Here is a 55,257-nt window from a genome sequence, read left to right on the forward strand (position 1 = left end):
GCGCGACGCGGGCGCGCACCCTGGCCTCGGGCTCCGTCGGCATCAGCCGGCGCACATGTTCGACTGGTGTCTCGTTCGGAACGAGATCGTCGAGCTGATGCTGCGCGAAGAAGCCGATCTTCAGCCCCGGCGCGAGGCGCATCTCACCGCTCTCAGGCGCCAGCCGCCCTGAGATGAATTTGGCAAAGGTCGATTTACCGTTGCCGTTCGAGCCGAGCAGCGCGATGCGATCGTCATTGTCGATCCGCAGGTTGAGCCCCTTGAGGATCGGCTTGCCGGGCTCGTAGCCGACAGCGCCGCCGCTGATCGCGACGATCGGAGAGGCCGGCTGCTTCTCGGGTTCGGGAAAGGTGATCGGCTGAACGTGATCCTCGATCACGGCGGCCACCGTGCCCATGCGCTCCAGCGCCTTGACGCGCGACTGGGCCTGCTTCGCCTTGGAGGCCTTGGCCTTGAAGCGGTCGATGAAGCTCTGCAGGTGCTTGCGCGCCGCATCGTTCTTCGCCTTGGCCTTCATCTGCAGTTCGTCGGCTTCCGCCTTCTGCCGCTCGAACTGGTCGTAATTGCCGCGATAGAAGGTGAGCTTCTTCTGGTCGAGATGGACGATGGAATTGACCGCGTTGTTCAGGAGATCGCGGTCGTGGCTGATGATGATGACTGTGTGCGGATAGCGGCGGATATAATCCTCCAGCCACATCGTACCTTCGAGGTCAAGATAGTTGGTCGGCTCGTCGAGCAGCAGCAGGTCCGGCTCGGTAAAGAGCACGGAGGCGAGCGCCACGCGCATCCTCCAGCCGCCCGAGAAGGAGGATGCGGGCCTTGCCTGCGCTTCCTGGTCGAAGCCGAGGCCTGAGAGGATGCTGGCGGCCCGGGCTTCGGCCGAATGGGCGTCGATATCGACGAGGCGCATCTGGATTTCGGCGATCCGGTGCGGATCAGTTGCGGTCTCCGCCTCGGCAAGCAGCGCTGCGCGCTCTTTGTCGGCGGAAAGCACGATCGTGATCAGCGAATCCTCGGTGCCCGGCGCTTCCTGCTTCACCTGGCCCATGCGCGCATTCTTAGGAATTGATATTGTCCCGCTTTCGGCTCCCAGATCACCGGTTATAACGCGGAAGAGGGTAGATTTGCCGGCGCCGTTGCGTCCCACGAGCCCGGCCTTCGTGCCTGACGGCAACGATACGCTGGCATGGTCGAGAAGCAGGCGGCCGGCAATGCGGGCGGAAAGGTCTGAAATCGTGATCATGCGCGCGGTTTTGGCCGAAAGCCGCCGCCAAGGCAAGATGGATCAGCACCGGCTTCCACGATCGGCGCGTCGTCGACAGCGAATGGCAGATGACGGTTGTCCGCCGTCAATAGTTCATCCGCGTCAGCGTCCGAAGGCCTGCACCGGTTGCCGTGGGTTGGACCGGGCGGCGAGCAGCGCCACACGGGCATTTGCCTGGAGCTGGATGGGTGTTGCCGCATGGCCGCTGAGTGCCACCCCAACCGAAATCGTCAGACCGCTCGCTGCCGACGTGTCGGATGCGGCGAAGACGAGATTGTCTTCGACGGCGCTGCGCAGGCGCTCGGCAATTACCAGTACATCCGACATGCCGACATTGGCGAAGAGGAAGGCGAATTCATCGGCTTCCGTGCGCGCGATGAAATCGTTCTTCTTCACCATCTTGCGGAAGAGGCCGGCGAGCTTCTTCAGAAGCTTGCTGCCGGTCTGCGTGCCGTAACGAGCATTCAACTCCCTGAAATCATCGATGTCGATCATGATCAGCGCGCTGCCGGCCGCACCCTCTTCCTTGCCGTAGAGATCGTCCAGCGCCCGATTGAGGCCGACGCGGTTCGGCAGGCCGGTGATCTTGTCGGTGACAGCAGCAGCCTGCGCGGCTGAAATGGTCTGCTCCAGCGCCGTCAGCCGCCCAATATCCTCCTCCAGTCTCGTGTCGATCGTCCGCTCTGCGGCAAGGACGGCGGAAAGCGAAGCGGAGAGATATTCGACCTTGGCCATGAAATCGGCAAGGCTCTGGTGATCGTGCTGGCCGGAGGCTGATTTGAGTATGGCCTCGCAGGCGCGCGCGAAGGCCTGGTGATGAAGGCGCCCCTCGGCGAGCCGCTCGGCCGTTTCCTTGAGCACGCTGCTCGCTTCGTTGCGCGAGCGGTCGCCCGCCAGCCCGTAATGGCCGACGAGCCGGTAGCGCAGGCCGAGATCGTCCAGAGCGTCTTGCCGCGGATGCGGGCCGAGGGCTGCGATATCCTGTGCCAGCCCGGCATTCAGGCCGATCAGCGCCTCATGGAATAGTTCATAGTTGCGCGGCAGGGCCGCCACGTTCAGCCGCATCATGTGCTGAGCGATTTTCTGCACATCGGCCGGCGCCGGCCGGGTCGCCTCTCGCGCGTTCGACGCATTCGCAACGGCAGTCTGCATGACGTCCCCTCATTGTCGCCGGTTCCTTGCTTCCGCTATGCAGGCAAGCTTTTAAAAGACATTGAATTCCAGGCCTTGGCGGCCCTGAAGCCGCAAAACCGGTTAACGCACTCTTGCGGCTCCTGTCCGGGAATGACCTGGGCCGCCGTCCCAGCAGCGAGCGTGATAGCGCCATGAAAATTCCTGATTTGATCGCACCGGCTTTCTGACGTGGAATGAACCCATTACGATTGCGGAAGGACAATTATGACCAGAGCTCTCTATTCCCTGTGCGGCGCTGACGAGCGCCATCTCTTCTCGCCGCATTGCTGGAAGGCGGTGATGGCGCTTGCCCACAAGGGTCTCGATTTCGAGGAGGTGCCGACGACCTACAGCCGCATCGCCGCGATCGGCGGTGGCTTTTCCAAGACCGTGCCGGTTTTGGATGACAATGGCCGGCTGGTATCGGACAGTTTCGATATAGCCCTCTATCTGGAAGAGGCCTATCCAGACCGTCCATCGCTCTTCAAGGGCGAGGGCGGCAAGGCCCTCTCGCGCATGATCGAAGGCTATTCGCAGATGATCATTCATCCGGCAGTCATGCGGATTGCCCTTCTCGATATTCATTCGATCCTCGATGAGGGCGACAAGGCCTATTTCAGGACCAGCCGTGAGGAGCGCCTGGGCAAGCCGCTGGAAGAATTCGCCGCCGGACGTGACGCGGAGAGAGAAGCCTTCGCCGCCAAGCTTGAGCCGATGCGCCATATGCTGAAGTTTCAGCCTTTCATCGGCGGCGACGGCCCGCTCTTTGCCGATTACATTGTCTTCGGGGCGCTGCAATGGCTGCGCATCGCCGCCGGCCTTGCCATGCTGGCTCCTGACGACCCCGTCATGGTCTGGTTCGAGCGCTGCCTCGATCTCCATGAAAGCCGGGGCCGGACTGTGACAGCGGCGTGAAATTGCCATAGACCCCTTGTTTTCAGGCGGTGAGGCGGGTAAAGACCGCCCACTTTTCCCCGATGAGTATGAGGATCTGAATTATGGCGATTGAACGCACCTTCTCGATGATCAAGCCGGATGCAACGAAGCGCAACCTGACGGGCGCTATCACCAAGATGCTCGAAGATGCCGGCCTGCGCGTCGTCGCCTCCAAGCGCGTCTGGATGAGCAAGCGCGAAGCTGAAGGCTTCTACGCTGTTCACAAGGACCGTCCGTTCTTCGGCGAACTCGTCGAAGGCATGACCTCGGGCCCGACCGTCGTTCAGGTTCTGGAAGGCGAAGGCGCCATCCTCAAGAACCGCGAAATCATGGGCGCAACCAACCCGGCAAACGCTGCCGAAGGCACGATCCGCAAGGTTCATGCTCTCTCCATCGGCGAAAACTCGGTACACGGTTCCGACGCCCCGGAAACGGCTGCCCAGGAAATCAAGTACTGGTTCTCCGACACCGAAATCGTCGGCTGATTCAGCCTGAGAGTGTTGAATTGATTGGGAAAAGCCGGGCTTGTCCCGGCTTTTCTGTTGTGCGGATTTCAGGCCGGACACTTGTCCGTATTGGAAAAATCCGTCGTGCCATCCGGTTTGAAAACCTCCGGATTTTTCTCATAGCCGGCACCCAATACTAGCGGTTTGCTGGGGAGCACCGTCTGGTCGAGATCGGATTTGAATTGCGCTTTCAGCTCCTGTAGGACCTTGCCATCCTTATCGACCAGCTTGACGGTCACTGAATAGAGCCGGTCCTTAGCCACGCAGTGCAGGTTTTCGCTCTGGAGCGAAATCTTGTCATCCATCGGAAAAACCTTCTGGTTCAGAACCAGCGGCGCACCGCCCTGCGGGTTTTCGAATTCGGCGACGATGGTTGACCCGTCGGGAATAGACGCCGTCTTCTTCAACGTCAGCAGGTAGGTGGCGCTTGCGACGCGATAGTTGAAGACGAAGAGGTGCCCCGTCACTTCCAGCATGGTTTCCGCCTGACGCTGGCAAGCGGAAAGCAAAAGTCCCGCTGCCGCAAGAGCCGTGATGATCGAGCGCTGCTTCATGGCGTCTCCTCCTTCTTTTTCCTCCGGTAATGCCTGATCGCCTTGGCGCGGTTGCCGCAGACGGCCATGTCGCACCAGGCCCGGCTTTTGTTCTTGCTGCGGTCGATGAACAGCCAGCCGCAATTGCCGCAGATCTTCATTCGCTGCGGATCCGGCATGGCGAGCAGCCGCAAGACCGAATGAGCCGTCGCCGTATCGAGACCCTTTTCCACTGCCCCGCGCAGCGTCCGCGCCAGCGTCTCCAGCAGTTCGGCGAGCAGCCGGTCGTCATTTCCCTCGCGCACGCGCTGCCGGAAGTATCTGTCCGTCGCTTCGCGCAGCTCGATGAAGTTCGCTCTATTCTGCGCTCCTACCGGCGCTATGTCGCCGAAAAGCGCCCGTTCGGCGCAAAATTCCTGCGCCGCCTCGGAGAAACGCTCCATCTGTCCTTCGGCCTCGAAGCGATCGATACGGCGCGCCGTATCGTGGCGGAGGATGACGCTGTTGGCGACATCAAGCGCCAGCGCGCCGCCGGAAAAGCGGTGAGGGGTCCAGGAAAAGCTCATGCAAAAAATAATAACTGGTAAAACGTATTTTGCCAGTTATTATTTTAGGGTGATCCGGAGTGTCGGGAATGGCCTATCTTCTGCAGCAACTGGCGAATGCGGTGCCGCTCGCAGCGCTCTACGCCACGCTTGCCTTCGGCTATTCGATTGCCTTTGGTGTGACGAAGAGGGCCGACATTACCTACGGGGCGATCATCGCCTTTGCTGGCCAGGTTCTGCTGCTCTTCACGGACATGGCCTATAACCGGCTGTGGCTGGTGCTGCCGGCGGCGATCGCGATCGGTGTTTTCGCCTCGCTGGTCTATTCGGTGGGGGCAGGGATCTGGATCGGCCGATCCATCATGCAGCCGCTTGCCAGCAAGTCACCGAACACGGTCATGGTCGCCGCACTCGGCATGATGATCGTGCTGATGGAGACGGCACGCCTGGCCGCCAATACCCGCGCCATCTGGCTGCCGCCACTCCTGAACGACACCGTCACCTTCTGGAGCGACGGCGTCTTTCAGGTGACGCTTACCTATGTACAGCTTCTGGACACTCTCCTGATGTGCGCGATCATCGCGATCGGCGCGTTGATCGTGAAGCGCACAGCGTGGGGGCGTCTGTGGCGGGCCGTCATCGACGATCCGCTTGCCGCCGAACTCTGCGGCACCAACGCCAGCCGGGTCTTCCTGGTGTCCTATGCGGCAGCGGCACTCGTCGCCACCTGCTGCGGCATCCTTGCGACCTTCTACTACGGATCGATGGATTTCGGTGCCGGCTTGATGTTCGGCCTGAAGGTGCTGATGATTGCGGCCGTCGGCGGCTATTCCGATCCGCTGCGCTCGGCGGGCGGCGCGGCCGGCCTCGCGCTGGTCGAAACGCTCTGGGGCGCCTACGGCTCCTTCATCTGGCGCGATCTCGCCATTTTCTCGCTGCTGGTACTTTTGCTGGTGATGAGTCGCCGCGAACGCGTCGTGCTTTGATTATTTCCAGCGGTCGCGCGCCTTGTCGTCGGTGTCCTTTGCCGAGACCCATTCACCCGAACGTCCATCCTTGCCGTGCTCCTTCTTCCAGAAGGGTGCGGATGTTTTCAGAAAATCCATGACGAAGTTGGCGCCGTCGAAAGCCGCCTGCCGGTGCGGGGCCGCTGCGACGACCAGCACGATGTTCTCACCCGCCGCAATCTCGCCGAAGCGGTGGATGGCGGTGAGGCCGTTGAGCCCGAAGCGCTCGATGGCAAGTTCGCCGATGCGGGTCATTTCCGCTTCTGCCATGCCGGGATAGTGTTCGAGTTCGAGTGCCGAGAGTATGCCGCCTTCATCGCGGCAGAGGCCGGAGAAGGTGACGACCGCTCCGATGCCGGACTTGCCTTTGGAAAGCCGGTCGACTTCCGTCTGCAGGTCGAAATCTTCGCGCTGGACGCGGATGGTGGGAGTGACGGTCACCGCATAGACCTCCATGGAAGTCGAGCACTACCCTGAACTCCCTCATTCCTGTGCTTGTCACAGGAATCCAGTGCGCCCAAGTCCTTGGGCGCGGGAGAAGCAGTTCCCCAAAGGAAAGAGTCATTCACCGCGCAGACGCGCGGCAGCTGGATTCCTGTGACAAGCACAGGAGTGAGGGAGAGAAAAGCAGACGCTGCTCTATCCATTGCTCAGCCCTCCAAAGCCCATTGAGCGGCCGTTCTCACCCACCCGTCATCGGCGGGAAAATGCCGATTTCCTTTGCGCCTGTTATCGGCTCGTCATGCTCCACATGTTCATGATCGATCGCGACCCGGATCACATCGGGATATTGCAGAACCATCTCATATTCTTCGCCCAGGCCCTTCAAATGATTCAGAAGATCGGCAACGCTGACGACGGAGGAGGGGAGTTCGATTTCCTCCTCCCCCTTGCCGATGCGTTCGCGCACCCAGGCGAAATAGACAAGCCGTGTCATTCTTCGTCATCCACGATATGTTTGAGCCCGGCTCGGAAATAATCATAGCCGGTGTAGATTGTCAGCAGAGCGGCGATCCATAGAAGCCCGATACCCGTCTGCGTCGTATAAGGGAAAATTTCGTCGCCCGCGGGCCCTGCAAGCAGGAAGGCAATGGCGATAAGCTGCAGTGTCGTCTTCCATTTGGCGATGCGCGTCACCGGCACGCTGACCTTTAGAGCTGCCAGATATTCCCGCAGGCCGGAAACCAGGATCTCGCGGCAGAGAATCGTGATCGCCGCCCAGATCGACCAGCCGGCGATGGTCTGATCGGCCGCGACCAGGAGAAGGATCGATGCCACCAGCAGCTTATCGGCGATGGGATCGAGCATGCGGCCGATATTCGAGGTCTGGTTCCAGATGCGCGCGAGGTAGCCGTCGAGGAAGTCGGTGATCGAAGCGACGATGAAGATCCACAGTGCCACCCAGCGCGCGGTGTTGCTGATCGACAGCTTGCCCTCGATGAAGAAGCAGAGAACGATCAGCGGCACAGCCAGGATGCGGCCATAGGTCAAGAGATTAGGGATGTTATACGCGCGCGATGCCATGAAGCGGTTCTCTTTGATAGTGCCGCGGTAGATGACGGCTTTGCCCTTCGACCGTCAACATTCTTTCTGTTTTTTTGCCGCCTTTGCGCGGAATTTTGCGACCAGCGCCGCTTATTTCGCGGCGTCGTCGTGAAAATGATTGTAGACCTGCTTTGCGACGGTCTCGGAAATCCCTTCCACCGCCATCAGATCGGAAAGCGCGGCGCGCGACACAGCTTTCGCCGTACCGAAATGCTGCAGCAGCGCCCGCTTGCGCGACGGGCCAATGCCGCCGATTTCGTCGAGCGGGTTCTTGACCATCTCCTTCTTGCGCCGCGCGCGGTGGGAGCCGATCGCGAAACGGTGCGCCTCGTCGCGCATGCGCTGGATGAAGTAGAGTACCGGATCGCGCGGCGGCAGCGTGAAGCTTCCTTTGCCCGGCGCAAAGAAGCGCTCGCGCCCGGCTTCACGATCCACACCCTTGGCGACGCCGATGGCAATCACGCTGTCGGTAATGCCAAGCTCGTCAAGGATCGCGCGTACCGCCGTCATCTGCCCCTGGCCACCGTCGATGAGGATCACATCGGGCCAGGCGGGGAAAGGCATGTCGGCCGCATCTGCGGCAGAGACCTGTGCGCTGCGATCGGGAATCCCCTCTTCCTTGAGCAGGCGGGAGAAGCGCCGCGTCATAACCTCCCGCATCATGCCAAAGTCGTCGCCGGGTGTGATCTCGGTCGATTTGATGTTGAACTTGCGATACTGGTTCTTCACGAAGCCTTCCGGCCCGGCGACCACCATGCCGCCGACCGCATTCGTACCCATGATATGCGAGTTGTCATAGATCTCGACGCGCTGCGGCACGTAGGGCAGCCCGAAGGTTTCCTTGAAGCCTTCCAGCAGCCGCGATTGCGAGGCCGTTTCAGCAAGCTTTCGCCCGTGCGCCTCGCGGGCATTGGCAATCACATGTTCGACGAGATCGCGCTTTTCGCCGCGCTGCGGAACGAGGATCGAGACCTTGTGCCCGGCCTTTTCGCTAAGTGCGGCGGCCAGCAGTTCCAGTTCCTCCACTGTTTCCGATAACATGATCTGCCGCGGCACCGGCTTGTCATCGTAGAACTGCGCGAGGAACGCGTTCAGCACCTCGGCGCCTGACAGTTGCGGGTCGGCCTTCGGGAAATAGGCGCGGTTACCCCAGTTCTGGCCGGTGCGGAAGAAGAACACCTGAATACAGGAAATCCCGCCTTCGTGATGGATGGCGAATACGTCAGCCTCCTCGACGCCGGCAGGATTGATGCCCTGGTGGCTCTGCACATGCGAGAGCGCGGCAAGACGGTCGCGATAGATAGCGGCCCGCTCGAAATCGAGATCCTCGGCCGCGGCATTCATCGCCTCCGCTATATGCTCTTTCACCTTCTGGCTCTTGCCGGACAGGAAGTCCTTGGCTTCCTGCACCAGCTCCGCATAGCCCTCGTCGCTGACCTCACGGGTGCAGGGACCGGAACAGCGTTTGATCTGGTAGAGCAGACAGGGCCGGGTGCGCGTCTCGAAGACGCTGTCCGTACAGGTGCGGATCAGGAAGGCGCGCTGCAGCGAATTGATCGTGCGGCCGACGGCGCCTGCCGAGGCGAAGGGGCCGAAATAGTCGCCCTTGCGGGCGCGGGCGCCCCGATGCTTGAAGATGGCAGGTGCGCGGTGGTCGGCAGTGATCAGAATATAGGGAAACGACTTGTCATCACGCAGCAGCACATTAAAGCGCGGCCGCAAGCGCTTGATCAGATTCGCTTCCAGGAGCAGCGCCTCAGTCTCCGTCCGTGTCGTGACGAATTCCATATTGGCGGTCTGGCGCACCATCTGGGCGATGCGGTTGGAATGCACGCGCCCCATCGCGTAATTGCCGACGCGCTTCTTCAGGCTGCGGGCCTTGCCGACATAGAGCACGTCACCCGCCTCGTTGAACATGCGGTAGACGCCGGGGCTGTTCGGCAGGCGCTTGACGAATTCGGCGATCAACTCTGCACCGATAAGGCCGGTTTCGTTGATGCTGCCGGCATTCCAGTCGACCGATGCGGAAATCGGCGAGGCAGAGGCATCGCCTTCCACCTCGATGATGTCGTCGTCGGTTTCATCGGTTTCGTCGTAAAGAACACCGCCATCGGGCAGCTTCTTGGCATTCATTCCTTGATCTCCAGCACATCAGGCGTCTGCCATGCGAGATGCTGGCCGCCGTCGAGTGCAATCATCTGCCCCGTGATCGAGGGGGTGTCGAACAGAAAACGAATCGTTCGGCCGAATTCCTCGAGCTCAGGTCCACGCTTCAAGATAAGGGCTGAAACCTGCGCTTGGAAGTCTTCCTGCAATTGCCGTTCGCTTGGTATCGAAGGGCCGGGACCGATCGCATTGACGCGAATGCGCGGCGCGAGCGCCTGCGCCATGGTCTGCGTCGCCGTCCACAGCGCCGATTTCGACAGCGTATAGGAATAGAAGCTCGGCCGCAGTGCCCAGACACGCTGGTCGATAACGTTGACGATCAACCCCTCATGCGCCTCCGGCAACTGCTCGGCGAATTTGGCGGCAAGGATCGATGGTGCGCGAACATGGACGGCGAAGTGCTCGTCCCACACCTGCGCATCGAATTTGCTGAGGGAGTCCTCAAGAAAAATCGATGCATTGTTGACGAGAAGATCGATCGGCCCAAGCGCCTCGCATGCCTTCCCGACAAGACCTGCGGTCTCTCCGATTTGGGCAAGATCGGCCTGGATCGCAACCGCCCGGCGTCCTCTTTGCCGCAATTCCGCCGCAAACTCCTCGGCCTCATCGAGCGAGCCATTCGCATGGATTGCAATCGAAAATCCATCAGCAACAAGGTCTTCGGCGATTGCCCGGCCTATTCTCTTGGCGGCCCCCGTCACCAGCGCCGCGCGAAGTCTTTTCTTGGTCAAGATGCTGCCTTCTGGTCCTGCGAGTCCGTTTGCTGACTATATAAGAGCAGGCTTTGATTATATAAATAGGTTGAAACGATTGCCTGCGTGGACCGGATATTCTATGTATTATTTGCGATCGCGATTTGTTAAAATAAGTATTGTAAGTTTAACTGTTTATTATCCTTAATAAACGGTATGTTGCAACCAAGCAACATCGAATTTCTGCCGTCGCGGAGCCACAATGATATCACAATTTGGCTCTTTCAAATCCGCATTTGCATTCCAATTTCACTCTCGATCCGGAAGGGACATTTATGTAATCCCCCGTGAATGCTTCGCCGAGTTTGAGTTGACGAGCGCGCGGGACTGAAAGGAGATAAGTATGCGTATACTCTTTGCTGGCCTCATGGCTTCCGCTCTTGCCGTTGGCGGTTTCTCGGTTGCACAGGCGGCTGACGCCGTGGACCAGGTCCCGCAGGCGCCGGTCGCTGAGGAAACCCCGGCTCCGGTCAACAACTGGCAGGGCTTCTACCTCGGTGGTGCTGCGACCTACAACATGGGCAGCTTCGGTTCCGATCGTGACACCTATGATTGGGGCGGCCAGCTCTTCACCGGCTACAATTTCCAGCAGGGCCAGATCGTCTACGGCGCTGAAGCCGATCTTGGTTATGGCAATGCGGACGTTACCGAAGGCGGCATCAAGAACAAGACCGGCTGGAACGGCTCTGTCCGCGGCCGCGTCGGCTACGATCTGAACCCCTTCCTGCTCTACGGTACCGCAGGTCTGGCGCTCGCCGATACCAAGGTCTCCGACGGCACGTCTTCCGACAGCAAGACCGCCTATGGCTACACGGTCGGCGCCGGTGTCGAAGCCTTCGTCACCAACAACATCACGACGCGTCTCGAATACCGCTACACCGACTACCAGAGCAAGGATTACAACCTCGACTCCGGCAGCGTCTCGCGCGGCTTCGATGAAAACAGCGTCAAGGTCGGTATCGGCGTCAAGTTCTGATCCTGATTGCATATGACATGAAAAAGCCGGACCTTGTGCCCGGCTTTTTTATTCTCTTCTTGCGTCTCAGGCTTGCGGCTTCAGTTGCTCGTAGCCGTCGAACTTCTTCTCGAACTCCCTAAGCCAGCCGATGAGCTCGGCATGATCTTCTTCCCACTGGCCCTTGAAGCGCAGGTCGAGGTAGCCGATCGTAGCGGCCAACGCGAAATGCCCGCCATGCAGCCTCTTGCCGAGCTTCGGCGTATTGGCGGCCAGGAAGTTCAGCGCGGTCTCGACCTTCTTCCACTGCCGGTCGATCCAGGGCTGATGTACCTTTTCTTCGTCCCGGAAGCGGCGCTCGTAGACGATCGCCAGCAGGCAGTCGCAGACCCCGTCGCACAGCGCTTCCAGCACTTCGGCATCGGTACGCTTGCCCTTCTTGGAAGGATAGAGCTTGCCCTTCTTGAGTCGGTCGAAATAGTGCATGATGGCGATGCTGTCGAAGATGGAAACACCGTCATCCGTCAGCAGCGTCGGGATCTTGCCGAGTGGGTTGTTGTCCACGAGGATCGCCGGCCCCGCATTCGTATCGACCCGGATTTCCGTGATCTCGAGGCCGAGATGGCGGGCAGCCATGCGCACCTTGCTGGAGAAGGGGGAGGTCGGGGAGCAGAGAAGCTTCATGGGGCACCTTTTGGATATGCTGATGGCGCCGGACTATCCCCGAGCGCGAGGGTCGGTCAATCGGCCTTGGCTGGCTTCGTTTCTGCGCGCAGCCAGAAGGCCCGTTGCGACGCGAAACGGTCTTGCGCCAAATGGTCCTTCAAGGCTGGCAGCAGTTGGTGCAGCTCGTCCTTCAGCGTAAAGGGCGGATTGACGATGATGAGACCTGAACCGGTCAGCCCCGTCGTCTCGCGGTCGCTGCGCACGGCAAGTTCGGCGCAGAGCATCTTTGGAATATCGGTTGCCTGCAGCGCTTCGTGGAATTCCTTGATCGGTGCGCCTTTCTTCAACGGATACCAGAGGCAGTAGGTACCACCAGGAAAACGCCGGTAGGCCTTGGCGAGGCCATCCACCAGCCGCTCATATTCGCCGTCCTCTTCGAAAGGAGGATCGACGAGCACGATGCCACGCTTTTCCTTGGGCGGCAGGTGCGCGCCGAGCGCCAGCCAGCCGTCAAGCTCGGTGATACGCGCATGGTGATCGCCTTCGAAGACGCGATGCAGGCGGACAAAATCTTCCGGGTGCAGTTCCATCGCCGAAAGCCTGTCCTGCGGGCGGAAGAGCATGCGTGCTAATTTCGGCGAGCCCGGATAGAAGCGCAGACCGCCCTGCGGGTTCAGCTCACGGATGGCGGAAAGGTAGGGTTCCAGAAGCTCGGAAACCTGTGGGCCGAGCTCGGTCTCGAGCAGTTTGCCGATACCACCTTGCCATTCCCCGGTCTTCTGCGCTTCCTCGGAGGAAAGATCGTAGAGGCCGATGCCGGCATGCGTGTCGAGTACGCGGAAACCCGTATCCTTCTTCTGCATGTAACGGATCAGCCGCGCCAGCACCGCATGCTTCAGCACATCGGCAAAATTGCCTGCATGATAGATGTGGCGATAGTTCATTTTCGCTGATGCCTGTTACGAATTCGGATCATTGGGAGTTTTTGTGCCTTTTGGGCGGTCGAGCCTTGGCATATAGAAATCGCATGAACATTGCGACCCCCATCCACGCCAAATCCCGGATCGGCCATACGGCCTGCCCGCACGACTGTCCATCCACCTGCGCGCTGGAGGTGGATATTACGGAAGACGGCCGCATCGGCCGTATCAGAGGCGCGAACGACCATTCCTACACGTCGGGCGTCATCTGCGCCAAGGTCGCCCGTTATGCCGAGCGCCTCTATCATCCCGATCGCCTCATGCATCCGCTGCGCCGCACCGGCGCTAAGGGGGCAGGGCAGTGGCAGCAGATTTCCTGGGAGGACGCGCTGGACGAGATTGCCGAAGCCTTCGTGAAGGCCGAAGCCAAGGATGGCAGTGAGGCCATCTGGCCCTATTTCTACGCCGGCACCATGGGCTGGGTGCAGCGCGATTCGATCGAGCGCCTGCGTCATGCCAAGCGCTATTCCGGCTTCTTCTCCTCGATCTGCACCAATCCCGCCTGGACCGGCTTCACCATGGCGACCGGGATGCTGCGCGGTCCCGATCCGCGTGAGATGGCGCGCACGGATTGCGTCGTCATCTGGGGCACCAACGCGGTTGCCACGCAGGTCAACGTGATGACCCACGCGATCAAGTCACGCAAGGAGCGCGGTGCCAAGATCGTCGTCATCGACATCTATGACAATCCGACGATGAAACAGGCCGATATGGCACTCATCGTCAGGCCCGGCACCGATGCAGCACTTGCCTGCGCCACAATGCACATCGCCTTCCGCGACGGTTATGCCGACCGCGACTACATGGCGAAATATGCCGACGATCCCGCCGGCCTTGAAGCGCATCTGAAGGCAAAGACGCCGGAATGGGCCGCCGCCATCACTGGCCTTTCGGTCGAGGAGATTGAAGCCTTGGCCAAGCTCGTCGGCACGACCAAGAAGACCTTCTTCCGCCTCGGCTACGGCTTCACCCGTCAGCGCAACGGCGCGGTCGCGATGCACGCGGCCGCCTCGGTCGCCACCGTACTCGGCTCCTGGCAATATGAGGGCGGCGGCGCCTTCCATTCCAACAGCGATATCTTCCGCATGGACAATGCGGAGCTGACCGGAAAGTCGATGAAGGATGCCGATATCCGCATGATCGACCAGTCGCAGATCGGCCGTGCGCTGACTGGCGATGCCGTCGCACTCCGCCATCGCGGACCGGTGACGGCGATGCTGCTCCAGAATACCAATCCGGTGAACATCGCCCCGGAACAGCGGCTGGTGAAGCGCGGCTTTGCCCGCGACGATCTTTTCGTCGCCGTCCACGAGCAGTTCATGACCGAGACGGCGGAAATGGCCGATATCGTCATTCCCGCCACCATGTTCGTCGAGCACGACGATATCTATCGCGCCGGTGGCCAGAACCATATCCTGCTTGGGCCTAAACTGGTCGAGCCGCCACCGACCGTGCGGACCAACCTCTTCGTCATCGAGGAATTGGCAAAACGCCTCGGCGTCGCCGATCGCCCCGGCTTCGGCTTCACGGCCCGCGAAATGGTCGATCGCGTTCTGGCTGCAAGTGGCCTGCCCGATTATGACCATTTCCTCGAACACAAATGGTTCGATCGGCAGCCCGCCTTCGAGGAAGCGCATTATCTCAATGGCTTCGCCCATCCTGATGGCAAATTCCATTTCCGCCCCGACTGGGTGAATGGTGCTGCCCCGAACAAACCGCCAGCTTCCCTCGGGGCGCTCGGTCCCTATGCCGAGCTGCCGCCGTTTCCGGATCAGGTCGACGTCATCGAAGTTGCCGATCGGGATCACCCCTTCCGCCTGGCGACCTCGCCGGCGCGCAGTTTTCTGAATTCGAGTTTCTCGGAGACAAAGACCTCCCGCCAGAAAGAAGGGCGTCCGGAAGTGATGATCAACCCTGTTGATGCCGAGGCCAATGGCGTCAGCAATGGCGATCTCGTCCGCATCGGCAATGTGCGCGGTGACCTGCGCATCCATGCCCGCATCACGACGGAGGTCAAACCCGGCGTGCTGATTGCCGAAGGTCTCTGGCCCAACAAGGCGCATATCGATGGCGAGGGCATCAACGTACTCACCGGCGCCGATCCCGTGGCGCCCTATGGCGGCGCTGCCGTCCATGACAACAAGGTCTGGCTTCGCAAGGACGTCACCAAGGAAATTGCATGACGCAATCGAAAGCAAAAGTGGAAATCGCCGGCAAGGAAAGCCTGTCCGACGGATGGACGAAGCTGGTCGGCTATCAGCTCGATTACACCGATAGCAAGGGCGAGACCCATCGCCTGCCGCGCGAGGTCTATCATCGCACACCGGCCGCCTGTATTCTGCTTTATGATCCAAAACGCGATATCGTCGTGCTAGTGAAGCAGTTCAGGCTGCCCGCTTATCTGAACGGCGATCCCGCCTGGATGATCGAAGTCCCGGCCGGTCTGCTCGACGGTGATGAACCTGAGGCCGCCATCCGTCGCGAGGCGATGGAGGAGACGGGATATATGGTTCGCGAGGTCCGCTTCCTGTTCAAATCCTATACAGCTCCCGGCTCGATCACTGAGGTCGTGCATTTCTTCGCCGCAATGATCGACAATGCCGACCGTGCATCCGATGGGGGCGGTCTGGAGGAAGAGCACGAGGATATTGAGGTGCTGGAAATCCCGCTGTCCCAGGCTCTCGCGATGATCGAAAAGGGTGAGCTCATCGATCTCAAGACGATCACTCTGCTGCAATGGTTGGTCGTAAACAAAGGGCTCCTTGGAGCCTGAAACTTCCGTTTTGCAACTTGACGGCCGGGGTCCATTCGCCTCGGCTGAATTTCTCGGAACTCTTCATGCAATTGTCATGAAGCGGGACTAAGCACTGCGACGCCACCTTGCATCCGCTTCAGGTCCTCGCGGCCTGAAGTCAGAACACTTCTGGAATTGCCTCAGTCACCGATCAGCGAGATAAGCTGGGATTTGGGGTTGGCATCAGAAGCTGTCGCTCCGACCGCTTTACCACCTTCCATCTTCACCTTGCCTTCGGCAAAGAGCCTGAGAGCTTGCGGATAAAGCTGGTGCTCGATGATCAGCACACGTCCTGCCAGCGTATCGGCGGTGTCGCCTGAAAGTACAGGCACGGCGGCCTGGCCGATAACAGGGCCTTCATCCATGCCTTCGGTAACGAAATGCACCGTGCAGCCGGCGATCCGCATGCCGGCGTCGATCGCCCGCTGATGCGTGTGCAGCCCTGGAAAGAGCGGCAACAGGGAAGGGTGGATGTTGATGATCCGGCCTTCATGGCGCTGGATGAAAGTGCCCGAAAGCAGACGCATATAGCCGGCGAGACAGATGACATCGGGGGAAAGCTTATCAAGCGCGGCAAGGATCGCCGCCTCGTGAGCGTCCTTGCTGGCATAGTCTTTGCGCACGAAAGCAAAAGTCGGAATGCCCTCCGCCGCCGCCTTGGCAAGCCCGCCTGCGTCGGCCTTGTCGGAAATCACGCCGACGATCTCGGCCGGGTAGTCCGCAGCCTTTGCCGCCTGCACCAGCGCCATCATGTTGGAGCCGCCGCCGGAAATGAAGACGACAGCGCGTTTGCGCGGCGAACTCATAGAGCAAGCGTACCCTTGTAGATAACACCGGCATCGCCTTCGGTGCGAGCGACCATGCGGCCGAGTGTAACCACCTTCTCGCCTTCCGCTTCAAGGACGTTGGAGACGGAGGTAACATTCTCTTCGGCGACGACGACGATCATGCCGATGCCGCAGTTGAAGGTGCGCAGCATCTCGTTGGCTTCGACGCCGCCTGTCTTGGCAAGCCACGAGAAAACGGCTGGCGCCTCGACGGCGGCAAGATCGATCTCGGCGGCAAGGTGCTTCGGCAGCACGCGCGGAATATTTTCAGGAAAACCGCCGCCGGTGATATGGGCGAGCGCCTTCAGCGCACTCGTCTCACGGATCGCCTTCAGAAGCGGCTTCACATAGATACGGGTTGGCGTCAGCAACGCTTCGCCGAGCTTCTTGCCCTCGACAAAAGGCGCCGGTGCATCCCAGCCGAGGCCGGAAAGCGAAACGATCTTGCGTACCAGCGAGAAGCCGTTGGAGTGGACGCCGGAGGAGGAGAGGCCGAGAATGACATCGCCTTCGGCAATATCGCCCGATGGCAGCAGCTTGCCACGTTCGGCGGCACCCACCGCAAAACCGGCAAGATCGTAATCACCGGAGGAATACATGCCCGGCATTTCCGCCGTTTCACCGCCGATCAGTGCACAGCCTGCCTCGCGGCAGCCGGCGGCGATACCACCGACGATCGCTGCACCCTGGTCCGGATCGAGCTTGCCGGTCGCGAAATAGTCGAGGAAGAACAGGGGCTCGGCACCCTGGACGACCAGGTCATTGACGCACATGGCGACGAGGTCGATACCAACGGTGTCGTGATAGTCTGCGTCGATCGCGATCTTCAGCTTGGTGCCGACGCCATCATTGGCGGCGACAAGCACGGGATCCGTAAAGCCGGCGGCCTTGAGATCGAACAGGCCGCCGAAGCCACCGATCTCGCCATCAGCGCCCGGACGGCGCGTGGAGCGCACGGCTGGCTTGATCTTTTCCACCATCAGGTTTCCGGCATCGATGTCGACGCCTGCATCGCTATAGGTCAGGCCGTTTCTTCCAGACTGGCTCATGCTGATCTCCGGAGGATTTAAAGCTGCGGATAAGGGACCGCGTCACATGCCGGTCGCAATTGCATGAGAGTGCGCTTTATGCAAGCGTTGCAAGGGAAAAGCCCCCATTTTCCAGCTAATCCCTGTGCGCTTTCCGGATTCGGTGCAACTGGGTTGACCATCTTTGCGCCTCCATCCTATGTGCTGGAGCGGCCAGCGTCGTTCTAAAGCGGCGTGGGCAGAGGCGAGCGATCAGCGGGGAAGCGATGCTACAACAGGTCAGCGGAACGATTTTGAAGCGCCAGGTCATCTTCTGGGCGACGGTTCTGCTCGTCTTCGTCGCTTTCCTTTACATCTTCAGTTCGATCCTGCTGCCCTTCATCGCCGGCATGACGATCGCCTATTTTCTCGATCCGGTGGCCGACAGGCTGGAGCGGCTGGGCTTGAGCCGTCTGATGGCGACCATCGTCATCCTGGTGGCCTTCGTCATCGTCTTCACGCTGGCGCTGGTGATCCTGATCCCTGTCCTCATCAACCAGTTCAACGATTTTGCCCAGCGCGTGCCGGGCTATATCAGCCAGCTGCAGCAATTCATCGCCAACTATCAGGATTCTGTGCTGCCTGGCTGGATCAGAGGCCAGCTGGGGACCATCAAGGACAATTTATCCGGCATCTTGTCGGAAGGCATGGGCTTTCTGACAGGTCTGTTCGCGCAGATCTGGAATTCCGGCAAGGCAATCGTCGATGTCATCTCGCTTCTCGTCGTCACGCCGGTCGTTGCCTTCTACATCCTGCTCGATTGGGATCGCATGATCGCCAAGGTCGATCAGTGGGTACCGCGCGACTACGTGAGCGACGTGCGCCAGATCGCCACCGAAATGAATCAGGCGATCGCGGGCTTCATCCGCGGTCAGGGCTCGCTCTGCCTTATCCTCGGTATATATTACGCCTTGGGCCTGTCGATCGTCGGCTTGAACTTCGGCCTGCTCATCGGGCTTTTCGCCGGCATGATCAGCTTCATTCCCTATGTCGGCTCGCTGGTTGGTCTCGTCCTTGCCATTGGCGTGGCGCTCGTCCAGTTCTGGCCTGATTATGTCTGGATTGTCGCCGTTCTGGCGGTCTTCTTCTCCGGACAGTTTCTGGAAGGCAATATCCTGCAGCCGAAGCTCGTCGGCTCCAGCGTCGGCCTGCATCCCGTCTGGCTGATGTTCGCGCTCTTTGCCTTCGGCGCGCTCTTTGGTTTCGTCGGCCTGCTGATCGCGGTGCCTGCCGCCGCTGCGGTCGGCGTCCTTGTCCGCTTCGCGCTTTCGCGCTACCTTCAGAGCGATCTCTACTATGGCGGGTCGCCGGGCGGCCGGGCCGGGAAGACGAAATCTGTTTCCGATGAATGACGTGAAGAACGCTGATCCGAAGCGCAAGGCCGGAGAACAGCTTCCCCTGGCCTTTTCGCATGACGCCGCAACCGGGCGCGATGACCTCCTGGTTTCGGAGCGGCTGGCCGCTGCCGTTTCGATCGTCGATGCATGGCCGAGCTGGCCGTCGCCCGTCGTCATCCTTGCCGGTCCCGTTGGCTCCGGCAAATCGCATCTCGCGGGCATCTGGAAGGAATTGAGCGGAGCGAAGGTCATCCATCCCGTGGCCGGTTCCGATGCAGCGATCACGGCTGCGAATGGTCCCGTCCTTTTTGAAGATGTCGACCGCGCGGGCTTCGATGACGTCAAGCTCTTTCATGTCATCAACAGCGTGCGGGAAAATGGCACCAGCCTGCTGATGACGAGCCGTCTCTGGCCAATGTCTTGGCCGGTCACGCTCGCTGATCTGCGTTCGCGCCTGAAGGCCGCGACGATCGTCGAAATCGGCGAACCCGATGAGGGATTGCTGTCGCAGGTCATCGTCAAGCTCTTTGCCGACCGGCAGCTTTATATAGATGACAAACTCGTCCTTTATATCGTCAATCGCATGGAACGGTCGCTGAGCGCCGCCCAGACGATTGTCGAAAGGCTCGATCGGCTGGCGCTTTCCAGAGGCACAGGGATTACCCGTTCGCTTGCCGCCGAAGTATTGAATGAATTGGGCAATTCCGGCTTGGGCGATTGACTGTCACAGTTCCGTCGTGAAACTGATATATTCGCCGAGCGGATAAAAGCAGGGTGAGTGGACCATGGATAGTGCTTATCAGGAACATCAGGAAGCCACCCCAGACAACAATGTCGATCTGCCGCCGCTGGAGCAGCTGCTGTCGAGCCCTGAGCGCTTCATAAACCGTGAATTCTCCTGGCTGCAATTCAATCGCCGTGTCCTCGAGGAGACGCTGAACACCGAGCATCCGCTGTTGGAACGCGTGCGCTTCTTGTCGATCTCGGCTGCCAACCTCGACGAATTCTTCATGGTGCGGGTCGCCGGCCTCGAAGGCCAGGTGCGCCAAAGCATCGTGATCAAGAGCCCGGATGGTCGCACTCCCGCCGAACAGCTCGATTCGATCCTGAGCGAGATCGATCATCTGCAGATGGAACAGCAGGCGTCGCTCGCCGTCCTGCAGCAGTACCTCGCGAAGGAAGACATCCTAATCGTACGTCCGGGTGCGCTGAGCGACGCCGATCGCCAATGGCTGGCAAACGAGTTCGAGCAGGCGATCTTCCCGGTGCTGACGCCGCTATCCATCGATCCTGCCCATCCGTTCCCGTTCATTCCGAACCTCGGTTTCTCGATCGGCCTGCAGCTCGTCAGCCGCAATGGCCGCGAGCCGATGACGGCCTTGCTGCGCCTGCCGCCGGCGCTCGACCGCTTCATTCGCCTGCCTGACGACCGCAATACGATCCGTTACATTACTCTGGAAGACGTCGCCAACATCTTCATTCACCGGCTTTATCCCGGCTACGAGGTGCAGGGTTCGGGTACCTTCCGTGTCATCAGAGACAGCGATATCGAAGTCGAGGAAGAGGCCGAGGATCTCGTGCGCTTCTTCGAAACCGCGCTGAAGCGTCGGCGCCGCGGCAAGGTCATCCGCATCGAGACGGATTCCGAAATGCCGGTTTCGCTGCGCCAATTCGTGGTCCAGGCACTCAGCATTCCGGACAATCGCGTTGCGGTTTTGCCAGGCCTTCTGGCGCTCAACACGCTCTCCGAAATCACCAAGGCGCCGCGCGACGACCTGCGCTTTCCGCCCTACAATGCGCGATTTCCCGAACGTGTCCGTGAACACGCCGGTGATTGCTTCGCCGCCATCAGAGAAAAGGACATGGTGGTCCACCACCCTTACGAGTCTTTCGACGTTGTGGTGCAGTTTCTTCTCCAGGCTGCGCACGATCCTGATGTTCTGGCGATAAAGCAGACGCTCTACCGTACATCGAACGACAGCCCGATCGTACGTGCTCTGGTCGATGCCGCCGAAGCCGGCAAATCGGTGACGGCGCTGGTCGAGCTCAAGGCCCGCTTCGACGAAGAAGCCAATATCCGCTGGGCGCGTGACCTGGAGCGCGCCGGCGTGCAGGTCGTCTTCGGTTTCATCGAGCTCAAGACCCACGCCAAGATGTCGCTCGTCGTCCGTCGTGAGGAAGGCAAGCTGCGCACCTACTGCCATCTGGGCACCGGCAACTACCATCCGATCACAGCGAAGATCTATACGGACCTGTCCTTCTTCACCTGTAACCCTGTGATCGCCCACGATATGGCGAATATCTTCAACTTCATCACCGGTTACGGCGAGCCCGAAGAAGGGATGCAGCTTGCAGTTTCGCCTTACACGCTGCGCCCCCGCATCCTTCGCCACATCAACGAAGAGATCGAGCATGCTCGCGCCGGCCGTCCGGCGGCGATCTGGATGAAGATGAACTCGCTGGTCGACCCCGATATCATCGACGCTCTCTATACGGCGAGCCGTGCCGGCGTCGAGATCGATCTCGTCGTGCGCGGCATCTGCTGCCTGCGTCCGCAGGTGCCGGGCCTGTCCGACAATATCCGCGTGAAATCGATCGTCGGCCGTTTCCTCGAACACAGCCGTATCTTCTGCTTCGGCAATGGTTATGGCCTGCCGTCCGACAAGGCCCTTGTCTATATCGGCTCGGCCGACATGATGCCGAGAAACCTCGACCGCCGTGTCGAAACGCTCGTTCCGCTGACAAATCCGACCGTTCACGAGCAGGTTTTGTCACAGATTATGCTCGGCAACGTGATTGACAATCAGCAAAGCTACGAGATATTGCCCGACGGTACGTCAAGGCGCATGGAAGTGCGTAAGGGCGAGGAACCGTTTAATGCGCAGCAATATTTCATGACCAATCCCAGCCTGTCGGGCCGCGGTGAAGCTCTGAAATCGAGTGCGCCGAAGCTGATTGCCGGCCTGCTTGCCGGCCGGAACAACAAGTAAACTGGACCTTATGGTTGAATCTGAAGCCCAGGGGCGACTTCCGGGTATCGCCCCGGTCTCCGTTGTCGATATCGGATCGAATTCCATCCGTCTGGTCGTCTACGAAGGCTTGTCTCGTTCGCCCACTATCCTCTTCAACGAAAAGGTTCTCTGCGGCCTCGGCAAGGGCATAGCCCTGACCGGCAAGATGGATGAGGAAAGCGTCGCACGCGCGCTTCAAGCCCTTCATCGGTTCAAGGCGCTCTCCGATCAGGCGCGCGCCGCCACCATGTATGTGTTGGCGACGGCCGCCGCGCGTGAGGCAAGCAACGGCCCCGATTTCATCCATCAGGCCGAGACGATCCTGCAGCGCCATGTCCGCATACTCTCGGGCGAGGAAGAGGCGCGCTTCGCATCGCTCGGCATCATTAGCGGCTTCTACAATCCTGATGGCATTGCCGGCGATCTTGGCGGTGGTTCTCTGGAACTGATCGATATCAGGGGCAAGGATGTCAGTGGCGGTATTACCCTGCCGCTCGGCGGTCTGCGTCTCTCCGAATATGCCGGCGGGTCGCTCGCCAAAGCGCGTGCTTTTGCCCGCAAGCAGGTCAAGACCGCCAAACTTCTCTCCAGGGGGCAGGGGCGCACATTCTATGCGGTCGGCGGCACCTGGCGAAACATTGCCAAGCTGCACATGGAGATCACCCGTTATCCTCTGCACATGATGCAGGGCTATGAAGTGTCTCTCGAAGGCATGATGCAGTTCCTCGATCAGGTCGTCACGGCTAAGGATTCCAAGGAGCCGGCACTGCAGGCGGTATCCAAGCACCGTCGTTCCCTGCTGCCCTTCGGCGCTATCGCCATGAAGGAAGTGCTGAACGCCATGAAGCCTTCGGTGATTTCTTTTTCCGCCCAGGGTGTGCGCGAAGGTTATCTCTACTCGCTGCTGTCTGAATCCGAGCGCCGGTCGGACCCGCTGCTTGCCGCTGCTGGCGAGCTTGCCATCCTACGAGCCCGTTCGCCTGAACATGCCCGCGAGTTGGCCGATTGGACCGGCCGAATGATGCCCTTCTTCGGCATCCAGGAAACCGACGAGGAAAGCCGTTATCGTCAGGCAGCCTGCCTGTTGGCCGATATCAGTTGGCGCGCCCATCCCGACTATCGAGGCGCCCAGGCGCTGAACGTCATTGCTCACTCGTCCTTCGTCGGCATCAGCCACCCCGGCCGTGCCTTCATTGCCCTGACCAATTACTACCGCTTCGAAGGCCTGCACGACGATGGCTCCACGGCACCGCTCTCTTCGATCGCCGGTCCGCAATTCGTCGATCGCGCCAAGCTGCTCGGCGGCATACTGCGCGTCGTCTACCTGTTCTCGGCTTCGATGCCGGGCATCGTGCGCAACCTGACTTTCCGCAAGTCCGTGTCCCCCGATCTCGATCTGGAATTCGTCGTGCCGCACGAATACCACGACTTCGCCGGCGAGCGGCTGGATGGCCGCCTGCAGCAATTGTCGCGGCTTACGAACAAGCGGTTGGCATTCCGCTTCGAATAGACGATTCAATAGGATCAAGAAACAAGGGCGGCGCTCTCGCACCGCCCTCTCGATCTCACACCAAACCCGAATTACTTCGCGTTCAGAAACTCGCCGACTTCGAGAATGCTGAATTCGTTATTGTCAGCCTTGTCGACGGCACGGCCGGCCGAGAATGGCAGGTTGTTGTCGTTGCCGATGATGATGTGGGTGGCATCGACGCGGTCGACGTTTTCGATCGTCACGAAGGGCATGTTGTAGACGCCGGGGATATCGCCGGCCTTCTTCTTGTTGTCGGGATCCTGGATGTTCAGGAGATCGATATAGCCGATCTTGCGGACAGCCTTGCCGACGTTGGCATCGTTGAACTCGATCTTGTAGACGCGCTTCAGCTCGGCCGGAGCTTCGAAGCAGTCCGGCTTCGGCTGCTTGGGGTCGGCGCAAGCCTTGTCTTTCGTGCCGGCGCCATTGTCGCGTTCGATGACGAGAGCGGTGGACTCGTCGAGCATGTTGAAGTCGCCGATCGAAACACCCTTGTCTTCGAACGGATAGAGCCAGCTGCGGCCGGTCCACTTCCTGGAAGCGACGTCGAATTCGATGACGCGGATGGCGGTGTGGCCGTCGACCGTCTCCACCTGGCCGTCAACATAGATGGCACCTTCCAGCAGGCCGTAGAGCTTTGAGCCGTCCTTCGACATGGCGAGGCCCTCGAAGCCGCCGGAGCGCTTCAAATGGAAGGCCGGCATCTTGGCGGCCGGATTGGCTGGCAGCTGGATCAGCGGATTGTCGGGAGACAGAACAGGCTTACCGTCCAGCGTCGTCGCAATGACGTCGGTCAGGCGGCCTTCGGTGTCGATCTTCAACAGGTAGGGGCCGAATTCGTCGCCGAGCCAAAAGCCGTCGGCAACCGGCTGTACGGATTCGATGTCGAAGTCGGCGCCGGTGAGATAACGGGTGTCGGAGGCTTCGGTGACGATCGGGAACGGAGCGATCTTGTTGGGGTCGGACAGGAAGACATTCCTGACGACCTCAACCTTGTTGACGTTCCAGTCGAACTTCAGCTGATGCAGGAACAGCATGGAGTCGGACGAGGTGAACTTCGAGCCGAAGCCGTTGTCGGAGAGCGTCCAGAAGGTGCCGTCGGGCATGGTTCTGATGCCGGAGAAGCCTTGGATCGGCTGGCCGTCGAGCGGCAGCTTGACGTCGGTTACGCGGGCGCCGTCCTTGCCGTCGATGATGCCGAGCTTCTCGGTGCGCTTGCGGTCGGGGGTCGTGAACTTGCCCGAGGTCTTGAGAAAAGCCGGCGCATCGGCCGGAGCCGGGGTTAACGTGTTGGCAGGCAGGATGGCCTGGCCGGCGAGCTTCGCCGGGAAGAGCTGCTGGTCGGCGGAGGCAGAGCCTGCGACGAGCATGAAAAGTGATACGGAAGCAAAAAGAACGTTCTTCATGATGTCCCCATAGAACGGAGTGCAAAAGCGCCATCCGCTTAGCAGGGCATTCATGTCGGCACATTGACGGTTGGGTGAAGCTTTGGTGACGGGCGGATGAAGCCACGTCTCAACCGCGCCTGAGGGTCGCTGGTTGGTTAAGGACAGTCACGGCGCGTGAAGAAAGTGCGATGACATCGAGCCCCTGGCCACGGCCGCGCACGGCGTGATTGCCGAGGGTTTCGCCGATAATCTCCTTCGGCAGCGTCATGCGCTGGGCGAGCTCGGCGGAGATCAGCACCGGCCGGTTGAGTGTCCGGCAGAGCGACTCCAGCCGCGAGGTGGTGTTCACCGTATCGCCGAAGAAGCTGATCTTGTGATGGTCCACGCCGACTTCAGCCGTAATGACGCTGCCGCCATGAAGGGCAGCCCTGAGCTTCGGCACGTGGCCATAGCTTTTCTTCCAGCTTGCGGCATTGGCGTCGATATCGGCGAGGATATCGAAGAGGCAGCGTACGCAGCGCGCATCTTTGACGCCGCGCGCCAGGGGCCATGTGATGATCGCCGCATCGCCGACATAGTCGTTGATCAGGCCCTTGTGGCGCCGTACCGGCTCGGCGAAGGCAGCAAACAGCGAACTCAGAAGCTGCTGTGCACGCAGGTCACCGTGCTTTTCGGCAAAGGCGGTGGAATCGGCGAGGTCGATGAACAGAAAGACCCGCTCTTCTTTGACCGGGTTTCGATAGCGGCTGATCAGCATGCTGATGAAAACTTCGCGCCCCAGCAGTTCGCGCACCCTGAGCAGGAAGATCAACGTAGCGCAGACGGCGAGTGCATAGAGGAAGACGTCGAACGGCATGATCAGGACGTCGATCATCTTCGGTGGCTTCAGAGCGCCAAGCAGCGCGAGGAGGAAGCCGGCTGCCGCAAAGCCGATGCTCATCAGGATCTCGTAGATGACGAGCTCGGAGATGATAAAGAGCAGGGTCGGTAGTTTCTGAATGCGCCGATAGAGGCTGCGCAGAAATACCTTCCGCTCGAAGGCGAGGATCGGCATGCCGATGAAGAGCGCGAAGATCGCGCCGATGATCGGCGTTTGGCCGGCAAAGAAGTATAGGTCGTAAACCACGCCGCTGAGTGCCAGGACGAGCGCAATCAGGATCCAGTTCTGCGTCGGGGATATCTCTCTCATGCCGCCCTTTCGCCGAAGCACTTCATTCGGCTATTGTTTCCTGCGTTTGGCGGTGGTCAAGCGATTTTGAATTTACTCAGGCAGAGCGACTGTCTCGACCTTGCGGCCGGCAAAGCGCAGGGCGATCTCGCCGCGGATGAGCTGCAGCGCCGGCTCGCCGAAAAGATCGCGCCGCCAGCCATGCATGGCCGTGACATCGGCCGCTTCGCCCTCAGCTGCTATTCTGTCCAGATCGTCGCTATTGGCGATCACCTTGGGCGCCACGCCGTGCTTTTCGGAAATCAGCTTGAGCAACACCTTCAGAAGCTCGACGGCTGCTGCCGCACCTTCCGGCGGCTGCGCCTGGCGCGGCACGTGCGGCATTTCGGAGCGTGGCAGCGCGAGCGCTGTATTGACCGCTTCCAGCACCGCAGCACCCGTAGCCGAGCGCTCCCAGCCCTTCGGAATCGTGCGCAGGCGCCCGAGCGCCTCGGCGTCCTTCGGCTGCTGCTGGGCGATCTCGTAGATCGCGTCGTCTTTCAGCACGCGCGAGCGCGGCACGTTGCGCGACCGTGCCTCGCGCTCCCGCCAGGCGGCGACATATTTCAGAATGGCCAGCTCCTGCGGCTTGCGCAGGCGCAGCTTCAGCCGCTGCCAGGCGTCGTCAGGGTGGATATCGTAGGTCTCGCGCGATTCCAGAATGTCCATTTCCTCGCGCAGCCAGGAAGCGCGGCCCTCGCGTTCCAGTTCGGCCTTCAGGTAGAGATAGGCGTCGCGCAGATGGGTGACATCGGCCAGCGCATATTCGAGCTGCTTGTCGGAGAGCGGGCGGCGGCTCCAGTCGGTGAAGCGCGAGGACTTGTCGATATGGACGTTCTTCGTGCGGCTGATGAGCTGGTCATAGGAAACACTGTCGCCGAAGCCGCAGACCATGGCGGCGACCTGCGTGTCGAAGATCGGGTGAGGGATCAGGTTGCCGCGATTGAAAATGATTTCGATATCCTGCCGCGCCGCGTGAAACACCTTCAACACATCGGGATTGGCCATCAGCTCGAAGAAGGGCGAAAGATCGATGCCTTTCGCCAGAGGATCGACCAGCACCTCGACCGTCGGGCTCGCCATCTGTATCAGGCACAGTTCCGGCCAGAAGGTCGTCTCACGCAGAAATTCGGTATCGATGGTAATGAAATCGGACTTGGCCAGCTCTTTGCAGGCGGCCGCCAGATCGGCGGTGGTTTCGATCATATCAATTCATTCGTAAGGAAGAGGTCGATTAAACCTTCCTTCCTCTTTCGAGGAGATATGTCAATATAGTGAGAAGGCTTAGCCTTCGCGAAGCTTTATTCGCCGGGATGCAGGCGATGTTTTCTGCGGTTGCTGCGTTTTTGCTAGCACGGCAACCCAGCCGCCGATGGCGACCGTCGCCGGCAGGATAATAAAGGCAAAGATTTCGATGCCGTTCATTGGGGCAGACCTTCAAGTGCGCGTCTTCCCGCTGAATGTAATGCAACCGGGGCCGAAGCCAACAGAAGGCACCGATCACGAACGTGAAGGTTGAGGCAATCGTTCCGGTTGCGGAGTAAAGCGCTGCTGCGATCGGGGCGCAAACCCCAACCGTCAGACAGGACGTTGACGCCCTGTCGATCGCATTTGCCAGAATTTGGTTCGCTCGATCTCACGCGCTGTCGCCTGCCTCGGCGGGACGATAACCGAAAGCCGCACCATATCAAACCACGCGAACGTAACTCGTCATGCCCGTCTTCTGATGCTCGATAATATGGCAATGCAGCACCCAGTCGCCGGGATTGTCGGCGACGAGAGCGAGCTGCACCTTTTCGTCCGGTTGTACGAGATAGGTATCGGAGACCAGCGGGATGACTTCGCGCGTCGAGGACGAGATGACGGTGAAGCTCATGCCGTGCAGATGGATCGGGTGAGCGTGCGGCGTGACGTTTTCCAGATTGAAGACGTAGCTCTTGCCAAGTTTGAGCTCGGCGAGCGGCGCGGTCGGATCCGATGTGTCGCCCGGCCACGGCACCTTGTTGATGGCCCAGAAGCTGTAGCCGAGCGTGCCGCAGATGCTTTCGACGGCGGCGTTCTCTGCGGTCGCGGACAGAACGAGCGGGATCGTTTCCGCCGAAGAGAGATCGGCCTTCGGCACCGGATTTTCTGCGAGCGCGCCGAGATCGCCGATATCGCGTTTCAGCGATGGCCCGGTGGCGCGCAGGCTCGCGATCACTTTGGGTGTCGTGCCCCTGATATCCTCCAGCGTTGCGACAGCACCTTCGCTGTCAGGCATGCGAACGGCAAGATCGAGCCGCTGTCCCGGTCCGATCTGCAGGAGGTCCAACGGGAAGCGCTTCGGCACCGGATTGCCGTCGATGGCGATGACCGTCGCATCGGCGCCTTCCATCTTCAGCGAGAAGATGCGGGTCACGTCAGTGACGACGATACGCAGGCGGATGAGCCCACCTGCCGGCGCATCGTATTTCGGCTCCTGATGCCAGTTTGCGGTGCGTATCGTGCCATACGTGCCGGCCTTGGCCGCATCGCGCGGGCGGAAGGGCGCGATGAATTGTCCGTCGCCGCCGAGGCGCCAGTCGCGCAGGTTGAGCACAACCTCCGCGTCGAAGATGGGGTCCGATGGGTCTTCCACGACAAGTACGCCCGTCATGCCATGGCCCATCTGGGTCAGGGTGTTGCAATGCGGATGATACCAGAAGGTGCCGGCATCCGGCGGTGTGAAGAGATAGTCGAAATTGTCGCCCGTATAGACATAGGGCTGTGTGATGAAGGGCACGCCGTCCATCTTGTTGTCGATGCGCAACCCGTGCCAATGGATCGTCGTCGGCTCGTCGAGATTGTTGCTCAACCTCGCCGCATAGGGCTTTCCTCGCGGCATTCTGAGAACGGGCGGCAGGCCTCCGTCGCCCCAGATCATGATGTCTCGCGTCGGTGGACCTTCGATGATCTGCGCCTCAGTCTTTCGCGCCGTCAGTATACGTGGCTCGGGCGCAGCTTCCGCCAGCTCGAACCGCCCCGCGATCGCCATGCCCGCACCATAGGCGCCGGCAACGGCGGAAGCCTTGATGAGGTTGCGGCGTGTAATCAGAGGCATTGGGAACTCCGGCTTTGATGATGGCTCCTTTTAAAGTTGACTGCCGCCTTCATCAATATGCGACCTTCAGCCAAACTGCCGCAGCACGAGTCCTCTAACTCCCCAGGAAACGCTGACGCAAACGGCCCACAAGCGGCGCCAAGCCTTGACAAATCAGAGCGTCCGTGCGCTTGTCCGCCCGATTTTCTTGTCGGCGAGAAGGCCCTTGGGCCATGCCGCCGTCTTAAGCCAAATACCAGGATTTGAGATTATGCACCGCTACCGCAGCCACACATGCGCCGCTCTTCGTAAATCGGATGTCGGCTCGACTGTCCGTATTTCCGGCTGGGTCCATCGTGTCCGGGATCACGGCGGCGTGCTGTTCATCGACCTTCGCGATCATTACGGCACGACGCAGATCGTTGCCGACCCGGATTCGCCTGCCTTCAAGCAGGCGGAAACCGTTCGTGGCGAGTGGGTCATCCGCGTCGACGGCCTCGTCAAGGCCCGTACGGAAGATACCGTCAACAAGAACATGCCGACCGGCGAGATCGAGCTTTATGCGCAGGAGATCGAAGTCCTCTCCGCAGCCAAGGAGCTGCCGCTGCCGGTCTTCGGCGAGCCGGACTATCCCGAAGACGTTCGGCTCAAGTACCGCTTCCTCGACCTGCGCCGCGAGACCCTGCACAAGAACATCGTCAAGCGCACGCAGGTGATTTCCGCCATGCGTCGTGAAATGGGCAATGTCGGCTTCACCGAATATACGACGCCGATCCTGACGGCCTCCTCGCCGGAAGGCGCGCGCGACTTCCTCGTGCCGAGCCGCATCCATCCCGGCACTTTCTATGCGTTGCCGCAGGCTCCGCAGCAGTACAAGCAGCTGCTGATGGTTGCCGGCTTCGACCGCTACTTCCAGATCGCGCCCTGCTTCCGTGACGAAGATCCGCGCGCCGACCGTCTGCCAGGCGAATTCTACCAGCTCGACCTCGAAATGAGCTTCGTGACCCAGGAAGACGTCTGGAACACGATGGGTCCGCTGATGACCAAGATTTTCGAGGAATTCGCCGAGGGCAAGCCGGTCACCAAGGAATGGCCGCGTATCCCTTATGACGAAGCGATCCGCAAATACGGCTCCGATAAGCCGGACCTGCGCAACCCGATCGTCATGGAGGCCGTGACCGATCACTTCGCCGGCTCCGGCTTCAAGGTCTTCGCCAACATGATCGCCTCCAACCCGAAGGTTCAGGTCTGGGCGATCCCGGCCAAGACCGGTGGTTCGCGTGCTTTCTGCGACCGTATGAACGCCTGGGCTCAGTCGACCGGCCAGCCAGGCCTCGGATACATCTTCTGGCGTAAGGAAGGCGAAAAGCTCGAAGGCGCAGGTCCGCTTGCCAAGAATATCGGGGAGGAGCGCACTGACGCGATCCGCACGCAGCTCGGCCTCGGTGATGGCGACGCCTGCTTCTTCGTTGCTGGCGATCCCGCCAAGTTCTACAAGTTCGCCGGTGAAGCCCGCACCAAGGCGGGCGAGGAACTGAACCTTGTCGATCGCGACCGCTTCGAACTGTGCTGGATCGTCGACTTCCCGTTCTTCGAATGGAACGAAGAGGAAAAGAAGGTCGACTTCGCCCATAACCCGTTCTCGATGCCGCAGGGCGGCCTCGATGCGCTGCAGAACCAGGACCCGTTGACGATCAAGGCGTTCCAGTACGACGCCGTCTGCAACGGCTTCGAAATCGCTTCGGGCTCGATCCGTAACCAGTCGCCGGAAACCATGGTCGCCGCCTTCGAAAAGGTCGGCCTCAGCCAGCAGGATGTCGAGGATCGTTTCGGTGGTCTCTATCGCGCCTTCCAGTATGGCGCGCCGCCGCATGGTGGTGCTGCCTTCGGCATCGACCGCATTGTCATGCTGCTCGTCGGCGCCAAGAACCTGCGCGAAATCTCGCTCTTCCCGATGAACCAGCAGGCCCAGGACCTCTTGATGGGCGCGCCGACCCCGGCAACGCCCACCCAGCTGCGCGAACTGGCGATCCGTCCGATCCCGCCGCAGAAGAAAGACTGAGGCAAGACATCACCCAACGAAAAAGCCCCGGCGATATCATCGCCGGGGCTTTTTCGTTGGGTCGAAACCGAAATTAGTCGTTCGCCGAAACTTTCACGCCGAGCATCTGCGGTATCGTGTTCGGTGCGCCCATGGCAGCGCCGACAATCATCGGGAAGGCGACCGGCTTGTCCGGCGTGGCCTTGACGGTCAGGCTCTTCGGATTATCGAGGAAGGTGCTGACGGCAGCCGAAATAGCGTTCTGCAGTTCCGGAATATTGAGCTGCGCCAGCATGATCGGCGTCATGGCCTTCAGCGAATCCGCCATCTGCTGGCCCGAAACATTCTGCTTCGAACCGGCATAGTCGAGTGCGCGCTTGGTGATCGATGCATCTTCGAAGCGGATCTGCGCGGAATCGAAGGTCAACTGCTGGGCAAGGCCGAGCATGGCGAAACCAAACGTCTGCTGTGCTTCTTCCTTGTTCGGATTGGCTTCCGACTGCGTAATCGCGTCCTGCATCGACTTGACGAAGGCCAGCGTGTAGCCGGAGATTTTGAAGCCGAAATTGAGCTTTCCAATATTGGTGAAGTCGAAGGAAATCTCGGAAAGATCGACAGTGCCGGGCTCAAGATCCCAGGCACCCTTCATGGAAATGTCGCCTTGGATATGTTGAAGGGCGAGCTTCTCGATAGCTTCCTTGCTCTCCGCGTCGTCGCCGGCCTGGCTGAGATCGGCTTTCAAGCTCTTGAACGCCCCGTCGAAATCGAAGCCGGACGCATCTTCGCGCAGCGTTGCGTTCATGTCGCTTTCGAGGACGGAGAACGCTTCGGTACCATCTTTGGTTACCTTGATCGCACCGGTATGGGCGCTCTCGGCAAACAACATGGCATCGATGCTGTCGCCAGGTTGCGCGGGAACGGAAATGCCGCCGAGCGTCAGGTCTGAGGCGCTGATGGTTACGCCGTCCTTGGACGAGTTGATATCCGGAAATGCGGCCTCTTCGATATAGTAGCTGCCGTCGTCCTGCTCCTCGACTCCGGAGAGGGTCACCTCGCCGATGGAAACAGCTTCACCGCCCGCCGGCTTGAAGCTGACATTCTTAAGCGTGACAGTCGTGCCGTCGATATCAACGCCATCGGCAGCGACGACCATCCCGCCATGCTGGCCGTAGGCGGCATTGATCTTTTTCAGGAGATCCTGGCCGTCGAGCGCGAACGCGGAACCGGCGAACGAAAAAATGGCTGCGCTCGACAGCATCAGCCGCGTCGTGCGGTAAAAGGTCATGAGAAAGCCCCCCTGGGTGGCAAGTGCCTTTGAATATTGCAATGAAGCTACTGCGGAATGGTCCGGCTTTATATTTGCAGACCCCTAAATTTCTGTTGAGAGGATCGGCAAACGAAGTTCCATATTCGGACATCACTTTTTATGGTTTTGATGTCAGCACCAAGACGTCATCCACAGCCGGAACGCCCGGATTCCTTGCTCATCAAGGGTTTCTGAGCTAGTCAGATCCCATGGGACAAGAGATTTTGCCGCCTTTCGGCGGGGACGACAATAACATTCATCCGGTCGACCTCAAGGCTGCGCTCGAGGAGCGTTACCTTCGCTATGCGCTGTCGACCATCATGCATCGCGCTCTGCCTGACGTGCGCGATGGCCTGAAACCGGTCCATCGCCGCATCGTCTATGCGATGAACGACATGGGCCTGCGGCCGAATGCGGCCTTCAGGAAATGCGCCAAGATCGTCGGCGAAGTGATGGGTAACTATCACCCGCATGGCGACCAGTCGATCTATGACGCGCTGGCGCGCCTCGCGCAGGATTTCTCGCAGCGCTATACGCTGGTGAACGGGCAGGGCAACTTCGGCAATATCGACGGCGACAGTCCCGCCGCCATGCGATACACCGAATCGAAGATGACCGCGGTTTCCGAACTGCTGCTTGAAGGCATCGACCAGGATGCCGTCGATTTCCGCGACACCTACGACGAATCCAATTCCGAGCCGGTCGTTCTCCCCGGCGCCTTCCCGAACCTTCTGGCGAACGGTTCCTCAGGCATTGCAGTCGGCATGGCGACGTCCATTCCCTCGCACAATGTGCACGAGGTCTGCGACGCCGCGCTGCATCTGATCAAGCATCCAGATGCTACCGTCGAGAAGCTCGTCGAGTTCATTCCCGGCCCGGATTTCCCGACGGGCGGCATCATCATCGATAACAAAGACAGCATCATCGAAAGCTATCGCACGGGCCGCGGCGGTTTTCGCGTGCGTGCGAAATGGGAGACGGAAGATCTCGGCCGCGGCGGCTACCAGATCATCGTCACCGAAATCCCGTTCCAGGTGCAGAAGTCGCGCCTGATCGAAAAGATCGCCGAACTCCTGATCGCCCGCAAGCTGCCGCTGCTGGAAGACATCAGGGACGAGTCGGCCGAAGATATTCGAATCGTCCTGGTGCCGAAGAGCCGCACCGTCGATCCGACCATCCTCATGGAATCGATGTTCAAGCTGACGGAGCTGGAAAGCCGCTTCCCGCTGAACATGAACGTGCTCTCGATGGGCGTGATCCCACGCGTCATGGCGCTGAACGAAGTGCTGAAGGAATGGTTGGCGCACCGCCGCGAAGTCCTGCAGCGCCGCTCGCGCTTCCGTCTGGCGGCCATCGACAGGCGCCTGGAAATCCTCGGCGGTTTGCTGATCGCCTACCTCAACATTGACGAGGTGATCCGTATCATCCGCGAAGAGGACGAGCCGAAGCCCGTCATGATGGCCCGCTGGGACCTGACCGACGTTCAGGTTGAGGCGATCCTCAACATGCGGCTGCGCGCCCTGCGCAAGCTCGAGGAGTTCGAGATCCGCAAGGAGCATGACGAGCTCACCAAGGAGAAGGCCGATATAGAGGCGCTGCTCGCTTCCGATGAAAAGCAGTGGCAGACGGTCGCCTGGGAAATCGGCGAGGTGAAGAAGAAATTCGCCAAGGCGACCGAGGTCGGCCGTCGCCGCACGCAGTTCGCCGAAGCCCCGGAGGCCGATGAGGAAGCCATCCAGCACGCGATGATCGAGAAGGAACCGATCACCGTCGTCGTCTCCGAAAAGGGCTGGATCCGTGCTTTGAAGGGCCACATCTCCGATACATCGACACTGGCCTTCAAGGAAGGCGACGGCCTGAAGGTGGCTTTCCCGGCGCAGACGACGGACAAGATCCTCATCGTTACCACCGGCGGCAAGGTCTTCACGCTGGGTGGCGACAAGCTCCCTGGCGGCCGCGGTCACGGCGAGCCGCTGCGCATCATGATCGACATGGAAAACGATCAGGACGTGCTGACCGCCTTCGTTCATGACGCGGCGCGCAAGATGTTGATCGTCTCGACTGTCGGCAACGGCTTCGTGGTGCCGGAAGTGGAAATGGTCGCCAATACCCGCAAGGGCAAGCAGATCATGAACGTCTCCATGCCTGATGAGACCAAGCTTCTCGTTCCCGTGACCGGCGATCACGTTGCCGTCGTCGGCGAAAATCGCAAGATGCTGGTCTTCCCGCTGAACCAGGTGCCGGAAATGACGCGTGGCAAGGGCGTGCGCCTGCAGCGCTACAAGGATGGCGGCATTTCCGACGTTCGCTGCTTCGCCATCGCCAACGGCTTGAGCTGGGAAGACAGCGCCGGCCGTACCTTCACGAAGAACAAGGACGAGCTTGCCGAGTGGCTGGCCGACCGTGCTACTGCCGGCCGTACCGTGCCGAAGGGCTTCCCACGCAGCGGTAAATTCGCCGGCTGATCCGGGAATTTTGAGGCTCCGCCCTTGGCGGGCGGGGCAACTCCTCTATCTCTGTCCTGTCACCAAAAATAAGGGCCTATAAAGAAGGGCGATGTTGTTCCGTGAGCGGGCGGAACGGCCATGAGTCGTGCGCTTGGGAGCGCGCGCGAACAATGGAGGCTCCGACAACGGAGGCCCAACAATGGAGGAATTCGATGCCTGCCGCCAATACCATCAAACTGCATGTCGCCCACAGCTACAGGGCGCCGCCCGCTACGGTTTATGATGCCTGGCTCAATCCCGAAATCGCCCGTCGCTTTTTATTTGCGACCGACGACGGCCATGTCATCCGCGCCGATATCGACCCGCGCGTCGGCGGCCGCTTCATCATCGTCGACCGCCGCCCGACCGGCGACGCCTTTCATCACGGCGTCTTCCTGGAATTGAAACGCCCCAAGCGCATCGTCTTCTGCTTTTCGGTCGAAGAGCACGACCATAATTGCGATCGTGTCGAAATCGATATCGAACCGCTCGGCAGCGGCAGCCGCCTGACTCTCACGCATGAAATGTGTGCGGAATGGGCGGAATACGAGGAGAAGACCCGTCAGGGCTGGACGCATATCGTCGAAGGGCTGGATCGGGAACTGGAGCTTTCCGCAGATTCGAAACGATCGAATCCCGAAACCGGCCACTCTGCAGGCGCTACGGTGTGAGCGGGATCGTGTGATCGCGCAGGAAGCGGGTTGCGCCGTCCTCGTCGATTTCGCCTGCTGCCACACCCATGACAAAAGTGTAGAGGCGGGCGTCTGTCGTTTCTATTGCGTAGCCATGCCGAAGCAGGAAGACACCGCAGCTGACGACGGCGATCCGTTTGTTGCCGTCAAGAAAGGCGTGATTGCGTGCAAGGCAGAAGAGATATGCGGCCGCAAGTTCAATGATGTCGTCGCAGCCATAGTTTGCCCTGTCGACCGGACGTCCCAATGCAGATTCCAGTGAACCTTCGTCCCCAAGGCCGGCGAGCCCGCCAAACCGGTCGATTTGCATCGCATGCATCTGCTCGACCAGCCGCCGGCTTAGAAATTTGAATGCCATTATTCCGCAAGCTTCTTGAGCGCGACCTTATACTTGTCCATGAAGAGACGGGCTGCATCCAGTTCTTCGGAGATATCATCCTCAACAGGCTGCATGTAAAAAAGCCCGTCCTCGGCATGAAGTTCAAGGGAGTCCCCCGCTTTCAGGCCAAAACGGTCCAACACTTCCTTCGGAATAATCACGCCTTCAGAATTGCCGATCTTGCGAATGGTGACGTTCATCGGCGCCTCGTGTGATAACAAGGTTATAACAGCAAATAGGTCATAATCACTCGCCGATCAAGCGGGCTGAACGCTCTTGCCTTTCGCCATCCAGACGGAATGGGCGGCGATCGCCGCAACCAGTATCGCACCGCCGACAAGCGTCATGGTGGCCGGCGTTTCGGCGAAGATCAGCCAGACCCAGATCGGTGCAAGCACCGTTTCCAAAAGGTAGAACATCCCGACTTCGGGCGCTGACAGATATCGCGGCCCCGTCGCCAGGCACCAGAAGGCGACCGGCATCATGATGGCGCCGTTGAAGACGATCCAGCCGGGGTGAGCGATTGACAGGCCCGAAGGCAGGACCTGCGCGAGGCCGAGTGCCGCCGGCAGGATTGCAGCAAGCAGCGGCACGAAACCCATTTCCCGGCGCGAGGCACGACCGAGTGTGATGGCGGCGGCAAGCACCAGCGCGCTCAAAAGCGCCATGGCGTCACCGAAGACATGGCCGCTCGAAAGTCCCTCGCGCACGATCAGGCCGACGCCGAAGATCATGAACAGCATGGCGATCAAGGTCACCGGCTGCGGCTTCTCTTTGAGAAAGAGCCAGGACAGCAGTGCTCCGAACATCGGATTGAAGGCGACGATGAAAACGACGTTGGCCGTGGCCGTATTGAACACCGCCAATACGAAGGTGACGGAAGAAAGCCCGTAAAGCAGCCCGGCCAGCAGGCTCGGACGACCCGGAACGAGCGGCGGCCACCTGCCGGCGAAAAGGCGCATCGCAATCAGGATGACGAATGTGGCAAGAACCGTCGCCACGCTTCGCGCGCTGAGGATCGACCAGATATCGCCGTCGGCAAGGCGAACGAGCGGAATGTCCATGGAAAGCGCCAGCCCGCCGATCGCTGTCAGCAGCAGGCCTTTCCGATGATCGGAAAGGTGGGGAAGGGGCATCAGTCCTGCGGATCGTCCTGGAGGGAAGAAGGATCGAAGCGTTCCCAACCGCGCGGCGTCAGATGTTCCTGCGGCTGAAAGCGTGTCTTGTAGTCCATCTTCCGCGATCCTTGAACCCAGTAGCCGAGATAGACATGCGGCAGGCCGAGTGCTTTCGTGCGTCGCACATGGTCGAGGATCATGAAAGTGCCGAGTGAGCGCCGGTCGAGATCAGGATTGAAGTAGGAATAGACCATGGAGAGGCCGTCGCTCATCGTATCGGTCAGCGCGGCGGCGAGCAGCTCGCCCTTCGGCCGCGTTTCCAGCCCGGAGCCTTCCTCGCGCCGGCGGTATTCGATGATCTTGGTGTTCACATGCGTGTCCTCCACCATGATCGCATAGTCGAGCACGGTCATATCGGACATGCCGCCCTGTTGGTGGCGATAGTCGAGGTAACGTCGGAAGAGGGAATATTGCTCGCTCGACGGCTGAGCCGGAAATTCCGTGGCGATGATATCGGAATTGCTTGTCAGCACCCGCTTCATCGATTTCGTGGGTTCGAACTCCTGCGCCAGGATGCGCACGGAGACACACGCGCGGCAGGCCTCGCAGGCAGGGCGGTAGGCAATGTTCTGCGAACGGCGAAAGCCGCCCTGGGTTAGGATGTCGTTCATCTCTGCCGCACGCGGGCCGACGAGATGGGTGAAGACCTTACGCTCCATCTCATGCGGCAGATACGGACAGGTAGCCGGAGCCGTCAGATAAAACTGCGGGGATGGCGTGGTCTGCGTATTCATCTCTCGCGGAGATTTCCTTTCAAGCGCGTGTCAATCCAGACAGCATGACGCAAGAATAAAAAACGTCAACCGCGCGACATTCAGTGCCGCGCAATCGAATATTCGATTTCTTGGATATGGCGCTCTTTTGTGGCCGTCAAAGGGCCGGTGGAGACTTTATTTCGCCTCCGCCAGATGGAATCAGTTGGTGCGAACCGTCGCCGTGCCGACGAGGAAATCATGCAGCAGGCGCGAGCGCTCCGTAAACAAGCCAACCAGAAGAATCAGCGGTGTCAGTACTGAATTCAGGATCCAGAACAGCGCCAGATGCGCGATCGCCAGGATGAAGTCCATTGGCCGTCCGTCGACACGCACGATCGCGATACCCATCGCGCGCATGCCTAGCGAGGCCTGTGCAGGGCCGCCGACCGTCATGCCGAAATAAAGACCTGCAACGATGACGAACAGGGCCGGATAAAGAATGAAGCCGAGCCCCAGCGTGACGATCCCCAGGAAGAACACGACGATCGCCGCCGGAATGCAGAGCAGGGCCACGATGACATAGTCGAGGATGAAGGCGAAGACGCGACGGCTGAGCACACCGCTATAGGCGCGCCAGTCCTCCGGTGCGGCATAGACTGGGTTGGGATTGTAGCTCATCCATATCTCCCTTCGAAAGACGATGCCGCTGATATGGTATCGTCAGGGGGAAATACAATAATTCGCCCGAAAATCACCTTTTTGCGAGGATTTTTGCCACTTCCGGCGCGAAATAGGTGAGGATGCCGTCGCAGCCGGCGCGCTTGAAGGCAAGCAGCGTCTCCATCATGATCCGCTCGCCGTCGATCCAGCCATTCATTGCCGCAGCCTTGATCTGCGAATATTCGCCCGAGACTTGATAGGCGAAGGTCGGCAGGCCGAAGGCCTCCTTCACGCGCCAGCAGATATCGAGATAGGCAAGCCCCGGCTTGACCATCAGCATGTCGGCACCTTCCTCGACATCGAGGGCGGCATCGCGGACCGCTTCCGTGCCATTCGCCGGATTGATGTAGTAGCTGTTCTTGTCGCCCTTCAGCAGGCCCTTGGTATTGATCGCCTCGCGATAGGGGCCGTAGAAGCCGGAGGAGAACTTCGTGGCATAGGACATGATGCCGACGCTCTGATGTCCGGCTGCATCGAGCCCGCGGCGGATCGCGCCGATGCGCCCGTCCATCATCTCGGAGGGAGCGATGATATCGGCGCCGGCATCGGCCTGCAGAATTGCCGCCTTGACCACCTGATCGACCGTCTCGTCATTGACGATCTCACCGTCGCGCAGGATGCCGTCATGCCCATGGCTGGTGAAGGGGTCGAGCGCCACATCGGTAATAATGCCGATATTGGGCACTGCCTTTTTGATGGCGGCCGTCGTCTGATTGATGAGGTTGTTGGCGACAAGACTGTTCGACCCTGTCTCATCGCGCAATTCCATCTCTATATCGGGGAAGGTGGCGATCGCGGGAATACCAAGATCGGCAGCTTCCTTTGCCGCCTCGACCGCCTTGTCGACGCTCATCCGGCTGACACCGGGCATGGCGGCGATCGGATCGACGATGCCGGTTCCCGGGACGATGAAAATCGGCCAGATCAGATCGTCGACCGTCAGTCGGTTTTCCTGCACCAGCCGGCGTGTCCAGTCCGCCTTGCGGTTGCGCCGCATGCGGCGGTGACCGGTGATTTCATCGACGAGATGCGTCTTGTCCTGCATGATATCTGTCCCTGGGCCATTCCATTTATCGGAGCGCTCATTATCATGCGGGCCGGGAAATCCAAACCGGACGATTGGCCGCGGCGGATGAAAACCGAACAACTGAAGCCGCAACTCGAGTGTGATATCCCGCCATGGAAACCGATTCTCCGACGATACCGAAACGGACGCTGACGGATATCCTCTTCATCTTCTTCCTGCGGCTGGTTGCCGTTTCCTGCTTCTGGTTCGGCTTGCAATATTGGGCGATGCTCGTCGGCTACTCGCTTGTCGGCGCCGGCCGCTTCGATCTGTTGAGCCTGCCATGGAAGGTTGCCAGCACCTCGCTTGCCGTTCTTTTCCCGGTCGCTTCGCTCGGCCTCTGGCTCACCGTTTCCTGGGGGCCGGTCATCTGGGTGCTTGCCGCAGGCGGCCAGATCCTCATGTATGGCCTGCTTCCGCAGATCTTCGGACCCAATCACCTGATCATCCTGCTCCACGTCATCGTGGCCGTCATCTACTGGATTTTCAGGCTTTCCCTGTGGCTGGAGCGGCGCCGGCAGCGCCGTCAGGTAAGCGTTGATTTACCCTGATACATCAAGGGCTTTTCGTAAGCCTCTGTTAAGCCTGCGGTTTAAGTCGAATTTTATATGTATTCGATAGGGTCTCACTCAAGGCGGGAAGAAAACGACACCGCCAAACAAAACAGTGAGGCAGTCAAATGAACACGAAAATCAAGCCGCAGGCGGCATCGACTTTCCATGCACACGAACAGGGCATCCGTGATCTTTACATGGAATCCCTTCATCTTGTCGAACGTCTTCATCGCCGTCTTCTCGACGTCATCAAGGACGAGTTCGACCGTCAGGGCCGCAGCGACGTCAACGCCATCCAGGCGCTGCTCCTCTTCAACATCGGCAATTCCGAACTGACCGCTGGCGAGCTGCGCTCCCGCGGCTACTATCTCGGCTCGAACGTCTCCTACAACGTCAAGAAGCTGGTCGACCTCGGCTTCATCAACCACCAGCGCTCCCGCATCGACCGCCGCTCGGTCCGTATCAGCCTGACCGAAACCGGCCAGGACATCGCCGAAACGGTAGCCCGGCTCTACGAACGCCACATCGCCTCGATCGACAAGGTCGGCGGCATCGGCACGGATGAGTTTACGCAGATGAACAAGCTTCTGCAGCGGCTGGACCGCTTCTGGAACGATCAGATTTTGTATCGTCTGTAAGAAGGTTACGATCTGTCCTCAGGTACGAACACCAGAATGCCCTGACCGGCGTCGGCCGCATAAACGGGGCACGAGATGGCACAGGTGGCGCTGATCCGCGCCGCTTGGACGCCAGCGATTTCCGACCTCCAATCGGCAACTAAAGCGCACGCGGTTTCCCTCCGCGATGCGCTTTTCTGCCTTGGTGCCAAAGGCCTGCTGTCGATCAGGCGGAAGCTGCGCTGCCTTTCGCACGCTCAAAAGACGTCCACTCACCCCTACGTGGCATCTTTGCAACGCATGGCAGCCAACCGCAAAGCCCGGTATTCAAGCCGTTTTTTAGTCGTTATTAACCCTCACGGTTTACCCGTCATATGGTTCGTTGCATTCGGTTTCCGGCAACCGGCAGTCTGTCTTGCGGTCCGGCAACACGAATTGGCCATATTGATGTGACAGCGGAATATTCGATAGCCGGCGTCCTCGAGGACCATTGGCACCATCCAGGTTGCTCGCAATCTTGTGATGGGACTGGCGGAATTTCCTGCTGCGCCGGAAGAACGAACGGATAGGGATCTGCGTTAAAGCGCAGGATATCGCAAAGGGCCGCGGCTTCCTCCACCGCGGCATTGAGTGGTTGGGACGAATGTCTAAAAAGAACGGAATTGAAGCTCTCTCGCGCCGCGCCTTCCTGGCGTCGGCGGCAACGGTTGGTGCCGGCGCGCTTGCCGCACCCGCATTCGCGCAATCGGCGCTCGATGGGCTCCTGAATGCCCCGAGGCGCGGCAACTGGGACGACCAGTTCGACGCCAAGGCTGCCTCGCGCACGGCGACTGCCGTCCTTTCCAATACGCCGATTCTCAGCCCGCAGTCGGTGCCGAGCACGCAGCAGGCGATCATGCAGTATCAGCAGATCGCGTCCGCCGGTGGCTGGCCGGAGGTCAATCCGGGCGATCAGCGCCTGCAGCTCGGTGTCAGTTCCCCCACTGTCCAGGCGCTGCGCCAGCGTCTGGCGATCACAGGCGACCTGCCGCGTGAGGCCGGCCTTTCCAACGCCTTCGATTCCTATGTCGACGGCGCCGTCAAGCGCTTCCAGGCCCGTCATGGCTTGCCCGCTGATGGCGTGCTCGGCGAATTCACGCTGAAGGCGATGAACATTCCCGCCGACGTGCGCCTGCAGCAGCTGAACACCAACCTGATCCGCATCCAGACCTTCCCGGAAGACATGGGCCGCCGCCACCTGATGGTCAACATCCCGGCCGCCTATGTCGAAGCCGTTGAAGACGGCAGCGTTGCGACGCGTCACACCGCGGTTGTCGGCCGCCTCAGCCGCCCGACGCATATCGTCAACTCGAAGATCTACGAAGTCATCCTCAACCCGTACTGGACGGCACCGCGCTCGATCGTCGAGAAGGACATCATGCCGCTGATGCGCAAGGATCCGACCTATCTCGAAAAGAACGCGATCCGTCTGATCGACGGCAAGGGCAATGAAGTTGCCCCGGAGACGGTCGACTGGAACGGCGAGGCGCCGAACCTGATGTTCCGTCAGGACCCGGGCAAGATCAACGCCATGGCATCCACGAAGATCAACTTCTACAACAAGAACGGCGAGTATATGCACGACACGCCGCAGCAGGGCCTGTTCAACAAGCTCATGCGCTTCGAATCGTCAGGCTGCGTACGCGTCCAGAACGTCCGCGACCTGTCGACTTGGCTGCTGCGCGAAACGCCCGGCTGGAACCGTCAGCAGATGGAACAGGTGATCGCAAGCGGCGTCAACACGCCGATCAAGCTCGCGACCGAAGTTCCTGTCTATTTCGTCTATATCTCGGCCTGGGGCATGCCCGACGGTGTCGTCCAATTCCGCGACGATATCTACCAAATGGACGGCAATGCCGAACTGGCGCTCGACACCACCTCGGGCATGGAGCAGCCGGTACAGTAAGTCCGGTCATCGAATTCACGGAAAGCCGCGCCACGTGCGCGGCTTTTTTCATTCCAACCGGTCGATATCAGACGTAAAACATTCGGCCCGCGCGCTTAGCCCAGCAAATGTCGTTCTTCGTATTGCCCTCGCATCGGCGGAAGGCTAATACCTTGCCGCATCCCAGCGAAGGAGCCAGCCCATGACCAATGCTTCCACCGAATCCTTCTTCAATCGCTCGCTTGCGGACGTCGATCCGGAAATTTTCGGCGCGATCGGAAAGGAACTCGGTCGTCAACGGCATGAGATCGAACTGATCGCATCCGAGAACATCGTTTCCCGCGCCGTTCTGGAAGCCCAGGGCTCCATCATGACCAACAAATATGCCGAGGGTTATCCGGGCAAGCGCTACTACGGTGGCTGCCAGTTCGTCGATATCGCCGAGGAACTCGCCATCGAGCGCGCCAAGAAGCTCTTCGGCGTCAACTTCGCCAACGTTCAGCCGAATTCCGGTTCGCAAATGAACCAGGCCGTATTCCTGGCGCTGCTGCAGCCGGGCGACACCTTCATGGGCCTCGACCTCAATTCCGGCGGTCACCTGACGCATGGTTCGCCGGTCAACATGTCCGGCAAGTGGTTCAATGTCGTGTCTTACGGCGTGCGTGAGGGCGACAACCTGCTCGACATGGATGATGTCGAGCGCAAGGCTAGAGAACACAAGCCGAAGCTGATCATCGCCGGTGGTACCGCTTACTCCCGTATCTGGGACTGGAAGCGCTTCCGCGAGATTGCCGATAGCGTCGGCGCCTATCTGATGGTCGACATGGCTCACATTGCGGGTCTCGTTGCCGGTGGCGTGCATCCGTCGCCGTTCCCGCACTGCCATGTCGCGACCACAACGACCCACAAGTCGCTCCGCGGTCCGCGCGGCGGCGTCATCCTGACGAATGACGAGGATCTGGCCAAGAAGTTCAATTCGGCCGTCTTCCCCGGTCTCCAGGGCGGCCCGCTGATGCACATTATCGCCGCCAAGGCCGTTGCCTTCGGGGAAGCCCTGCAGCCGTCGTTCAAGGAATACGCCGCCCAGGTCGTCAAGAACGCCAAGGCGCTGGCCGAAACACTTGTCGCCGGCGGCCTCGACGTCGTCTCCGGCGGTACGGACAACCATCTGATGCTGGTCGATCTGCGCAAGAAGAACGCCACCGGCAAGCGCGCGGAAGCCGCGCTCGGCCGCGCCTACATCACCTGCAACAAGAACGGCATTCCCTTCGACCCCGAAAAGCCCTTCGTCACCTCGGGTGTTCGCCTCGGCGCCCCGGCCGGCACGACACGCGGCTTCAAGGAAGCGGAATTCCGCGAAATCGGTAACCTTATCGTCGAGGTTCTCGATGGCTTGAAGGTTGCCAATTCCGACGAGGGTAATGCCGCCGTCGAAGCTGCCGTCCGCGGCAAGGTGGTGAATCTGACCGACCGCTTCCCCATGTATGACTACATGGGCTAGAGCGCCGTGCGCCCGTTCGGGCGCACAAAGGACGCTCTAACTCTTTGAATCTACGCATCAGGCTTTCCGAAAATCGATTCCGACTTTCGGGCCGATGCTGAAGGAGAAGGCATGCGCTGCCCTTATTGCGGTTCGGAAGATACGCAGGTCAAGGATTCACGCCCGGCGGAGGATAACACCTCCATCCGCCGGCGCCGCATCTGTCCGGACTGCGGCGGTCGCTTCACGACCTTCGAGCGTGTGCAGCTGCGCGAACTGATGGTCACGAAAAAGACCGGCCGAAAGGTTCCCTTCGACCGCGACAAGCTGGTCAGGTCCTTCGATGTGGCATTGCGCAAGCGGCCCGTCGATCGCGACCGTATCGAGCGCGCTGTCTCCGGTATCGTGCGCCGGCTGGAAAGCTCGGGCGAGACGGAAATCTCCTCCGAACAGATCGGCCTGCAGGTTCTGGAAGCGTTAAAAGGCCTCGACGATGTCGGCTTCGTGCGCTACGCCTCGGTCTATCGCGATTTTTCGCATGCCGAGGATTTCGAAAAACTGATCGCCGAGCTCAATGCGAAGATTGCCGGCGATCCGCTGGACGTATGACCATGGGCGAGGGGATCGCGCGGCCTGAGGACGAACGCTTCATGGCAGCCGCGATCCGCCTGTCGCGATGGCACACGGGCCAGACGTCCACCAATCCATCTGTCGGCTGTGTCATCGTTCGCGATGGCGAGATCGTCGGTCGGGCCGTGACGGCACTCGGCGGTCGCCCGCATGCTGAGCCCCAGGCGCTCGCCGAAGCCGGCGAACTTGCCCGCGGAGCAACCGCCTATGTCACGCTCGAACCTTGCTCGCATCACGGCAAGACACCGCCTTGCGCGGAAGCCCTGATCGCCTATGGCGTCGGGCGTGTCGTCATCAGCGTCACCGATCCTGATGTCAGAGTGTCCGGCCGCGGCATTTCCACGCTACGCGATGCCGGCATCGAGGTCACGACAGGCGTGCTGGAAGAAGAAGCAAGGCAACCGCTCGCTGGATACCTCACCCGCCAGACGAAGAACCGTCCCTATGTGACTCTCAAACTTGCCGTTTCCGCCGATGGCATGATCGGCCGAGAGGGGGTAGGGCAGGTGGCGATCACGGGGCCGGAGGCGCGTGCCCAGGTTCAGGCTCTTCGTGCCGAGACCGATGCCATCCTCGTCGGCATTGGCACGGCGATCGCTGACGATCCGTTGCTGACGGTACGCACGCCGGGGCTTGAGGCGCAATCGCCTGTTCGGATCGTGCTCGATCCTGCTCTGGCCCTGCCGCTGACGAGCAAGCTTGTCGAGACGGCGAAGGAAGTGCCGGTTATTGTCGTGGCGAGTGAAGAGGTATCGCCGTTAGGGTCCGAGGAAGGGGCAGCCCCCTCTGTCCTGCCGGACATCTCCCCCACAATGGGGGAGATCGGCAAGGCGCTTGCTCCAAATTCCCAAGATAACCCGTCGTTGCCAGCAACGGCAGATGTGGGGCGGGGAGCTACCCCCCAGCCAATCTCCCCCCCTGTGGGGGAGATGTCCGGCAGGACAGAGGGGGGTGCCGCACCCACCGACCGCACCGACATGGACACCCGCCACGCCGCCCTAGAAGCCGCCGGCGTGGAGATCCTCTACTGCAATCCCTATCATCCCGAAGTCCTGCTGCCGGCGCTTGCCACGCGCGGTATTTCCTCGCTCCTGGTGGAAGGCGGCGCGAAAACCGCGAAACTTTTCCTCGAAGCCGGCCTCGTCGATCGCATCCAGCTTTATCAGGCCCCTGTCGTCATCGGCGACGGTGGTATTGAATCCCCGCTGCAGCCAACCGACATACCATCCGGTTTCGCCCATAGAGGCACTTACATATTCGGCGCGGATCGCCTGGACGAATACGAAAGAGAGAATTGATGTTTACGGGAATTATCACTGATATCGGCACGATCGAATCCGTTGCGCAGTTAAAAGAAGGCATCAAGCTTCGCGTCACGACGAATTACGACCCTGCGACTATCGATATGGGTGCTTCCATCTCTCATTCCGGCATCTGCCTGACCGTGACCGGCTTGCCGCAGGAGGGCAGCAACGGTCGCTGGTTTGAGGTGGAGGCATGGGAGGAGGCTCTGCGCCTCACCACTATTTCCACCTGGGAGGTGGGCAGCCACATCAATCTCGAGCGTTCGCTGAAGATCGGTGACGAGCTGGGCGGCCATATCGTCTCCGGCCATGTCGATGGCAAGGCCGAGATCCTCTCGGTGACGGAAGAAGGCGATGCCACTCGTTTTCGCCTGCGCGCACCGGCTCATCTCGCGAAGTTCGTGGCGCCCAAGGGTTCGATTGCGCTCGACGGCACGTCGCTGACCGTCAACGCCGTCGATGGCACGGATTTCGACGTGCTCTTGATCCGCCACACGCTGGAGGTGACGACCTGGGGTGAGCGCAAGGCCGGCGACTTCGTCAACTTCGAGGTCGACACGATGGCGCGGTATGCTGCCCGCCTCGCCGAGTTCCCTAGCGCGAAAACTGAATGATAGGGCCGTTGTAGTCGGTCCTGGCGGTTTCTCTGAAGCCGAGCTTCTCGGCAACCTTCAGCGACGGCGCGTTATCGGGGCTGATGATGCAGGTCATTGGCCGTCCCGGAAACTGTGTCTCACCCCAGCCGATGATCGCCCTCAGCGCTTCTGTGGCGTAACCTTTGCCGTGGTTGGAAGGCAGCAAGGCCCAGCCCACCTCCATCGTGCCCTCGATCGAGGGCTCCATGTCGCGCTTGGCTTCCAGGAAACCTGCTTCGCCGATGAAACGGCCGCTTTCTTTTTCTTCGATCGCGAAGAACCCGAAGCCCATGTGATGCCACATGCCGGCAATCCGCAGCAGCCGTGCCCAACTCTGCTCACGGGTGGAGGGCGCGCCGGTGATGAAGCGCACGACATCCTCGTCACGCCAGAGTTCGCAATGCACTTCGAAATCGTCGCGCCGATGTGCGCGCAGAACGAGCCGCCCGGTTTCCAGTGTCGGAATATCGATCATGAAAAGCTGCTCTGAATGGAGTTGCGATGACGGAGCGGACATCAGAGTCCCGGTTCGCCGTCCCAGTAGTCGAGCGTGTTCTCGCCTCGGCCGATATGGCCGAAGGAACCGCCGTCGCGGTTGGTCTTGGCGAGAAACTTGCCGGAATCGGGATATTCGCAGATCTCGGTCTTCGCCTTCGTCGACAGGCCCAGATAGATCAGCGGCGTTGATCCGGTATTGATGATCTGATGAGCGGTTTCCGGCCCGCCCGAGGGGGCGCCTAACACATCGCCCTTCTTGATCGGATAGCGCTGCTCGCCGAAGCGATATTCGCCCGTGCCCTCGATGATATAGAAGAGCTCGTCTTCCACATGATGATTGTGGAAAGGGCAGCCGGATTTGCCAGGCGGCACCTCACTGTAGCTGATGCCGAGATTGGTGAGCCCGAGCTGTTTTCCGAAAGACGTGTCGCGGCTCTCGAAGAGCTTTCCCTTCGTCCAGTGTTCGAGGGAGAGATCGGCTGTATTGATGACCGGTTTTGCGTTCGTTGCCATAGGGTCCTCCGCTTTGGCGAGAAGACAATCCTATCCGGCGGAAAATGCAACAGTGATTTCGACAAAAGGCGGTATGGGCAGTGAGGAGATCAGCCGCCCATACTCGCATGCGTAGTTGGCAGCCTCAGCGAACGTAGAACGTAATGCTGCCGTCGGCTGCTTGTTCGGCGTTCACGACATTGCGGATATTGACGCCATCATTGTTGAGCTTGTGTGCCAGCGACCTGTTGGCATCAATGGAAGCCTGGATGGCATGGACAGCGCTTTGCGAGCGCTGGAGGACGGAGCGCGGACCGGTGGTCTGGTCGTCGAGATTGTGCCAGTCGTAGACCGGCTGGATGTTGAAGTCGCCTTGGAAGGAGCGAAGCGTCTGCTCGATACCTCGTTCGGTATTCATGCCGAGGCTTTCAGCCCGGCTGATGCCGGCAAATGCAAGGGAGGAGAAAGCAGCGGCAATGGCAATTTTAGCAACGCGGTTCATGATGGTATCCTTTCGTCTGCTGCGACGGTCAGCTGTCAACAGGGATCGTCTGCGTTACGATTGGGATTTGGCGCCGCAGTGTTGGTCTTTCAATGGCTTAAGCCACTGAAAATAAATTACAAATTGTTCACGAATTCTGCCTTCGATTTGCCGTTATTGCGCCACCCGGCTAAGCATGTTTTTCACGTCGTTGCGCCCAGCGATGCGCGCCCGAGCTATCCTATTGCAGATATTTTGTCTTTCCGTCAAAGCGCTGCCCGAATTTGCTTGCCATTCGCTCGAAGGCATGTTTTGACCGCGGCCTGCCCGAGTGGAAAACGCCCCTCCAACCGAAGGTGAACCATGCCGAAAGAGACCGCTCCCCATATTTTGATCGTCGAAGCGCGCTTCTATGACGACATGGCCGATGCTCTTCTGGAGGGCGCGACCTTCGCCCTGGAAGAGGCGGGCGCCACTTACGACGTCGTCACCGTGCCTGGTGCGCTGGAAATTCCGGCGGCGATTGCCATGGCGCTCGATGGCGCGGATAATGATGGCACGCAGTATGACGGTTTCGTCGCGCTCGGCATGGTCATCCGCGGCGAGACCTATCATTTCGACATCGTGTCGAACGAGTCTTCGCGCGCTCTGATGGATCTCGCCGTCAGCGAGTCCCTTGCCATCGGCAACGGTATCCTGACCGTCGAGAACGATGAACAGGCCTGGGCGCGCGTGCGCCGTTCGGACAAGGACAAGGGTGGTTTCGCCGCCCGTGCAGCTCTCACCATGATCGGGCTGAAGAAGAAGCTGGGTGCATAAAGAATGACTGACGAAAATACCGAGCGAACGGTCAAGGCTGCCAACCAGCGGGGCGCCGCACGCCTCGCGGCTGTGCAGGCGCTCTATCAGATGGATATTGGCGGCACCGGCGTTCTGGAGATCGTAGCGGAATACGAGGCGCATCGCCTTGGCCAGGAACTTGACGGGGAAACCTATCTGAAGGCTGATGCCGGCTGGTTCCGCTCGATCGTCTCAGGCGTCGTGCGCGACCAGCTCCGCCTCGACCCGCTGATCGCCTCTGCCCTGCAGGACGACTGGGCCTTGTCGCGTCTCGATAGCACCGTGCGCGCCATCCTGCGCGCCGGCGTCTTCGAACTCGTCGACCGCAAGGATGTGCCGGTTGCCGTCATCGTCACCGAATATGTCGAGATCGCTCGTGCCTTCTTCGACGACGATGAGCCCAAGCTCGTCAACGCCGTTCTGGACCGCATCGCAAAGCAGGTGCGCGGCGACCAGAAGAAGTAGGCACTCAGCCGCCAAACAACCCCTCCCGTTCTTTCTGCGGTACTGCAAGGCTTTTGAAGTTTTGCAGTCTTGACGCGACGTTATCGACCACGCAATCTCCGCTCGCCTGTTGAGCGTTTCTGTGGAGAGGAGTCGATTCAGCAGCATTCGTCGCCGGAGAAGGAGTGAGTTCCGGCTTATGGGAGGAAAGAGCGAATGACCATTCTTTTATTGGTAATCGCATGTGGTCTGCTCTCGGTGGTCTATGCCATCTGGGCAACCCGGTCGGTGCTTGCAGCCGATCAGGGCAACAGCCGCATGCAGGAGATCGCGGGCTATATCCGCGAGGGCGCCCAGGCCTATCTGACACGTCAGTATAGAACCATTGCCATCGTAGGCATTGTTGTTTTCATTGCAGCATGGCTGCTTCTTTCCGCCACGGCCGCGATCGGGTTCCTGATCGGCGCCGTCCTCTCGGGTGCTGCCGGCTTCATCGGCATGCACGTTTCCGTCCGCGCCAACGTGCGCACCGCCCAAGCAGCATCCGCCAGCCTCAAGTCCGGCCTGGACATTGCCTTCAAGTCGGGCGCGATAACTGGCATGCTGGTTGCCGGCCTCGCGCTGCTCGGCGTCTCCATCTATTATTACGTGCTGACGATCGTGCTCGGACACGAGCCCGGCTCGCGTGAGGTCATTGACTCCCTCGTGGCGCTCGGCTTCGGCGCATCGCTGATCTCGATCTTCGCCCGTCTCGGCGGCGGCATCTTTACGAAGGGTGCCGATGTCGGCGGCGATCTCGTCGGCAAGGTAGAGGCCGGCATTCCCGAAGACGACCCACGCAACCCGGCAACCATTGCCGACAACGTCGGCGACAATGTCGGCGATTGCGCCGGCATGGCAGCCGACCTCTTCGAAACCTACGCGGTGTCCGTCGTCGCAACGATGGTTCTGGCGGCAATCTTCTTTGCCGGCGCACCCATTCTGCAGTCGGCGATGATCTATCCGCTGGCAATCTGCGGCGCCTGCATCATCACCTCGATCGTCGGCACCTTCTTCGTCAAGCTCGGCCCGAATGGTTCGATCATGGGCGCCCTCTACAAGGGCCTCATCGTGACAGGCCTTCTGTCGATCATCGGTCTCGGAGCCGCGACTTCGCTGACGGTCGGCTGGGGTTCGCTCGGGCAGGTCGCCGGCTTTGATGTGACAGGCACGAAGCTCTTCGTGTGCGGTCTCGTTGGTCTGGTCGTCACCGCGCTGATCGTCGTCATCACCGAATATTATACCGGCACAGGCAAGCGTCCGGTCGTCTCGATCGCCCAGGCATCGGTAACCGGCCATGGTACCAACGTTATCCAGGGCCTTGCGGTATCCCTGGAATCGACGGCGCTGCCGGCAATCGTTATCGTCGGCGGCATTCTTGCGACCTATCAGCTCGGCGGCCTCTTCGGCACCGGCATCGCGGTCACCGCTATGCTAGGCCTCGCCGGCATGATCGTTGCGCTCGATGCTTTCGGCCCGGTCACCGACAATGCCGGCGGCATCGCGGAAATGTCCCACCTGCCCCCGGAAGTGCGCAAGTCCACCGATGCGCTCGATGCCGTCGGCAACACGACGAAGGCAGTCACCAAGGGTTATGCGATCGGCTCGGCCGGCCTCGGTGCTCTGGTGCTCTTTGCGGCCTATGCGAACGACCTGCAATATTTTGCCGCGCATCCGGATCAGTATCCGTATTTCCAGAATATCGGCTCGATCTCCTTCGATCTGTCCAACCCCTATGTGGTCGCCGGTCTTTTGTTCGGCGGTCTGATTCCCTATCTTTTCGGCGGCATCGCCATGACCGCTGTCGGCCGTGCGGCCGGCGCGATCGTCGAGGAAGTGCGCAAGCAGTTCCGTGAAAAGCCGGGCATCATGCAAGGCACGGAAAAGCCGGATTACGGCCGCGCCGTCGATCTTCTGACCAAGGCCGCGATCCGCGAAATGATCATTCCGTCGCTATTGCCGGTGCTGGCGCCCGTCGTCGTCTATTTCGGCGTGCTCATCATCTCCGGTTCCAAGGCGTCTGCCTTTGCAGCACTTGGCGCATCGCTGCTCGGCGTCATCATCAATGGCCTCTTCGTCGCAATCTCGATGACCTCAGGCGGCGGCGCGTGGGACAACGCCAAGAAGAGCTTCGAGGATGGTTTCGTCGACAAGGACGGCGTGCGCCACATGAAAGGCTCGGATGCTCACAAGGCATCGGTGACGGGTGATACCGTCGGCGACCCCTACAAGGATACGGCCGGTCCCGCCGTCAACCCGGCAATCAAGATCACCAACATCGTGGCGTTGCTGCTGCTGGCGATTCTCGCGCATTAAGATGCACTAGCCAACAATACGAAAAACCCGCCGGATCGCTCCGGCGGGTTTTTCGTATGGGAAACAGCTTGCCTTAACGCAGGCTGGACGGGTTCTGCGGCGTGCCGCCGGCACCGCCACCGAACAGGCTGCGGGCCGCATTCGCCGCGCTGCCGCCAGACAGCATCTGCTGCAGAAAGGTAAGTTCGCGGCCGCCGGTCGGCGTAACGCGCGAAATCGTGTCGAATACCTTGCCGTCCTGCAGGGTATAATTGGCGCGGCGCGTCACGACGCCGTCCTTGTCGAAATAGATGGCGAGAATGCTCTGATCGGTGACGCGCAGCTTCTGGTAGGCCATCGAGCGCTGGCGGCGCTGCGAGATGTAATAGAAGACTTCGCCGTCGAAGGTTGCCGTCGTGGACGGTGTGCCGAGCGACAGCAGCACCTGCTCGCGGCTGGAGCCCTCGGGCACCAGCGCCAGCGACTGCTGGTCGACAATATAACCGCCGTTCAGCACGGTGCTCGTCTGGCAGCCTGAAAGGGCAGTGGTGGAGGCGATTACGATGGCAATGGCCGCATTGCTGAAGAATTTCATGTCTGACTTGAAATACCGTTTCTTCAACGACATCTACTCCCTTGAGTATCGATAGCAGCCATTCCAAATACTGCGTGCTTCCTCCTGCAAAACCATTGTGGCCATTCCGGGGTCGAATTCTCCCGATCCGCCTCGTTGTGCACCGGAGCGCACCTGTCCCGAAACCGGCCACGAACAGCATTGCAATTCGCGCCTGCTTCGGTAAACCAGCTTTCGAATTCATGCAACAAGGCCCGGTGCCGCTTGGCGCTAAGAATGTGGCATTTCCGGAAAAAACAAATGATCTTCGGGCTCTTCGGTAAGAGAAACAGCAACCAGACCATCGTCGAGCGGCAGTATGCGGTTCTTACGGCTGCTGCCCGCATGCCGGAGCTCTATGAACGCCTTGGCGTCCCCGATACCGTCATGGGCCGCTTCGAGATGCTGTCGATCGTCATGATCCTGTTTTTCCGCCGCACCCGCACGTCCGGGACGAGCGGCCAGGAGATCGCCCAGGAGATCGTCGATGCCTTCTTTGAGGATATCGATTATTCGATCCGCGAGCTCGGTATCGGCGACAACAGCGTGCCGAAGCGCATGAAAAAGCTGGCTGGCATGTTTTACGGCCGGCTGGAAGCCTATTCGAAGACGATGGATGCCGGTGACGTTGCCGCCCTTTCCGCAGCACTTCAGCGCAATATTTATCCTGAAGCCGCCGAGCCTGCAGATATGAGCGGCCTGGCGCACTGGATGATGGCGGCGGAATCCCATCTTTCGGTCACTCCCGAAGAGGCGATCGCCACCGGTTCGGCGACGATCCCTGAGGTCGCCTGAGGAGAAGAATCATGAAGAAAGATCTGAGCGAGATTCCCTTTTCCTATCCCGTCAAGGTTGGCCATATTTCCGCCAATCCCGTCGAAGTGCGCGTAACCGCAGACAAGGAAGAGCTGAAGGCGCTAGCCGAAAGCTGGAACGTCGTGTCGGTGGACAATCTCCATGCCGATCTGCAGATCAATAGGTGGAAGCGCGACGGTATCCGCGTCAAAGGGCGCGTGCAGGCGAAGATCGTCCAGGCCTGCGTCGTCACGCTCGAGCCCGTCGAATCCGACATCGATGAGACATTCGAGCAGATCTTCGTGCCGGAAAATTCCAAGCTCGCCCGTCATCCTGCCAATGATGCCGGCGAAATGGTGCTCGATCCGGATGGTCCCGACCTGCCGGAGACCTTTACCGGCGATACGATCGATGCCGGCGAGATCGTCGCAGAATTCGCAGCACTTGCCATCGATCCTTATCCGCGCAAGGAAGGTGCAGAGTTCGCGGCCCATATCGAGGATACGGGCGAAAATGACCGGAAGCCCTCTGCATTCGCCGCGCTCAAGGACTGGAAAAAGGACTGAAGCATCTCCGGCATTTGCCACAATTCAGTTGTAAGCGACGCCAAAACCGGTATTTTGGCCGAAATTTCGTCCTTGAGGCGAAAGAGAAGGATCAGGGACGCGTGATCAGAATATCTCTCGACCTCATGGGCGGCGACTTTGGTCCCCAGGTTGTCATCCCCGGTGCTGCCAAGGCGCTGGACAGGCACCCGGATATTTCCTTCGTCTTTTACGGCATCAAGGAACAGTGCGACCCGGTTCTGGCGAAGTTTCCCAAGCTCAGGGAAAAGTCGACCTTTCACGATTGCGAACTTGCCGTCAGCATGGAAGAGAAGCCGAGCCAGGCGCTGCGTCGCGGCCGCTATGTCTCTACCATGTGGCGCACGATCGAAGCGGTGAAGTCGGGCGAGGCCGATGTTGCCGTTTCCGCCGGCAACACCGGCGCGCTCATGGCAATGGCCAAGTTCTGTCTGCGCACGATGGCCAATATCGAACGCCCGGCGATCGCCGCCATCTGGCCGACGATGAAGGGCGAAAGCATCGTCCTCGATGTCGGCGCCACGATCGGCGCCGATTCGCAGCAGCTGATGGATTTTGCTCTCATGGGCGGCGCCATGGCGCGCGCGCTCTTCGAGCTGGAGCGTCCGACCGTCGGTCTGCTGAACGTTGGCGTGGAGGAAATCAAGGGCCAGGAAGAGGTCAAGGAGGCCGGTCGCCTGCTGCGCGAGGCGAACCTCGATTCGCTTGAATATTCCGGCTTCGTCGAAGGCGACGATCTCGGCAAGGGCACGGTCGATGTGGTGGTGACGGAAGGCTTTTCCGGCAATATCGCGCTGAAGGCGGCCGAAGGCACGGCCCGGCAGATCGCGGCCTATCTGCGCGCCGCCATGTCGCGCACGCTGCTTGCCCGAATCGGCTACCTGTTCGCCAAGAGCGCCTTCGACATGCTGCGCGAGAAGCTCGATCCGAGTAAGGTCAATGGCGGCGTATTCCTTGGCCTGAATGGCATCGTCATCAAGAGCCACGGCGGGGCGAATGCCGAAGGCATAGCCGCGGCCATCGAAGTCGGTTATGACATGGCCAAGAATGGCCTGACCCAGAAAATAGAAAACGATCTTAAAAAATATCATGCCAAGCGGCTGCCCCCATTGGGGCCTGAGGCCGCGTGAGCGACGGGGTTCAAAGCAATATGATCCGATCAGTGGTTCGTGGTTTCGGGGCTGCGCTGCCGAAACGCGTGATGACCAACCGTGAAATGGA

Annotated in this window: 56 protein-coding genes and 1 pseudogene (2 of these 57 running past the window's edge); 28 read left to right on the plus strand and 29 right to left on the minus strand. The window is 60.1% G+C overall.

Features of this window, described 5'->3' with window-relative positions:
- Both JNB85_RS11695 and JNB85_RS11700 read right to left on the minus strand, forming a co-directional pair.
- Window positions 1–1,243, minus strand: partial view of an ABC-F family ATP-binding cassette domain-containing protein gene (locus tag JNB85_RS11695; protein ID WP_220334524.1) — the 5' portion only. Its footprint begins 644 nt before the window's first position; the window shows 1,243 of its 1,887 coding nt (coding positions 1–1,243); the start codon lies at window positions 1,241–1,243; the stop codon falls past the left edge of the window.
- 123 nt (window positions 1,244–1,366) lie between these two features.
- A complete protein-coding gene (locus JNB85_RS11700) occupies window positions 1,367–2,416 on the minus strand; it encodes a GGDEF domain-containing protein (protein ID WP_220334525.1) in 1,050 nt (349 codons plus the stop codon).
- Between the two features lie 246 nt (window positions 2,417–2,662).
- On the opposite strand from JNB85_RS11700, the gene JNB85_RS11705 reads away from it, so the two are divergent.
- Both JNB85_RS11705 and ndk read left to right on the plus strand, forming a co-directional pair.
- Complete coding sequence (locus tag JNB85_RS11705; RefSeq protein WP_220334526.1) at window positions 2,663–3,352, plus strand: glutathione S-transferase family protein; 690 nt, start codon at window positions 2,663–2,665, stop codon at window positions 3,350–3,352.
- A gap of 83 nt (window positions 3,353–3,435) precedes the next feature.
- Window positions 3,436–3,858, plus strand: a complete 423-nt coding sequence (ndk, locus tag JNB85_RS11710) for a nucleoside-diphosphate kinase (RefSeq protein ID WP_112565949.1) — start codon at window positions 3,436–3,438, stop codon at window positions 3,856–3,858.
- Between the two features lie 68 nt (window positions 3,859–3,926).
- Here ndk and JNB85_RS11715 read toward each other — a convergent pair whose 3' ends face one another.
- Together JNB85_RS11715 and JNB85_RS11720 are read right to left on the minus strand one after the other, a co-directional pair.
- On the minus strand, window positions 3,927–4,433 hold the full coding sequence (locus JNB85_RS11715; protein ID WP_220334527.1) for a hypothetical protein: 507 nt from the start codon (window positions 4,431–4,433) through the stop codon (window positions 3,927–3,929).
- On the minus strand, window positions 4,430–4,978 hold the full coding sequence (locus JNB85_RS11720) for a CGNR zinc finger domain-containing protein (protein ID WP_220334528.1): 549 nt from the start codon (window positions 4,976–4,978) through the stop codon (window positions 4,430–4,432). Before JNB85_RS11720 ends, JNB85_RS11715 begins: the two co-directional genes overlap by 4 nt.
- A 68-nt stretch (window positions 4,979–5,046) precedes the next feature.
- On the opposite strand from JNB85_RS11720, the gene JNB85_RS11725 reads away from it, so the two are divergent.
- Window positions 5,047–5,943, plus strand: a complete 897-nt coding sequence (locus tag JNB85_RS11725) for a branched-chain amino acid ABC transporter permease (protein WP_220334529.1) — start codon at window positions 5,047–5,049, stop codon at window positions 5,941–5,943.
- On the opposite strand, the gene JNB85_RS11730 is transcribed toward JNB85_RS11725, so the two are convergent.
- The 5 genes from JNB85_RS11730 to JNB85_RS11750 form a co-directional block, all read right to left on the minus strand.
- The gene (locus JNB85_RS11730) at window positions 5,944–6,405 is read right to left on the minus strand and encodes a molybdenum cofactor biosynthesis protein MoaE (protein ID WP_220334530.1); all 462 of its coding nucleotides are present in this window, start codon (window positions 6,403–6,405) and stop codon (window positions 5,944–5,946) included.
- 241 nt (window positions 6,406–6,646) lie between these two features.
- Complete coding sequence (gene moaD / locus JNB85_RS11735; protein ID WP_220334531.1) at window positions 6,647–6,901, minus strand: molybdopterin converting factor subunit 1; 255 nt, start codon at window positions 6,899–6,901, stop codon at window positions 6,647–6,649.
- Window positions 6,898–7,488: a CDP-diacylglycerol--glycerol-3-phosphate 3-phosphatidyltransferase gene (gene pgsA, locus JNB85_RS11740; protein WP_220334532.1), complete on the minus strand. Its 591-nt coding sequence runs from the start codon at window positions 7,486–7,488 to the stop codon at window positions 6,898–6,900. The genes moaD and pgsA overlap by 4 nt, the downstream gene beginning before the upstream one ends.
- Before the next feature lie 111 nt (window positions 7,489–7,599).
- Window positions 7,600–9,642 carry an excinuclease ABC subunit UvrC gene (gene uvrC, locus JNB85_RS11745; RefSeq protein WP_220334533.1) on the minus strand — a complete coding sequence of 681 codons (2,043 nt, stop codon included), beginning with the start codon at window positions 9,640–9,642 and terminating at the stop codon, window positions 7,600–7,602.
- Window positions 9,639–10,406, minus strand: a complete 768-nt coding sequence (locus JNB85_RS11750) for an SDR family oxidoreductase (protein WP_220334534.1) — start codon at window positions 10,404–10,406, stop codon at window positions 9,639–9,641. The genes uvrC and JNB85_RS11750 overlap by 4 nt, the downstream gene beginning before the upstream one ends.
- Before the next feature lie 364 nt (window positions 10,407–10,770).
- Between JNB85_RS11750 and JNB85_RS11755 the strand changes: the two genes are divergently transcribed.
- Complete coding sequence (locus tag JNB85_RS11755) at window positions 10,771–11,403, plus strand: outer membrane protein (protein ID WP_220334535.1); 633 nt, start codon at window positions 10,771–10,773, stop codon at window positions 11,401–11,403.
- Between the two features lie 66 nt (window positions 11,404–11,469).
- Here the strand turns inward: JNB85_RS11755 and JNB85_RS11760 are convergent, their stop codons facing one another.
- On the minus strand, window positions 11,470–12,066 hold the full coding sequence (locus JNB85_RS11760; RefSeq protein ID WP_220334536.1) for a glutathione S-transferase: 597 nt from the start codon (window positions 12,064–12,066) through the stop codon (window positions 11,470–11,472).
- A gap of 56 nt (window positions 12,067–12,122) precedes the next feature.
- Window positions 12,123–12,992 carry a 23S rRNA (adenine(2030)-N(6))-methyltransferase RlmJ gene (locus JNB85_RS11765; protein WP_220334537.1) on the minus strand — a complete coding sequence of 290 codons (870 nt, stop codon included), beginning with the start codon at window positions 12,990–12,992 and terminating at the stop codon, window positions 12,123–12,125.
- Between the two features lie 8 nt (window positions 12,993–13,000).
- Here JNB85_RS11765 and JNB85_RS11770 point away from each other — a divergent pair, with 8 nt between their 5' ends.
- Both JNB85_RS11770 and JNB85_RS11775 read left to right on the plus strand, forming a co-directional pair.
- The gene (locus JNB85_RS11770) at window positions 13,001–15,211 is read left to right on the plus strand and encodes a molybdopterin-containing oxidoreductase family protein (RefSeq protein ID WP_220334538.1); all 2,211 of its coding nucleotides are present in this window, start codon (window positions 13,001–13,003) and stop codon (window positions 15,209–15,211) included.
- A complete protein-coding gene (locus JNB85_RS11775) occupies window positions 15,208–15,801 on the plus strand; it encodes an NUDIX domain-containing protein (RefSeq protein WP_220334539.1) in 594 nt (197 codons plus the stop codon). The genes JNB85_RS11770 and JNB85_RS11775 overlap by 4 nt, the downstream gene beginning before the upstream one ends.
- Window positions 15,802–15,962: 161 nt before the next feature.
- Here JNB85_RS11775 and purN read toward each other — a convergent pair whose 3' ends face one another.
- Window positions 15,963–16,628, minus strand: coding sequence for a phosphoribosylglycinamide formyltransferase (gene purN / locus JNB85_RS11780; protein ID WP_220334540.1), 666 nt, complete (start codon window positions 16,626–16,628; stop codon window positions 15,963–15,965).
- A complete protein-coding gene (gene purM, locus JNB85_RS11785; protein ID WP_220334541.1) occupies window positions 16,625–17,698 on the minus strand; it encodes a phosphoribosylformylglycinamidine cyclo-ligase in 1,074 nt (357 codons plus the stop codon). The genes purN and purM overlap by 4 nt, the downstream gene beginning before the upstream one ends.
- 245 nt (window positions 17,699–17,943) lie before the next feature.
- Between purM and JNB85_RS11790 the strand changes: the two genes are divergently transcribed.
- The 4 genes from JNB85_RS11790 to ppx all read left to right on the plus strand — a co-directional run bounded on the left by JNB85_RS11790 (window position 17,944) and on the right by ppx (window position 23,574).
- Window positions 17,944–19,068: an AI-2E family transporter gene (locus JNB85_RS11790; protein WP_220334542.1), complete on the plus strand. Its 1,125-nt coding sequence runs from the start codon at window positions 17,944–17,946 to the stop codon at window positions 19,066–19,068.
- Complete coding sequence (gene hdaA, locus JNB85_RS11795) at window positions 19,061–19,774, plus strand: DnaA regulatory inactivator HdaA (RefSeq protein ID WP_220334543.1); 714 nt, start codon at window positions 19,061–19,063, stop codon at window positions 19,772–19,774. Before JNB85_RS11790 ends, hdaA begins: the two co-directional genes overlap by 8 nt.
- Window positions 19,775–19,838: 64 nt before the next feature.
- On the plus strand, window positions 19,839–22,043 hold the full coding sequence (locus JNB85_RS11800) for an RNA degradosome polyphosphate kinase (protein ID WP_183822272.1): 2,205 nt from the start codon (window positions 19,839–19,841) through the stop codon (window positions 22,041–22,043).
- Between the two features lie 10 nt (window positions 22,044–22,053).
- Window positions 22,054–23,574 (plus strand): exopolyphosphatase, encoded by a 1,521-nt coding sequence (ppx, locus tag JNB85_RS11805; RefSeq protein ID WP_220334544.1) that lies wholly within the window; start codon window positions 22,054–22,056, stop codon window positions 23,572–23,574.
- A 71-nt stretch (window positions 23,575–23,645) separates the two neighbouring features.
- Here ppx and JNB85_RS11810 read toward each other — a convergent pair whose 3' ends face one another.
- The 5 genes from JNB85_RS11810 to JNB85_RS11830 all read right to left on the minus strand — a co-directional run bounded on the left by JNB85_RS11810 (window position 23,646) and on the right by JNB85_RS11830 (window position 29,269).
- Window positions 23,646–25,001, minus strand: coding sequence for an esterase-like activity of phytase family protein (locus JNB85_RS11810; protein WP_220334545.1), 1,356 nt, complete (start codon window positions 24,999–25,001; stop codon window positions 23,646–23,648).
- Between the two features lie 109 nt (window positions 25,002–25,110).
- A complete protein-coding gene (locus JNB85_RS11815; RefSeq protein ID WP_220334546.1) occupies window positions 25,111–26,172 on the minus strand; it encodes an adenylate/guanylate cyclase domain-containing protein in 1,062 nt (353 codons plus the stop codon).
- A 72-nt stretch (window positions 26,173–26,244) separates the two neighbouring features.
- The gene (gene rnd, locus JNB85_RS11820; RefSeq protein ID WP_220334547.1) at window positions 26,245–27,396 is read right to left on the minus strand and encodes a ribonuclease D; all 1,152 of its coding nucleotides are present in this window, start codon (window positions 27,394–27,396) and stop codon (window positions 26,245–26,247) included.
- A 78-nt stretch (window positions 27,397–27,474) separates the two neighbouring features.
- Window positions 27,475–27,615, minus strand: a complete 141-nt coding sequence (locus JNB85_RS11825) for a hypothetical protein (RefSeq protein WP_220334548.1) — start codon at window positions 27,613–27,615, stop codon at window positions 27,475–27,477.
- A 262-nt stretch (window positions 27,616–27,877) separates the two neighbouring features.
- Window positions 27,878–29,269 carry a multicopper oxidase family protein gene (locus JNB85_RS11830; protein WP_220334549.1) on the minus strand — a complete coding sequence of 464 codons (1,392 nt, stop codon included), beginning with the start codon at window positions 29,267–29,269 and terminating at the stop codon, window positions 27,878–27,880.
- Window positions 29,270–29,519: 250 nt separating this feature from the next.
- On the opposite strand from JNB85_RS11830, the gene aspS reads away from it, so the two are divergent.
- On the plus strand, window positions 29,520–31,310 hold the full coding sequence (gene aspS / locus JNB85_RS11835) for an aspartate--tRNA ligase (RefSeq protein ID WP_183822264.1): 1,791 nt from the start codon (window positions 29,520–29,522) through the stop codon (window positions 31,308–31,310).
- Window positions 31,311–31,383: 73 nt separating this feature from the next.
- Here aspS and JNB85_RS11840 read toward each other — a convergent pair whose 3' ends face one another.
- A complete protein-coding gene (locus tag JNB85_RS11840; RefSeq protein WP_220334550.1) occupies window positions 31,384–32,574 on the minus strand; it encodes a hypothetical protein in 1,191 nt (396 codons plus the stop codon).
- 230 nt (window positions 32,575–32,804) lie between these two features.
- Here JNB85_RS11840 and parC point away from each other — a divergent pair, with 230 nt between their 5' ends.
- Together parC and JNB85_RS11850 are read left to right on the plus strand one after the other, a co-directional pair.
- Window positions 32,805–35,060 (plus strand): DNA topoisomerase IV subunit A, encoded by a 2,256-nt coding sequence (gene parC, locus JNB85_RS11845; RefSeq protein WP_220334551.1) that lies wholly within the window; start codon window positions 32,805–32,807, stop codon window positions 35,058–35,060.
- 194 nt (window positions 35,061–35,254) lie between these two features.
- Window positions 35,255–35,752 carry an SRPBCC family protein gene (locus JNB85_RS11850; RefSeq protein WP_220334552.1) on the plus strand — a complete coding sequence of 166 codons (498 nt, stop codon included), beginning with the start codon at window positions 35,255–35,257 and terminating at the stop codon, window positions 35,750–35,752.
- Here JNB85_RS11850 and JNB85_RS11855 read toward each other — a convergent pair.
- The 6 genes from JNB85_RS11855 to hemB all read right to left on the minus strand — a co-directional run bounded on the left by JNB85_RS11855 (window position 35,742) and on the right by hemB (window position 39,790).
- Entirely contained in the window at window positions 35,742–36,131 is a 390-nt protein-coding gene (locus tag JNB85_RS11855; protein ID WP_220334553.1) for a type II toxin-antitoxin system death-on-curing family toxin, read from the minus strand. The genes JNB85_RS11850 and JNB85_RS11855 overlap by 11 nt on opposite strands.
- Window positions 36,131–36,352, minus strand: a complete 222-nt coding sequence (locus tag JNB85_RS11860) for an AbrB/MazE/SpoVT family DNA-binding domain-containing protein (protein ID WP_220334554.1) — start codon at window positions 36,350–36,352, stop codon at window positions 36,131–36,133. The genes JNB85_RS11855 and JNB85_RS11860 overlap by 1 nt, the downstream gene beginning before the upstream one ends.
- A gap of 57 nt (window positions 36,353–36,409) precedes the next feature.
- Window positions 36,410–37,288: a DMT family transporter gene (locus tag JNB85_RS11865; RefSeq protein ID WP_220334555.1), complete on the minus strand. Its 879-nt coding sequence runs from the start codon at window positions 37,286–37,288 to the stop codon at window positions 36,410–36,412.
- Complete coding sequence (locus tag JNB85_RS11870; RefSeq protein WP_220334556.1) at window positions 37,288–38,064, minus strand: arginyltransferase; 777 nt, start codon at window positions 38,062–38,064, stop codon at window positions 37,288–37,290. The genes JNB85_RS11865 and JNB85_RS11870 overlap by 1 nt, the downstream gene beginning before the upstream one ends.
- A gap of 180 nt (window positions 38,065–38,244) precedes the next feature.
- Window positions 38,245–38,703, minus strand: coding sequence for an RDD family protein (locus JNB85_RS11875; protein ID WP_183822248.1), 459 nt, complete (start codon window positions 38,701–38,703; stop codon window positions 38,245–38,247).
- A 73-nt stretch (window positions 38,704–38,776) separates the two neighbouring features.
- Window positions 38,777–39,790: a porphobilinogen synthase gene (gene hemB / locus JNB85_RS11880; RefSeq protein ID WP_220334557.1), complete on the minus strand. Its 1,014-nt coding sequence runs from the start codon at window positions 39,788–39,790 to the stop codon at window positions 38,777–38,779.
- A 134-nt stretch (window positions 39,791–39,924) separates the two neighbouring features.
- On the opposite strand from hemB, the gene JNB85_RS11885 reads away from it, so the two are divergent.
- The 8 genes from JNB85_RS11885 (at window position 39,925) to JNB85_RS11920 (ending at window position 46,934) form a co-directional block, all read left to right on the plus strand.
- Window positions 39,925–40,362, plus strand: coding sequence for a DUF6163 family protein (locus tag JNB85_RS11885; RefSeq protein WP_183744097.1), 438 nt, complete (start codon window positions 39,925–39,927; stop codon window positions 40,360–40,362).
- A 128-nt stretch (window positions 40,363–40,490) separates the two neighbouring features.
- Window positions 40,491–41,003, plus strand: coding sequence for a transcriptional regulator LdtR (ldtR, locus tag JNB85_RS11890; RefSeq protein ID WP_112544669.1), 513 nt, complete (start codon window positions 40,491–40,493; stop codon window positions 41,001–41,003).
- Window positions 41,004–41,078: 75 nt separating this feature from the next.
- Window positions 41,079–41,435, plus strand: a complete 357-nt coding sequence (locus JNB85_RS11895; protein ID WP_220334558.1) for a hypothetical protein — start codon at window positions 41,079–41,081, stop codon at window positions 41,433–41,435.
- Between the two features lie 190 nt (window positions 41,436–41,625).
- Window positions 41,626–42,927: a L,D-transpeptidase family protein gene (locus tag JNB85_RS11900; protein WP_220334559.1), complete on the plus strand. Its 1,302-nt coding sequence runs from the start codon at window positions 41,626–41,628 to the stop codon at window positions 42,925–42,927.
- A gap of 181 nt (window positions 42,928–43,108) precedes the next feature.
- Window positions 43,109–44,407: a serine hydroxymethyltransferase gene (gene glyA / locus JNB85_RS11905; protein WP_220334560.1), complete on the plus strand. Its 1,299-nt coding sequence runs from the start codon at window positions 43,109–43,111 to the stop codon at window positions 44,405–44,407.
- A gap of 111 nt (window positions 44,408–44,518) precedes the next feature.
- Window positions 44,519–44,995 carry a transcriptional regulator NrdR gene (gene nrdR / locus JNB85_RS11910; protein ID WP_183744083.1) on the plus strand — a complete coding sequence of 159 codons (477 nt, stop codon included), beginning with the start codon at window positions 44,519–44,521 and terminating at the stop codon, window positions 44,993–44,995.
- Window positions 44,996–44,997: 2 nt separating this feature from the next.
- Window positions 44,998–46,314: a bifunctional diaminohydroxyphosphoribosylaminopyrimidine deaminase/5-amino-6-(5-phosphoribosylamino)uracil reductase RibD gene (ribD, locus tag JNB85_RS11915; protein WP_220334561.1), complete on the plus strand. Its 1,317-nt coding sequence runs from the start codon at window positions 44,998–45,000 to the stop codon at window positions 46,312–46,314.
- Complete coding sequence (locus tag JNB85_RS11920) at window positions 46,314–46,934, plus strand: riboflavin synthase (RefSeq protein ID WP_220334562.1); 621 nt, start codon at window positions 46,314–46,316, stop codon at window positions 46,932–46,934. The genes ribD and JNB85_RS11920 overlap by 1 nt, the downstream gene beginning before the upstream one ends.
- Here JNB85_RS11920 and JNB85_RS11925 read toward each other — a convergent pair.
- The 3 genes from JNB85_RS11925 to JNB85_RS11935 form a co-directional block, all read right to left on the minus strand.
- On the minus strand, window positions 46,915–47,430 hold the full coding sequence (locus JNB85_RS11925) for a GNAT family N-acetyltransferase (RefSeq protein WP_220334563.1): 516 nt from the start codon (window positions 47,428–47,430) through the stop codon (window positions 46,915–46,917). The genes JNB85_RS11920 and JNB85_RS11925 overlap by 20 nt on opposite strands.
- Window positions 47,431–47,471: 41 nt before the next feature.
- Window positions 47,472–47,966: a cupin domain-containing protein gene (locus JNB85_RS11930; RefSeq protein WP_220334564.1), complete on the minus strand. Its 495-nt coding sequence runs from the start codon at window positions 47,964–47,966 to the stop codon at window positions 47,472–47,474.
- Window positions 47,967–48,090: 124 nt separating this feature from the next.
- A complete protein-coding gene (locus JNB85_RS11935; protein ID WP_220334565.1) occupies window positions 48,091–48,447 on the minus strand; it encodes a hypothetical protein in 357 nt (118 codons plus the stop codon).
- A 342-nt stretch (window positions 48,448–48,789) separates the two neighbouring features.
- Here JNB85_RS11935 and ribH point away from each other — a divergent pair, with 342 nt between their 5' ends.
- The 3 genes from ribH (at window position 48,790) to JNB85_RS11950 (ending at window position 52,065) form a co-directional block, all read left to right on the plus strand.
- Window positions 48,790–49,245: a 6,7-dimethyl-8-ribityllumazine synthase gene (gene ribH, locus JNB85_RS11940; protein ID WP_220334566.1), complete on the plus strand. Its 456-nt coding sequence runs from the start codon at window positions 48,790–48,792 to the stop codon at window positions 49,243–49,245.
- A gap of 3 nt (window positions 49,246–49,248) precedes the next feature.
- On the plus strand, window positions 49,249–49,731 hold the full coding sequence (gene nusB / locus JNB85_RS11945) for a transcription antitermination factor NusB (RefSeq protein ID WP_220334567.1): 483 nt from the start codon (window positions 49,249–49,251) through the stop codon (window positions 49,729–49,731).
- 195 nt (window positions 49,732–49,926) lie between these two features.
- Window positions 49,927–52,065: a sodium-translocating pyrophosphatase gene (locus JNB85_RS11950; RefSeq protein ID WP_220334568.1), complete on the plus strand. Its 2,139-nt coding sequence runs from the start codon at window positions 49,927–49,929 to the stop codon at window positions 52,063–52,065.
- A gap of 73 nt (window positions 52,066–52,138) precedes the next feature.
- Here the strand turns inward: JNB85_RS11950 and JNB85_RS11955 are convergent, their stop codons facing one another.
- Window positions 52,139–52,672 (minus strand): outer membrane protein assembly factor BamE, encoded by a 534-nt coding sequence (locus JNB85_RS11955; RefSeq protein ID WP_220334569.1) that lies wholly within the window; start codon window positions 52,670–52,672, stop codon window positions 52,139–52,141.
- A gap of 188 nt (window positions 52,673–52,860) precedes the next feature.
- On the opposite strand from JNB85_RS11955, the pseudogene JNB85_RS11960 reads away from it, so the two are divergent.
- From JNB85_RS11960 to JNB85_RS11975, 4 genes and pseudogenes are all read left to right on the plus strand, one after another.
- Window positions 52,861–53,452: pseudogene (locus JNB85_RS11960) on the plus strand (ubiquinol-cytochrome C chaperone family protein).
- An 11-nt stretch (window positions 53,453–53,463) separates the two neighbouring features.
- Window positions 53,464–54,018: a YceD family protein gene (locus JNB85_RS11965; protein WP_220334571.1), complete on the plus strand. Its 555-nt coding sequence runs from the start codon at window positions 53,464–53,466 to the stop codon at window positions 54,016–54,018.
- Window positions 54,019–54,119: 101 nt separating this feature from the next.
- Window positions 54,120–55,166: a phosphate acyltransferase PlsX gene (gene plsX, locus JNB85_RS11970; protein WP_220334572.1), complete on the plus strand. Its 1,047-nt coding sequence runs from the start codon at window positions 54,120–54,122 to the stop codon at window positions 55,164–55,166.
- A gap of 20 nt (window positions 55,167–55,186) precedes the next feature.
- Window positions 55,187–55,257: the beginning of a beta-ketoacyl-ACP synthase III gene (locus JNB85_RS11975; RefSeq protein WP_220334573.1), read on the plus strand. The gene runs 901 nt beyond the window's last position; 71 of the gene's 972 nt are visible here — the first part of the coding sequence; it begins with the start codon at window positions 55,187–55,189; its stop codon lies off the right edge, out of view.

The sequence above is a fragment of the Rhizobium mesosinicum genome (genome assembly GCF_019511345.1).
GTDB lineage: Bacteria > Pseudomonadota > Alphaproteobacteria > Rhizobiales > Rhizobiaceae > Rhizobium > Rhizobium mesosinicum.

Bases quoted from the DNA above. Each gene is read 5' to 3' on its own strand.
- JNB85_RS11700 (WP_220334525.1), bottom strand. From the start codon at position 2,416: ATGCAGACTGCCGTTGCGAATGCGTCGAACGCGCGAGAGGCGACCCGG.
- JNB85_RS11705 (WP_220334526.1), top strand. From the start codon at position 2,663: ATGACCAGAGCTCTCTATTCCCTGTGCGGCGCTGACGAGCGCCATCTC.
- ndk (WP_112565949.1), top strand. From the start codon at position 3,436: ATGGCGATTGAACGCACCTTCTCGATGATCAAGCCGGATGCAACGAAG.
- JNB85_RS11715 (WP_220334527.1), bottom strand. From the start codon at position 4,433: ATGAAGCAGCGCTCGATCATCACGGCTCTTGCGGCAGCGGGACTTTTG.
- JNB85_RS11720 (WP_220334528.1), bottom strand. From the start codon at position 4,978: ATGAGCTTTTCCTGGACCCCTCACCGCTTTTCCGGCGGCGCGCTGGCG.
- JNB85_RS11725 (WP_220334529.1), top strand. From the start codon at position 5,047: ATGGCCTATCTTCTGCAGCAACTGGCGAATGCGGTGCCGCTCGCAGCG.
- moaD (WP_220334531.1), bottom strand. From the start codon at position 6,901: ATGACACGGCTTGTCTATTTCGCCTGGGTGCGCGAACGCATCGGCAAG.
- pgsA (WP_220334532.1), bottom strand. From the start codon at position 7,488: ATGGCATCGCGCGCGTATAACATCCCTAATCTCTTGACCTATGGCCGC.
- uvrC (WP_220334533.1), bottom strand. From the start codon at position 9,642: ATGAATGCCAAGAAGCTGCCCGATGGCGGTGTTCTTTACGACGAAACC.
- JNB85_RS11755 (WP_220334535.1), top strand. From the start codon at position 10,771: ATGCGTATACTCTTTGCTGGCCTCATGGCTTCCGCTCTTGCCGTTGGC.
- JNB85_RS11760 (WP_220334536.1), bottom strand. From the start codon at position 12,066: ATGAAGCTTCTCTGCTCCCCGACCTCCCCCTTCTCCAGCAAGGTGCGC.
- JNB85_RS11765 (WP_220334537.1), bottom strand. From the start codon at position 12,992: ATGAACTATCGCCACATCTATCATGCAGGCAATTTTGCCGATGTGCTG.
- JNB85_RS11770 (WP_220334538.1), top strand. From the start codon at position 13,001: ATGCCTGTTACGAATTCGGATCATTGGGAGTTTTTGTGCCTTTTGGGC.
- JNB85_RS11775 (WP_220334539.1), top strand. From the start codon at position 15,208: ATGACGCAATCGAAAGCAAAAGTGGAAATCGCCGGCAAGGAAAGCCTG.
- purN (WP_220334540.1), bottom strand. From the start codon at position 16,628: ATGAGTTCGCCGCGCAAACGCGCTGTCGTCTTCATTTCCGGCGGCGGC.
- purM (WP_220334541.1), bottom strand. From the start codon at position 17,698: ATGAGCCAGTCTGGAAGAAACGGCCTGACCTATAGCGATGCAGGCGTC.
- JNB85_RS11790 (WP_220334542.1), top strand. From the start codon at position 17,944: ATGCTACAACAGGTCAGCGGAACGATTTTGAAGCGCCAGGTCATCTTC.
- hdaA (WP_220334543.1), top strand. From the start codon at position 19,061: ATGAATGACGTGAAGAACGCTGATCCGAAGCGCAAGGCCGGAGAACAG.
- JNB85_RS11800 (WP_183822272.1), top strand. From the start codon at position 19,839: ATGGATAGTGCTTATCAGGAACATCAGGAAGCCACCCCAGACAACAAT.
- ppx (WP_220334544.1), top strand. From the start codon at position 22,054: ATGGTTGAATCTGAAGCCCAGGGGCGACTTCCGGGTATCGCCCCGGTC.
- JNB85_RS11810 (WP_220334545.1), bottom strand. From the start codon at position 25,001: ATGAAGAACGTTCTTTTTGCTTCCGTATCACTTTTCATGCTCGTCGCA.
- JNB85_RS11815 (WP_220334546.1), bottom strand. From the start codon at position 26,172: ATGAGAGAGATATCCCCGACGCAGAACTGGATCCTGATTGCGCTCGTC.
- rnd (WP_220334547.1), bottom strand. From the start codon at position 27,396: ATGATCGAAACCACCGCCGATCTGGCGGCCGCCTGCAAAGAGCTGGCC.
- JNB85_RS11825 (WP_220334548.1), bottom strand. From the start codon at position 27,615: ATGAACGGCATCGAAATCTTTGCCTTTATTATCCTGCCGGCGACGGTC.
- JNB85_RS11830 (WP_220334549.1), bottom strand. From the start codon at position 29,269: ATGCCTCTGATTACACGCCGCAACCTCATCAAGGCTTCCGCCGTTGCC.
- aspS (WP_183822264.1), top strand. From the start codon at position 29,520: ATGCACCGCTACCGCAGCCACACATGCGCCGCTCTTCGTAAATCGGAT.
- JNB85_RS11840 (WP_220334550.1), bottom strand. From the start codon at position 32,574: ATGACCTTTTACCGCACGACGCGGCTGATGCTGTCGAGCGCAGCCATT.
- parC (WP_220334551.1), top strand. From the start codon at position 32,805: ATGGGACAAGAGATTTTGCCGCCTTTCGGCGGGGACGACAATAACATT.
- JNB85_RS11850 (WP_220334552.1), top strand. From the start codon at position 35,255: ATGCCTGCCGCCAATACCATCAAACTGCATGTCGCCCACAGCTACAGG.
- JNB85_RS11855 (WP_220334553.1), bottom strand. From the start codon at position 36,131: ATGGCATTCAAATTTCTAAGCCGGCGGCTGGTCGAGCAGATGCATGCG.
- JNB85_RS11860 (WP_220334554.1), bottom strand. From the start codon at position 36,352: ATGAACGTCACCATTCGCAAGATCGGCAATTCTGAAGGCGTGATTATT.
- JNB85_RS11865 (WP_220334555.1), bottom strand. From the start codon at position 37,288: ATGCCCCTTCCCCACCTTTCCGATCATCGGAAAGGCCTGCTGCTGACA.
- JNB85_RS11870 (WP_220334556.1), bottom strand. From the start codon at position 38,064: ATGAATACGCAGACCACGCCATCCCCGCAGTTTTATCTGACGGCTCCG.
- JNB85_RS11875 (WP_183822248.1), bottom strand. From the start codon at position 38,703: ATGAGCTACAATCCCAACCCAGTCTATGCCGCACCGGAGGACTGGCGC.
- hemB (WP_220334557.1), bottom strand. From the start codon at position 39,790: ATGCAGGACAAGACGCATCTCGTCGATGAAATCACCGGTCACCGCCGC.
- JNB85_RS11885 (WP_183744097.1), top strand. From the start codon at position 39,925: ATGGAAACCGATTCTCCGACGATACCGAAACGGACGCTGACGGATATC.
- ldtR (WP_112544669.1), top strand. From the start codon at position 40,491: ATGAACACGAAAATCAAGCCGCAGGCGGCATCGACTTTCCATGCACAC.
- JNB85_RS11895 (WP_220334558.1), top strand. From the start codon at position 41,079: ATGGCACAGGTGGCGCTGATCCGCGCCGCTTGGACGCCAGCGATTTCC.
- JNB85_RS11900 (WP_220334559.1), top strand. From the start codon at position 41,626: ATGTCTAAAAAGAACGGAATTGAAGCTCTCTCGCGCCGCGCCTTCCTG.
- glyA (WP_220334560.1), top strand. From the start codon at position 43,109: ATGACCAATGCTTCCACCGAATCCTTCTTCAATCGCTCGCTTGCGGAC.
- nrdR (WP_183744083.1), top strand. From the start codon at position 44,519: ATGCGCTGCCCTTATTGCGGTTCGGAAGATACGCAGGTCAAGGATTCA.
- ribD (WP_220334561.1), top strand. From the start codon at position 44,998: ATGGGCGAGGGGATCGCGCGGCCTGAGGACGAACGCTTCATGGCAGCC.
- JNB85_RS11920 (WP_220334562.1), top strand. From the start codon at position 46,314: ATGTTTACGGGAATTATCACTGATATCGGCACGATCGAATCCGTTGCG.
- JNB85_RS11925 (WP_220334563.1), bottom strand. From the start codon at position 47,430: ATGATCGATATTCCGACACTGGAAACCGGGCGGCTCGTTCTGCGCGCA.
- JNB85_RS11930 (WP_220334564.1), bottom strand. From the start codon at position 47,966: ATGGCAACGAACGCAAAACCGGTCATCAATACAGCCGATCTCTCCCTC.
- JNB85_RS11935 (WP_220334565.1), bottom strand. From the start codon at position 48,447: ATGAACCGCGTTGCTAAAATTGCCATTGCCGCTGCTTTCTCCTCCCTT.
- ribH (WP_220334566.1), top strand. From the start codon at position 48,790: ATGCCGAAAGAGACCGCTCCCCATATTTTGATCGTCGAAGCGCGCTTC.
- nusB (WP_220334567.1), top strand. From the start codon at position 49,249: ATGACTGACGAAAATACCGAGCGAACGGTCAAGGCTGCCAACCAGCGG.
- JNB85_RS11950 (WP_220334568.1), top strand. From the start codon at position 49,927: ATGACCATTCTTTTATTGGTAATCGCATGTGGTCTGCTCTCGGTGGTC.
- JNB85_RS11955 (WP_220334569.1), bottom strand. From the start codon at position 52,672: ATGTCGTTGAAGAAACGGTATTTCAAGTCAGACATGAAATTCTTCAGC.
- JNB85_RS11965 (WP_220334571.1), top strand. From the start codon at position 53,464: ATGAAGAAAGATCTGAGCGAGATTCCCTTTTCCTATCCCGTCAAGGTT.